Raw genomic sequence first — 57,671 nt, 5'->3', positions numbered from 1 at the left:
CCTTCTTAGCAAATTATGAGCCTCTTCAATGACAGTAACGTGCTTTAATGCACTGTTCATACCATTAGCGCTAACAGCACGGTATTCTTGGAGTCTCATGACAAGTACACCCATAGTTAAAGCTTTTGTTTCTGAAGAACCGACTCGGCTTAAGTCTACGATACAGTTCTGATCAAACAAAACAGCTTCTTCTGTCTCAACACTAGAGAAAATTCGGCCATTAATCCCGTTGGTCATAGACTTCACACGAGTAACAAGTGCTCCTGTATAATTGCTTTTTACTTCCTGCGAATATTCGGAAGAACGAATGGTTTCCGGAAGTACTTCTAAAAGCTTAGCGAAGGTTGGATATACGTTATGGCCGCTATAGTTAATAGAATCCTCCATATCCCACCCTGCTCGTTCATAAGCGGTTTCAATAGCTTCTTTCAGCACAGCTGGCATGGCCGCATACATCGGCCAACAAGCATTAAAAATCTCGATTAAACGATCAATATGTTCAAGAACGTGAATACCTTCTGGAAAAGCAAAAGGATTTATTTTGAGCAAATCAGATACTAAAGGATTAGTCCCTAATACGTTCACGTTAGGTCGACCGCCAAACACATGCTTGTATTCGCCTTTAGCGGGTTCAATAATAAGAAAACGAACATCATGTTGGTTCAACTTATCTAGCAATTGATAAATCGTATTGGATTTACCAGATCCCGTAGATCCTGTTACAAAGGTGTGCATAGCTAAACTATCAACGTCCAGTTCGACCGACGTTGGCTCAACTGCCCCCATATGAAAGATGTTGCCTAAAGTGATGGATCGCTTAGTCGTTTGTGCTTGATAAACACTCACATTACGTCCAAATTCAGCTGTTTCAATAACCGGTAGTCCGGCAATCGACTTCATTGGCAAACCTGCTTGGATGGCTAATTCATGCCCGTTAGCAAGCGTTCCAGGTGTAACCTGCTGCGCGTACTCCGCGTATTTGCTCCCCAGATTAATGAGTGGGTGAACGAGTTTCCCAATATAATTGGAAACCTGAATAAGGCTGTTCTTATTCTTATTATCCCATGTATTAACAACGCCACTTTCTACAGCTGAGTTATCTCCACGCATGAGAGATTTATATGTATTGGCAGCAATTTTTACGGTTTGGACATCTTCTGCAACAAAATAAGCTGCGCAATTCCATAAACCTAAATCCTCTGATTTTTTTAATCGGAGCAATTGGTCATTAATGCGTTCAAGTAAGGATTGTACGGCCTTATTTGTCATCTTAAGTTGCAAACTTCTTCCCGTACCATCACTTATGGCTTTAGAAGTTGACTCTTGAGAAGAGTTCATTTTGGAGTTTCCATACGTTTCTGCTTCTGTACGTGACGAGGAGTACCCCGTAGTGAGACCTTCGTTGCTAGACGTGCTATTCTTTCCTCCGACCACTTTCGTAAAGAGGGTTGAAATAAGGTTACGACCTCTATTTATAGACTGGTTCGATGTACGATTATTGTTCTCGGTGGTTGCATTCGTCTTTGATAGGCTCTCGGTAACCGTCTCGGAGAACCCACTTGTGAGACCTTCCGTAACCATCGTATTTTCATTGGCACTGAACTGAAGATCACTTGCTGCGAATGGTGAGAGCTGTGTATATAAATTTTCATACCCGCTGCGAATCTCATCCATCTGGTTATGAGAAACCGGATCAGCGATGTAGACAAGGGAGAATTTTTCGCCTCTCATGGCATCTAGTAATTTCTCAATGCCTTGGACAAAATAATTTTTATCCTGATTACGTAAAGAGGCCACACCGGAAACAGCAGATACCGGATTCATGCTACTCTCATAGGAAGAATGGAAGATACTATCCATAACGTCCTCAACGTGTTGATTCTTAAGCTTTTTCAACTCACTGCCAGAGAAATTACCTTTGAACGCTTTCTCCAAGGTGTTCTGACTTGCCGCTAGCGTTGCAGGATTAAAGTCCGTTTTGGTCCCGATATAGAAATCTGCATTAGCGCCATCGCTCTTAATCACAACCACTAACGAACCTTTGCTGCCGGCTAGAGCATTATACACCGTGGTCAATTTATCCAGGACGATTTCTTTCTGGTCATAGACAATCTTATCTAACTTAAATAAGCGTGCTGATTCTCCAATTGCCTGTGTAAGTTTTAATTCATCCATCGGAACAACTTCATAATCCGTCAATTCTGCCAGATACTTTTTCATCACGATATGATCGGCTAGATCAAAGGATTGCATGAGTTGCTCTTCCTGCCGAATATCAAGCTTGTCCATCTATATTCCCTCCGTGATTGCGGCCTTTTATTAATCCAAGATTCATGCTTTCCTTATACAATTGCTCGTTTTTAGCCAAAGGTAAATCTCGCTCTATCTGCGTTTGCCCATCATGATGAACAATGCTCCGCCAATCAGTATGACTGCCCCCGCCACAAGTGCCATCTTTTTGAACCCAATCGCCGCTACTCCCGCGACTACTATGCCTGCTACTAATGTGGCGGCTCCAATCTTTTTTCGAGTATTCCCTTTACTTGGAAAGCGACCTGAAGATACACGAACTACAGGTTTATAATGAGATGAAACCAGCGGTTTATGATGGTTTAAAGGCGTTTTCGTTCTTATTTCTTCCTTTTTAATTGGAGATTGTACATGTGTAGCCGTATTTGTCCATCCCTTTAAATAGCGCCCAACCTGCTTCACATGTTCAATCCTGTTGAGCGAGAAATTGTCCATCAATTCTGAGACGACCAAAGCCCAATAATCATCGTTCCACAACTCACGCTCTAAAGGAGGCGCATTATCATGTTCCTTAATCACATCAGGAATAAAGCCCATTACATATTGGAGCGCAGTTTCAAAGTCACCTGTACGAAAGACAGGATCCTTATGTATAATGCTGCACAATTCATTATGAATCCGGATATAGTTCTTACTTGCGATTGCATCTTGCAGATAAGCATTTGTTGTCCACATAAGTATCCATCCTTATATTTCGAGTATAGAGTCTAACTTCAAAATAAAGCTGTTAAGCCATACCATTTTCTGTCGGTCTTCTCGGATTCGTTCTTCTAAGGCACGGCTGTCACCGGTCAGATTCCTTAACTCGGCTACCTTCTTCTTAATCACCGCATCTAGCTTTTCAAGTTCTTGTAAGAAGAATTCTTTCAACTTCCTCGATTCTTCTTTTAAATGCTTTTCTGCATGATCAAGATTTTCATAAAACTCGCCTCGAATTGGTTTTAAATATTCATCGAATACCTGATTACCGTCCACGTATTCCCTGTTCTCGTAAACCGCTTTGTATTCTCCGCTTTTTTGGAACCAAGTCCAAGGCTTATAGACTTTTTTATTCTCATTTCTCACCCATTCCTCGCCAACCTTTTCCCTCTCTGTCCTTTTAAAGGCATCTATGAGATCGGAACCATCTGGAAGGTTACCAAGAACAAAATTACGGCTTTCACCTAAGTAACTGTCGACGCTTACCTCATTATCTTGAATTAAGGTTTGAATGTACGCCGAATATTCCGCAACAAGCCGCTCTGCCTCATTTCGTAGTTCATCATTAACTAATTTTTCAAGTGCTGTAGTTACATCACTTTGAAGGTGATTTATCTCACGGATTAATTTGGACATGGCAGCCTCTACTTCGTTCACTGTCATTTTATCCGATGCTTTTCCTTTTAGATTCAACTCCACTTTTTTACGAATGTCTTTTATATGGCTGTTCTTAGAATCGAAAGAAAGATTATTAATCTTGTCCTTAAATTTCTCCATAGCCTTTCCTTCATTTAATTGTGTTTCAACGTGTTCCATTCTTGCATTTATCTTCTCTTGCTCACCATGATTATGTTCAATTTCTTTTAAAAGTTGATCGAGCATCCGTTTCTCTTCTACTTTCTTACGGAAAGTATCAACGGCATTTTTCACCTTAGCCGTAACAGCATACTTGTCCAGATATTCATTAATAGCCTCTTCAATTCCCGGTACACCTGAATGAATAAGGGCTTCTTCATAAATATCACCTTGCTCTCGAGCAAGCCTTGCTTTCTCCTCAATTTCCTTTTTTCGTACATCAGGAATACTTGCATACTGTGTTAAATGCATTTGCGGCATATCGTTAAAGAGATCATAATCTCCCAGTGTTTTTTCTTGCTTTCGTGTGAGCACTCCACCTTTTTTGTAAAGACGAATGACTTTGGCCATTTCAGCGGATATCGGGAATACATTCGGATTCTCAATACCGCATTCCGCAAGATAATTTCGAATATTTTGCAGGGCATCGTCAATACTGTCAGACCGCTCAGTGTCATACTCGTCAATTTTATTAACCGCAAATATAAAACGATCTTTAGACTGTTTTCCACCGACGCTCATCGCTTCGGCCACAATCCGTAGTAGTTTTTTATCATCATCAGTAGCTAGTTGTGTTGCGTTAAGCACATAGAGAACCATCGGTTTGGCTTCATTTCGAATTAATCTATATGTGTGGTCACGGTGATCTGAAGTACGTGAATTGTTTGGCCCCGGTGTATCAATCATAATCAAATTCGTCTTACGAGTATGGATAAAAGGAACATCGCCAGCAACTTCAATATAGGATATCCGTTCGTCTTCATTGAATCGCTTCATCGCTTCTAAATCGACTTGCTCTTCCTCAAACAAAACATTTCTATCTTTATCTAAACAAACAGCCGAAAATCCAGACATACCATCGACATCTTTAATCCGGGCAATGGTCGCCGTACACGCCTCATTCTTAGATGGAACGAATTCCTGGGCCAGCATGGCATTAATTAAAGTGGATTTTCCTGAACTCATTGTTGCAATCACACTTACCTCAAACTCCGAACCAAGTGCTTTTTTAAAATTCGCTTTAATTTGTTCTTCTTTTAAATCCTCAAAAGGGCCATCCTGCATTTCGTCAAATAACTGAACTAAGTCACGGAACTTATCATCGGACTCTTTAGCTGGAATATGCTCTATTGTGAAAGACACATCACTGTTAGAAGCTTCTTTAATGACTCCTTGCAGGTCCTGATAATCAAGAAATGTCCCATGGAATTTGATGTGAATCGCCTCATCGTTACACTCTTCCTTCAGAATAGGAACAAGACGATCCATCCACACTTGTAATCTTTCATTTAAATTCGGATATAGTTTACTATCCTCAGAGATTTCTCTATCGTTGTAGGTAATAAATGACTCCAGCTTATAAGGGTTATACTTAAAAAATACTTGTGCCATATTCTATTCTCCTCTATGTTGTTTTGCCCATTCGGCTATTGTTCGCTCTGCTAGTTTTATCCCTGTTCTCTTTATTGCAAGTTCAAGTTGGTGTGTGCTTACGGACCCCTCCGCCTCGCTCTCTCTCTCATCAGGTTCATTGTCCCTTCCTAAGACAGGAAATGCATACGAGGTAAAATCAACAGCATCCTGAATAAATAACCGACAGAAGGCTTCATAATCCTTATTTTCCTTCTTACTCATACTCACACCGGATATCGCCATTCGAAATAGTTTAGCTGCATAAGCAGATACCGGGATTACTTTCGGCTGCTCGATACCACTGGCCTTCAACTCATTGACAAGCTGACTGACGGATTGAGCAACATCGTCTTCTCCTTCGAGATCAAACTCATCGATACGATTTAGTAGAAAGAGGATTTCTTGTTTTCCCCCTCCCTCTTTCCAAATCTCAATCATCCTCTTGCGAAGATGAATATCATCATCCGTAGAGATTTGAGTGGCATTAATTAAGTACACAATGGAGTCAAATTCCTGCTTTTGCATAAAACGATATGTAATCTCGCCGTGCGTAGAATCGAGTGAGTTATTTGTACCAGGAGTGTCAATTAAAACGGGTATGATGCCATCCATGGCAATACCATGCATAGGCCCCTCCACATACAACGCTTCTATTTCGTCCGTCTGATTCCAGTTTTCGATCGTACTAGGATCAATGATTCCCTTGTACGTTTGAACTCCTGTCTTTTCTACTGCAACTCCAAAACGATGATCGATTTCGTTATTAACCAGTAGAGTTGTAATTTTTGCCGTACAAGCCTGGCTTTTGGAGGGTAAGAGATTTATCCCTGAAATAGCATTAATGAACGTGGACTTACCTGCGCTCATCGTTGCAATGACTGCAGTACGATGATGCTTGCCATATGCGATTTGGTTACTCACATAAGCCCGGTGATAGAGATGCCTCAACTGAGCCCTAACAGATGGCCTGAATTTTGCTTGTAATAATAACTGGCTCGCTTTGAACTCACCTGCTTGAAGAGCAGTACAAAAAGCAACCATATTGGCATAATCAGAAGTCCGGATGTTAAGATGCTGGGCCAGCAAAGTGACCAATTTGTTCTCAGGAGCAACTCCACCAAGGCTGTTACTCAAAAACAGCCATTCAGCAAACAAGGCATGCTTTAATGTAAAAGAGCTAAACTTCCATCCTCGAACTTTTACACGTGATTTCTTTATGTCTCTAAACGCATCGTCCATCAGGTTCTGATTATTATGTAGTCTAATCATCTGTAGAATCGTATTAAATTCCACTTCATCATCTAGGCCAATAAGCTTTGCATACTGATTTTGCAGGTGATCCAATGCAGCTCTATGCTTTTCGCCTAATTCCAAATAACCGAAAAGCAAAAGCAGATAATTACGTTTGATGTTCCGGTTTTGACCATGTAGAGGATGTACACTGAAGTTTTGTCTCAGTAATGACAAAGTTTGTTGCTTCTCATCGATCTTTTCAGGCCATTCCCTCTCCGTGTCTACCTTCATTTTTGTTGCCATGTTTTCGTACCCTGCAGCCACAAACGCTTGAGAGGTAATCGACTCTGAACTCAATCCTGTGTGAGTTACATTATGTTTTGCAGCCGTTTTTTTATTGAGCAAGTATTTTTTTCCTTCTCTCTCCAACTCGAATAACTTCTTTCTCATTTTTAATCGCTCGATAATCGCCTCTATGTATATTTCTCTCTCATATCTCCGACTTGGAACTACATCTGAAAGTAGAGTGATTAACGCTGGCTTTAAAATAGGAGTGTCTGGTTTTAAACGCTTTATTAATTGTTTATAAGGACGAAGGATTGCAGATAAGCTTCTAAAAACAATTACGAATGCCAAAATTGAACCGATGACCGTAATTGCCTCTGGATATACTTTTATATGTAACTGCTGCTCAAGCCACCTATATGGGAAACCCTTTAAATCAATACCGAACAAGAGATAGATGGTATATAGTAATCCCCACATTGTATCCATCTTTTCTTCCGCATACAGAATTCCCTTTAATATAAAGCGGATGTAGACCGCACGTATAATGGACCAAATGGTTAGAAAGAAAAGTCCAATGAAAAAAAGATAGTTCCATGGTTTTTCTTCTTGTAACATCGCCATTAATGAAATCAGCATGAAGAAAGGAGCAATCATTCGCAGTTTAATCAGTTTCAAACTTTTATTCATAATAAAACCCATTAGAACGCAACAAATAAAAACAAGAACCAGTCCCAGCGTTGTATAGATATAAGCCATTCAGTCACGCTCGCTTTGTTGTAGTTGATTAAATCTTCACTTCATAATCTATCGATAGTAACTTGCCATTTTGTTAATGGATGTCGCCATATCCTCTTTTAGCTCTAGCGGCGCGATTACCTCTACAAATTCAGCCTGGCTTAGTAACCACATCTTAATGCCACGGCCAAATACTTTAGCTTCGACTAAAAAGGAGGCATCTGGCAGCTGGTTGACAATGGCATTCGGGAGTCGATCCGTTATGGCTTCAATAGAATGGCCCCAAAAGCGAAACTTCACATGCATCAGCTTTCCCATCTGCATAAATTGAATCTGTTTGCGAAACTCCCCTTCTTGGAAACGGGTCTTCTCATCGGTTCGGAAATGATGGTTCTCAATGGAATAGGATTGAATGCGATCTAATCGGTAAACGGCGGGATATTCTTTTTCTAAGCCGCTGATATTCGCAATTAGGTAAAAATAATATTCTGAAAATAAAATACTTAGCGGCTCCAGTAGCCTAGTAACCGGTTCTACATCACCCGAGCGCATATAGTGAAGTGTTACGGTTCTCTTTTCAGAAATAGCTGAGTTGAGATCACCAATTGTTTTAGATAGAAGCTTGTTATGACCAACCGGTTGGTACAAAAAACTTTCATTTCGGATTGCTTTATAAACTTGCGCTTGTCTCGAGTCTTCACACTGAGCAATAATCTTATCTAACATTTCCTTCATTTCAGATTTAGGAAATGCTCTGCTCTCTAGTAATACCTTCGATAACAGCATGACTTCCTCACCCGTTAGCCGAGTAGAATTTTCACGTTTTAAAAAGTAACCTTTCCCCTTTATATATTTGATTTGGACCTTTTCTCCTTGGAAATATTCTTCTACAAAGAACCTCATTTCCTCTAAGTCACGTTGTATTGCTTTCTTACTAACGTTAAACTCATCAGCAAAGGCTTGTTTTTGTATGTAGTGGCCTCTTGTTAAACGCTCATATAAAATAAGCATACGTTTGAACTTCAATTCCCCTTGATCATTTTCCCTTTTCATTCTCTCACTCCGTGTATAATGTATCAGACATCCATGGACATTGACTGTCTATCTAAATAACTCTTAAACGTTCATATTAATAGATGTTCATCGTTTACTAGGACGATAGAATCAAGACCATTATACCACTTTCTTCTACTAAATCCCCCTAATTTTTACCTTATTCAATTATCTCTATGATAATTCGACAATTAATTCCGGCTTCAACTGGCTAAGTAATCCAGATAACCGAATCCGAAAACCGTCATAGCTTTGCAGTGTTAAAGGCCATGAATAAAGCACTGATCCTCAGATACATGTAGGTATGGCCCATGGATCATGGCGACACAGCTTAAGGTGTATGTCGCTGTTCCGAACTCCTAGCCAGTCGCTTGACTGATAGGAATGCAGAAAAGTTTCATAGACTGCTTTGAACGAAAAATAGAAAAAAATGAGGCTACTTCCTTGGAAGCAGCCTCACAGCAATACTCTCTTTTCGGAGCAATCCCTGAACAAGTCTACAAGATAAGTATGGAGTTGATCGTAGAAGGGATTCCTATTCATCGTTTCAATTGAGCTATCGATAAGAAGCTATAGAAAAAAGAAGGGCAGCCCCTTCTTCATATCGAAGAATGAGAGGCTGCCCCGCTAGCTTACTTCTCCATAAATTCTAAAACTCTCAAAATTACCGTAACGGCTTCCGCTCTTGTCGTCTCCGCACCCGGAGCGAACCGGTTGCCCAAACGTCCTTGTAGAATACCGGCATAACCGGTCCAAAGCGGTTTGTATTCGAATATTTTGTTATATCCGTCAAAGTAACTTGGAAGGATAGAGCAGAATACCGCCATTATTTACAACGTTTGGATCCGTAAACGAAGCTACGACGATAAAATACAGCGGGTATAAAATACTGATGCTGATAAGCGCCATCAGGCTGTAAATAAAGATCGTAAATAGACGATCATTAATTGTAAGCGCCTTCATTTTCATCCTCCTTTACCACAGGCTGCTTCCCATCACCCGCTTGGACAAGCTGTTTGACAGAATTAGCAGTGTAAAGTTAATGAGTGAATTAAACAGGCCGATGGCTGTTGCCATGCTGTACTGCGCATTTAATAACCCAATTTTGTAGACATAGGTAGAAATAATCTCGGAGGCCTTCAGGTTCATCCCCTGCTGCATTAAGAAAGCCTTCTCCCAGCCTACGGACAAGATGCTGCCGATCCCAAGAATGAACATAATGATGATCCGGATCCGTTTCAGCTTGGACGCTCCGTCTACGATAGCAACCTCGTGAAGCTCCGGATTAACGGCGCTGAGTGCAGCCAGATAAATAATGGCGCTAAAGCCCAGCCCTTGGCTATCCTCCCCAGCCTAGTCATCCTGCCCCTCCCGCCCGGCTGCCTCCTCTGTCCCTTCTATCTGTATGGAAGCAAACTCGGCAGAACCGAATTGAGCGAAGAAACGAAGATGCCCGCATGGCATGTCGATTCGGGAAATAAGCGTCCGATGACCATTTACGCATAAATCGATCCAGCCTGGCTTAATGACGGCTTCAACCGAAAGAGGTTGATCCAGGCCATCCACATCGTAAATGGAGGACAGTTCATCTTCTTGCAAGGTAGAAGCATGAATGCGGTGAATCCCGATTTTTCTCCGCGACGGCTCAAAACGCACGTCGTAGCCAGAAGCATAGTTAGAAGAATCGGCTACGGAAAATCCGAAGTACATCGTTTGTTCCTCAGGCTTCGCCTGGAAGGACAGCCTATAGGATTCCGATGGCTGTCCGGCAGCTTTATCCGCCCATCCGGAACCTCCTTCCAAACGGAACGCCTCAAGCAACTTCGGCGCTGCGGTTGATTGCTCCATCAATTCCGGCACAAACTTGAACCCTAAGGATCCGTCAGGCTGCTGCACGACTTCCCGCAGGATCAGTTCTCCGCCGTACTTGCCCGGGGACGAGAGAAACCCTGCAGCAATTCGCCGGTCTCCCGGGAAAGCCGCCGTCTTCGGCACCCGCCATTGCGGACCGTCAAACACATCCATTGCCGGCCGCAGCCAAGGTCCGTTCAGATCGCGGGCATACCGGTAACGAGCCGTTCCGTCATTGCTAAAAATAAGATAATACCAGCCGTTCCACTCGAAGCAGTCCGAGCACTCCGGCTCGTCATGATAGCCGGGAACGATAAAAGGCTCAAGCTCCGTCCAGTTCTCCAGATCATCCGATTCGAGATGCGCCAGACACCCTTTATTTTTGCCGCTGTCGATCAGGCTTGTCGTAATCAGCATATGGTACTTGCCGTCTTCACTCTGAAATACATGAGGGTCACGAACCGACGGAAGCGTATACCGGTCTGAAAGCCCGATGCTACGTCCCGTCTTGGCAAAGCTGATTCCGTCTTCGCTTACCGCGTAAGTTAATTGCGCAGGCGAACCGTCGACTGCCCTAACCGCATAAAAGGCATAGTAACTGCGTTCATCCTTGCGGAAAACAGAACCGGTGCAGATGGAGCCTTCCCCTTCCTCCGTAATGGCAACGGCCATCGGATGATGCTCCCAATTGCGCAGGTCAGAGGTAGAGATCTGCGACCATTGATGCGCGCCTAGCCCCCATTTGCTTGCATGCCCGCGGCGGTCGAACAAATAGTAGATTCGATAGTTCTGTCCGTCAAAGAACGGCATGCAATCGCCAACGCCGGTATTGAAACCTCTTGGCCTCCAGTATTGGATAGACTCCGGTTCCTTCCCTAAATACCGGTCAATCAAGCTTGGCTCAGCGCTAATGGAAGATGAGAGCTCGCGCCAGATTCCTGCCTGCCGCACCCCCTTGTGGGCATGCACTTGCACAACGCCGTCCAGCAGCAATGAGCCCATCGGCCAATCTTCGTCAACCAATACGCCATCCACGTACAAACGGGCAAAATGACCGCCGTATTGCCAAAGGATCGAATGTTCGCCATCGCCTATCGCGCTCCAAGGAACGGATAACCGTATAGGCTTTTCTCTTGCATCGGTGTAACAATCCACACAGATTGACAACGCTTCCATTTCTGCCCCGCGAGCGGAATAGATGCGTACCGCAGCTCTTCCGCTTTCATTTCCCGCAACAATCCATTCCCCTTCAAGCAGCTCCGAAAGCTCCAGTCCAATAGCCAGCGTGTTTACGGCGCCTTCGTTTACTTTTGCCGATTCCCCTTGCTCAAGCCTTAACAGGCTAGGCATTTCCCATTGATTCATCACGGTTTGTCCCTCCATTTGGTTAATCGCGTCGACCCAGCATTGGAAAAAGCTCTTTGTTGCTTGCATACAGCTGCTTGTAGATTTCGTATTGTCTTGCATAAACATCTCTGTTTTCGGAAAGCGGTCGGATTGGTTCTTCTTGAATCCGGACGATCACGGCAATGGCTTGCTCTACATTCGCATATACCCCTGTGCCTACTCCGGCCATTATCGCAGCCCCCACGCAGGCTTGCTCTTTCATCGTACTCGTGTACACCTCGGTGCCCAGCACATCCGCCAGAATTTGTTTCCACAATTGGCTTTTGGCCCCGCCGCCGGAGACGATGATTCGATCCATCCGTACGCCAAGCTTTTTAAAAATCTCCAGACTATCCCGCATGGAATAGCCAACTCCCTCCATCACGGAGCGAACCATATGCTCGTAGCCGTGGTTAAGGGCGAGTCCAAAAAACATCCCTTTGGCGTACGCATCCATATGCGGCGTGCGGTCGCCTGCCAAGTAAGGCAAGAACAACAAGCCCTCGCTGCCTGCCGCGACTGCAGCCGCCTCAAGGTCGAGCTGCTCGTAATCATTGCGGCCCAGAATCTTGCCGGCCAGCCACCTCAAGGAAAGCCCCGCGCTCATCGATGCTCCGAGCAGATACCATTTGCCTGGAGCGGCATGAACATAGGTATGCGTACGCAATAACGGGTCGTACACCGGGGTGTCAATCGGAGTAAATAACTGGCCCCCCGTCCCAATCGTGCAAGATACGATACCCGGTGCAAGGATACCGTTTCCGATAGCCTGCATCGCTTGATCTGCCCCGCCATAAACAACGGGTGTTCCTTGTTTCAAAGGGCTCGTTGCCGCAGCCATTGAGCATACCTGTCCGGCGATCTCCCATGGTTCGCCTGGGGCAGGGAATATGGCGGCATCTATTCCAGCCCTGTTCAGCAGCGATACGGCCCAGTTCCTGCCTGCCACATCGTAAGCGGAAGTACCTGATGCATCGGTTGTATCGACGCCAATCTCACCGGTGAGCCGGAAGCGGATGTAATCCTTGGGCAGCATCACATGCGTAATTTTCCCATAACTTTCGGGTTCATGCTCTCTTAGCCACATCAGCGATGGCAGCTGGAAGCCGGCAGCTACCGGATTCTGAATAAGCCCGCCAAGCTCCTCTTGGCTAAATAGCCGGTTAAGCTCTACCGTTTCTCCGGTGGAACGCTGATCACACCAGATGATCGCCGGTCTAATCACGTTATGATGCCGGTCGAGGGCAACTAAGCCATGCATTTGTCCAGATAGACCAATACCTGAAATTCTGTCTGCCTCGATATTCGCCTGACCGAGTGCAAGTGCGGCTGTCCGGCAAACAAGACTCCACCAGACTTCCGGATCCTGCTCCGCATAGCCAGGTGACGGAATGGTGATATCGTATTCAATCTGCGAGAAAGCAATCACGTTGCCCTCTGCATCCATAAGCAGAGACTTAACGCTTGAAGTCCCGATATCAATTCCTAGTAATACGCTCATTCCTTCAAAGCTCCCTCCGCTGCGGCGAATATGTAAAAATTTACTTGATCTATTGTTACTATAAATCAATTAATTGATTTGATCAAGTATTAAATTAAAAAAAGACCTTAGTAATTTTACTAAGGCCTATTGCCGGAATAAGACGGAAGGTTGGGTCAGCAAGCTGTCAATGGCGGTTGTTGCAGCTCCTACCAGAATATCGTCTACAGCGGGTGAAGCTAATTCAAGCGTGACCCGGCTTGATACAACCGGAAGAGCATTGGAATCGATAACTTCTCTAATCGTCTGAAGCACAAGATCTCCCGCATTAGACAATTCATCACCTATGATGATCCGGTTCGGGTTAAACGTATTGATGATATTAACTAGTCCAAAGCCAAGGAACCAAGACGCGCTTCGGACAGCTTCAACGGTCGCGGAATCCTCTTGTTGTACCGCTTTCCAAACGGACGGAAGAGCGGAATACTCTTTATTCAATTTTTTCAGAAGCGCGGTTGTGGAACAATAAAGCTCAAGGCAGCCTTTATGACCGCACTCGCATAACGGACCGTTGTAATCGATGCTCATATGTCCGATTTCACCGGCCATGCCAAGCGTTCCCCTGTATACTTTGCCGTCCATGACAATGCCTGCTCCTACCCCCTGCCCGGCAGCTACGTATACCATAACGCCATGATCTTGGTGGGGTTCACTGAACCACCAATGGGCCAATGCTCCGGCCTTGGCGTCATGTTCAATATAAACAGGCAAGCCAAACTCCTGATTCAGCTCATCTTGAATATTAATCTTTTCCCAGCCGGGAAACTCGGTCATCAGGGCGATTCGGCCTTCACTGCGGAAAAGCGGTCCGGGCGTGGCAATTCCGATAGCTCTAACCGTTTCCTTATGCGGTTCGATAATCTCGGCAATCAGGCCTTTCATCTTGGCAAACGCCGTATCGGACCCTTCCAGATTACGGATCGAGACCTGCTTGCTGCCATACTCCTTTCCGCCTAGATCGTATAGGGCAACCGTAATCGATTTACGGGAAAGCCGTATGCCTACAACCTTAAACGGCTCGTTGTTTAAGCGAATGCCAATGGATCTACGACCCTTTTTCCCTTCGATGACGCCAGTCTCCACAACAAGCCCCCAGTTAATCAGCTCGTTGATTATATTCGTAATTGTGGATTGATTAAGTCCGGACTCTTGCGTTAACTCCGCGCGTGTACACACCTGCTGCCGCTTCCTCATCAGGCGAATAAGAAGCGAGCGATTCATTTCCTGAATGTCTTCCAGGTTTTTTCCTTGTTTCGTTTTTGGGGTATTCAATCTGCTCACACTCGCTTCTATTTATTTAACAAATCGATTAATTAAAAATTTTATCATACTATGAATAACCTATAAACAACAAAACTCCGGCTGCCGGATCTATCATCATCCAACAGCCGGAGCCGTATATCTCTAATCCTTTTTCACAAACAACCGCTCGCCGTCGGCAAGCTCCTCGTAATGCTGCTTCCAAGGAGCGATCAGGTATTCCATACTGCCTAGTCCCAATATTCCCGCCTCGGTTAAGCTGTCATGGAACAGCCTGTGTACGCGGTCCTGCAGCTCGGGATTAAAGTAAATCATGACATTGCGACACAAGATCACATGAAATTCATTAAACGTACTGTCCGTTGCCAGGTTGTGCTGGGCGAACATCATATGCTGCGCCAATGAAGGATCAAATACCGCATAATCCCTTTCAACCGTGTAATAAGCCGAGAACTCTTTTGTTCCGCCGGCCTGCATATAGTTTTTGGTAAACGTCTGCATCCGCTTCAGCGGGAACTTCCCTTCCTTCGCCTGCTCAATGGCACGCTCGCTCATATCGGTCGCGTATATTCTGGCCTTCTCGAGCAGTCCTTGCTCCTGCAGCAGAATAGCCATGGAATACACTTCTTCGCCTGTTGAACAACCCGCATGCCAAATCCGGATTTCCGGCAATTTGCCAAGCAGCGGTACCGCGCGCTCGCGGAATGCCCGGAAAAAGCTTGGATCACGGAACATCTCCGTTACTTTAATGGAGAAATCATTGGACAGCTTATGGACATAATCAGGCTCATGCAGAACCTTTTCCAGCATTCCGGTAACGGTCTGCACGCCGTCCATATACATCCGGTTCCGTATCCGCCGCCTGAGGGAGGATCTCAAGTAATGACGGAAATCATAACCGTATGCACGGAACAGTCCTTCAATCAACAGTTCAATCTCAATGTCTTCCCATTCGTTAGCCGGCAGTTCATCGAGCGTATGATCCGGTAAATCAAAGTGCTGCTGATTGTCCATTTAGTTCCCCACCTGCTTCGTCAGCCATACCTGCATAAGCGAATACAATTGATCCATCTGTAATGGCTTGCTGATGTAATCCGAAGCACCCGCTTCGAGACACTTGTCACGGTCGGACTTCATCGCTTTAGCCGTCAGCGCGATAATCGGCATCGCCTGCAGCTCCGGCTGCTTGCGCATCTCCCTCATCGTCTCGTACCCATCCATAAGCGGCATCATAATGTCCATCAGAACAAGATCAAAGTCTTTATTATCTTTTAAAAGATCCATGCACGCCCTGCCGTTGCCCGCAACCGTCACCTGCATCTTTTTGTTCTCCAGCGCGTTAACGAGCGCGAACACATTACGCGCGTCGTCTTCAACCAGCAGTACCTTCTTCCCTGCAAAGACGCTGCCGGCGATCTGCTCTTCCGCTGCTTCCTCTACAGACGGCCGCGTCTCTTCTGCCTGCTCCGTGCCCGTAATCTCAATGGCCGCAGATGCTTCCATTTGAGCCATTTGAATGATATCAACCATTTCTTGACTAAGCAGAGGCAGATAGACGGTAAAGCAGCTGCCTTCGCCAAGCGTACTATCGAGCTGGATGGACCCGCCCAGCAGCTTCACAAACTCGTTACAGATGGACAACCCTAGACCCGTTCCGCCGTAAATCCGGTTCGTCTTGCCGTCCACCTGCTGGAAGGCTTCAAAGATCAGCTTCTGCTTGTCCTTTGGAATACCGATTCCCGTGTCCGTCACGGAAATTGCCAGCATCCCGTCATCCGTATAATCAAATCCTAATCGAACGGAACCCTGCTCCGTAAACTTGAAGGCGTTGGACAGCAGATTTTTCAAAATCTGCTGCAGGCGTTGGCCATCCGTGTACCATACGGCAGGAAGGCTCTCGGCCATGTCGATCGCAAAGCCAACTCCTCTTTTTTCCGCTATAGGATTAAAGGTCAGCTTCATAAGCTCCGGAATTTCCGTCAGATTCACTTCGTCCACGGTCAAAATAACTTTCCCCGCTTCAATCTTCGACAGATCCAGAATATCGTCGATTAGCTTGAGCAAATCCGTACCCGAAGTATGGATAACTTTAGCATAACCTTCTTCGTCTTCGTTTAAAGTATGGTTCTCATTCTCGGCCAGCAGCTGAGATAAAATCAGAATGCTATTAAGCGGCGTACGTAGCTCATGCGACATATTCGCAAGGAAATTAGACTTGTACTGCGAGCTTTTCTCCAGCTGCTCGGAGTAATCCTCCAACTCTTCCTTCGCTTTCTCGAGCTCTTTGGTCTTCTGCTCGGCCACCAGATATTGCTCTTCCAGATGCTCGGTTGTCATTCGCATCTCTTCTTGCTGCATTTGCAACTCTTCGGTTAACACCTGGGATTCGCTTAACAGACGCTCGACTTCCATACGTCCGGCTACATTGTTAACCGCTATGCCGAAATCTTTTTCGACCTCTTCCATCAGCTTCAGGTGCTGGGAGGTGAATGACTCAAGCGAAGCAAATTCGATAACGGCTTCCAGCCTGTCCTCATATTCGATGGGCACGATAAGTATACTTCGCGGCTCCAGCTGAAATAGTCCGGTTGAAATAAGAGGCCTATGATCCTTCGTCTGATTAATAAGGAAGATTCGCTTTTCAACTGCGCATTGACCTGCCAGTCCTTCTCCAAAACGGATATCGGACTTGCCGCCATCTTCCCCGGAGCTGGCGTATGAAGCCAGCTTTTCCAGACGTTGCTGATCGCCTGCCCCTTTACGGATGTAAAACACGCCGTAAGACGCATTCACCATCGGTGCGACCTTCGTTAGAAAAGTCCGGGCCAACTCCTGCAGGTCGTTAATCCCCTGCGTCATCGTTGCGACTTCCGCAACCTTGGCCTGAATCCAGCTATTCGCTTCTAAGCTTGCAAGCAGCTCGTTGGTTGCATCGCCAAGGTCCTTGATCTCGTCTCTTGTGTTGACCTTGATCCGGGTTGCCAAATTGCCGCCTGAAGAAGCGATTTCCTTAATCGTCTCCACGACCTGCTTAATCGTTTTGACAATAGAGCCGGACACAAAGGATACAATCATAAACGAAATAATGGTTGCGGCCAGCAGCAGCAGGTAGATTCCGACGGTAAGGATCCGGTTTTTATTTTCCAAATCCATAATGTGCAGCTTGGTCGCCTGAACTTCCTGATTCCCGATCGCGTCGAATTTGGAACGGAGATCGTCCATTTGCTGCTTGCCCACATCATCCTGGAAAAAGGCGATAATGTCCGCCTCTCTTCCTTCCTGTTTCATTGCAATTGTCGGCTCCGCCGCTTTGTTAATCCATTCCTGGATGCTCAACTTAATTTCTTCCAGCTGCTTCTGCGTGCTAGGATTATCGGAGACGTACGCGTATAGACTGCTATAATTGGATTCCCACTGCGACTTGCCTTTATCATAGGGATCCAGATAACTTTTTTCGCCCGTAATGATATAACCGCGCTGGGCCGTCTCCATGCTGATCGCATCATATTGAATGGAAGCAATCAGGTTATGAACCTCCACATCCCGGGTTGTTATCGTCTCCACTTCATTTTGCAGTGCCTCTATGCGGTCCGTCACCGTTACAATCGAAGCCCCTAAACAGATAAGAATAAGGAAATATCCGATTGCAATCTTGGTTCTGATATTGAATTTAAGTGCTCGAAGCATAGAAATCTCCTTCTCTCTTAATCTCGTAAACTAATTATACCATTATATTTACAATTACACGGCTGTTTCATTTACATATTTCTAGGGTATTTAAAAAGAAAAAAAGAGGATGTGATTGTAATGGATACTTTCATTCAAATCATTATTGCCGTCATTACGGTTGCTTTCGTCATCCTGATGTTTTTCCTTATTCAGACCATCAAAGCGTTGACCTCAACCTTGAACGAAGTACGAAACACGGTCGGTGAGCTCCGAACCGACGTCTCCGAGATCAGCGGGGACGTGAAGGAAATGATTCATAACACCACTGAGATGACCCTTGATGTACGCACGAAGCTCCGTTCGCTGGATGTCGTATTCGCAACCGTGCATGACATCGGCCAGACCCTGCACAGCTTTACCGGCGTAATGAAGGAAACGGCTGCGGGTCTTGTTGCTACAGTCAAAAATAAAGCCCAGCGGGAAGTCTACGATAGCGGAACCGACCGGCCAAGCAGCGGGAAGGTTACTGGCGCAATAACAGACGGCATTATTTCCTCATTAAGGATTTGGAGAAAACTCAAACAACATTAAGCTATAATAGAATAAGCGGAGAGGAACGGGAACAATGATGAAACCATGGACTAGCTTAACTATACCGGCGAAAGCCGAATATATTGATATCGTGCGGCTGACCCTGTCGGGGCTGGCCGCTAAGGAAGGCTTTTCTTACGAAGAAATTGAAGATATGAAGGTAGCCGTTACGGAGGCATGCAGCAACGTTGTTCTGCATGCCTATAACGGAGGGGAATTCGGTATCATTGAAGTCATCTTTGAAGCAGAGGAAGACTCCTTTCAAATCCGGGTCAAGGATTCCGGGACCAGCTTTCATTACGAGCCAACCGTTATTGCACATGCTTCCCTGCACGAAAAGCCGTTAATCGACGCGAATGTGGGAGGTCTCGGTCTTTTTCTGATGCAGGCTTTGATGGATCAGGTAGAGGTCCGCTCGGAATTAGGCACCGAGGTGATTCTAACCAAGCGATTTGGTAGGAAAGAGGAGATGGCATGAAATCACAATCATCCTGCCTGGATCAGCAGCAGATTGCTGATCTGCTTCAAAGATATAAGGAAATGAGCTGCAATGATGCCGCAACGGCATTGTTGCAGCATTTTGAATCATTGGTTCGGATGGCCGTGTCAAAAATTTCGAGAAACCGCCCCGATCTCTACGAGGATCTGTATCAGGTCGGCCAAATGTCCATGCTGCGACTGTTCAAGCAGTATGACAGCGACAAAGGCGTTCCTTTCGAAGGCTACGCCATGAAAAGCGTCATTGGCCAGCTTAAAAATTATTTGCGCGACAAATCCTGGTACATACAAGTGCCTCGTAATATGAAGGAAAAAGGCTTACTCATCCAAAAAGCAATCGATGAGCTGACGACCAAGCTAGAACGCTCCCCCAAGATGGACGAGATTGCCGCATATTTGGGATTATCGGTGGAGGAGACGATCGAGGTCCTGTCCTCCCGCGAATCCTATCAATATGTCTCGCTTGACACCCCGCTCTCCAGCGAAGGCGATAGTGCGACAATTGGCGATGTCATAAGCGATCACAGCGATAAATACAGCCATGTCGATAACCAGATCGCTCTTAGCGATGCCATGGCGCAGCTTAAAGAAGAAGAACGCAAAGTGCTCGTTCTCGTCTATCAGCATGGTCAATCCCAGCGGGAAATAGCCGATCAGCTTGGCGTATCCCAAATGAGCGTATCCCGCTTCCAGAAGCGCGCGCTTGATAAATTAAGACAGCTCCTTCACCCGCCGCAAAGCGAAGGAGGCTGAACGAACCGCCCGTCTCGTAAGGAGACGGGCGGTTTTCTTTTGCCAGCCCCCTATACGCGAAAGAAGAGGCTGTCCGATGGACAGCCTCTTCTTTCGTTTCGCTTCTTAGTTTGTAGTGGATCTCATCTTGTCTTTCATATCGTCTTTGGCAGAACTGAAAGCATCCATGACATGCTCATTGGACTTCTTCGCCCTATCCGTCAAATCCGATGCCTCTTCCCTGACGCTGGACAGAACATCCTTTGTTTTGTCCTTCGCCGTAGAAGCAAGTTCCTGAGTACGCTGGCTGATTGCCTGGAACTTATTCGAGATATCTTCCCTCAGCTGCACACCTGTTTTCGGCGCAAGCAGAAGCGCCCCTACAGCACCTACCGCTGTCCCGACAATTGTACCTACCAGCAGACCGCTACCTGTGTTTTCCTTTGGCATAGTTATCTCTCCTTTATTCCGTTCTCGTATTCGAAACCGTATTCGATCTCGTATTATCTATTACACCAATGCGAGTCCTTTGAAACAGCATAGTTTGTAGCCCATCTTTTAAAAAAACAATTGCATCTTTTAATGTTTATATCATATACTGTTTACATAATAATCAGTGTACAATGTACACAGAAATGAGGCGCTTTGTGAAATCAATGGCGATTGAAGTATCGGGTCTCCGTAAAAGCTTCGGGAAACAAACCGTATTAAACGGACTTGACCTGTCCGTACCGGCCGGATCCGTCTTTGCTCTGCTCGGTCCTAACGGCGCAGGCAAAACAACTCTGATTCATATTTTGTCTACGTTAATTGCACCCGATGGCGGAAAGGTTTTAGTTGGAGGTTGCAATGTCCAGACCGAGCAGGAGCTGGTCAAGCAACATATCAGCCTCACCGGCCAGTTCGCCGCTGTGGATGAAGTCTTGTCCGCCGAAGAAAATTTGCGCATGATCGGCAGGCTGTCGGGGCTTTCTTCGGCACAGTCCCGAACGCGTACGGAAGAGCTGTTAACGGCATTTGATCTTGTTGACGCTGCAAAGAAACGTGTAAAAACCTATTCGGGAGGCATGCGCCGAAGACTGGACCTAGCCATCAGCCTTGTGGTCGACCGCCCCGTTATCTTTCTGGATGAACCAACTACCGGTCTGGATACCGTCAGCCGGCGGGCATTGTGGGATATTATTAGCGAACTGGCAAGTCAAGGCAGAACGATCTTTCTGACTACGCAATATTTGGAGGAAGCCGATCAGCTGGCCGATCAGATTGCCGTCATTAATGGCGGCCGGATCGTAGCGACCGGCAGTGCCGAACAATTAAAGGCACATGTCGGAGGAGAGGTTATTGAATTACTAAACGGCCATGATGAGGTTATTCATACGCTGCCTACAACCGGCAGCATTCAAGATATTAGCCGGACGCTGAATGATCTTGTTCATTCGGTTCCGCCAGGGACGCGGGTCAATATCCGCCGACCTAGCTTGGACGATGTTTTTGTTTCCTTAACAACTAACGGGAAAGAGGTGCAGCACGTATGATCGCTTCAACTAAACCTGCAAAACCGGCATCGATGCTGACAACCAACCTTGTCTTCATCGGCCGCAGTCTTCGTCACAGCCTGCGTAACACGGAGGCTCTGATGATGGCGATTATGCTCCCTGTTATGCTGATGCTTCTGTTTACTTACGTCTTTGGAGGTGCAATCGATTCCGGCGGGGATTATGTGAATTACGTGGTCCCGGGCATTATTTTGCTCTGCGCGGGGTTTGGCTCTTCGAGCACAGCCGTTGATGTATCCAACGATATGACCAATGGCATTATCGACCGGTTCCGGACGATGCCGATCAAGAGCCTCAGCGTTGTGACCGGTCATGTCGCAGCTAGTCTCGCCCGTAATTTATTTGCAACCGCCGTTGTTATTGGAGTCGCCTTGCTTGTCGGTTTCCGTCCAAACGCCAGCTTTATGGAATGGGTGCTTGCGATTGCCGTCATCACCTTGTTTATATTAACCTTCACCTGGTTATTTGCAGCTATCGGCCTAGTAGCGGGAAGTCCGGCCGCAGCAAGCGGCTACGGCTTTGCGCTTCTGTTCCTCCCTTATCTGTCCAGCGCTTTTGTCCCAACGGATACGATGCCCTCGTGGCTTCAAGGCGTTGCCAATCATCAGCCGATAACGCCGGTGATCGAGACAATCCGCGGACTTCTGACGGGTACGCCGCTGGATAACAGCGCATGGTGGGCAGTCGGTTGGTGCCTGCTAATCTTGATGCTTGCATTCGTCTGGAGCATCTTCTCCTTCCGCAAAAAAGCCGGACGCCGTTAATCGGATGTCCTGAAACAGAAAAGGCCAGCCATCTGATGATTTTCATCAAATGGCTGGCTTTTTTTCATCTAACCTTTGGAAGCGAGAAAATGCTCAATCCCGTCCAGAATCCGTTCCAGGCCAAAATCGAAATCATTGCCGATCGGATTATCCGACGGATTCTCCTCCGTATATACGCCGGATGCAATAAGCGGCTGCAAGTCCGGATAATGATCCTCCTTCACGAGAATCTTAAGCGCCTTCGTATAATCGAGTCCGCTGAAGGAGCCCGGACTTGCCCCACCTTCCATCGCCCGAACCATGTCCCTTTGAATTTGACCGGTGGAGCGCGCGTAATTGCTCAACAGCAGAACGGTAGACATTTTCTCAAAGTCATTAAGCGGAAGCTTCCGCATCGGCCGCAAAGCCAAATCCACAAACAGCAGATTATTAGGCGTTAGGGGTACGCCCGATATCGGAATATCCGCATACCAGGGATGCTTCAGAAATACGTGAATGCAATCCCGTACATACTGCCGCATGCCCTCTCGCCAATCCGCGTCTTCTTCGTCCGACCTATCCGGAAGCTTGCAGACCGACTCCTGCATAAGCAGCAGCAAATCGTCTTTGCTTTGCACATAGCGGTACAGCGACATCGCCGTAAAACCCAAAGATGACGCAACCCGGCTCATCGAGACAGCTTGAAGTCCTTCCTTATCCGCAAGCTCAACTGCAGCCGCTACAATCTGATCAATGGATAGCTCGCGTTTGGGTCCCCTCTGCGATTCTTTCACTAGCCCCCAAGCTAATGCAACCCCCCGGGGCAACGTTTTTAATACGTCTTCCTCATCACCATGCTCCATCCCATTATCCTCCATGCCGGCCTTGCCATAATTGTGTACTTAATAAACAGTATATCACACATTGAGCTGGAGCAAAAAAAAACAGCCCCTTTAAAGGAGCTGTTTTTTCTAATCCATACCATGCTCTTCGCGGATCTTGTACAGTCCCCGAAGCAGCAATTCCGCAGGATCGCGGTTAATCAAAAGATGCGTATACAATAGGTGCAGAGAGAAAGCGCAAACATTATTGCCATCGGAAATCGCCGGGAAACCTGTTTCAAATACAGGTCCTTTCAGCTCTTCGTTCCAGGCAAGGCCTGCATGAACCTTCTCCTCGGGGAATTCGTCTTCAACAGACTTGATGCAATGCGGGATGAGAACTTTATCGATTAAAGCTTTGGCATCATCTTCGCTTGCAGGAGGCTGCGGAAGCGGCTTACCCCCTTCGGTCTTCATCAATTCGTAGAAGAACGAAGCCATCCATTCTGTCGCCTCTTCGTTACCCGCTTGGAAATTCGCGATTAACTCACGAAGGAAAAAGCCGCAAACGTAATCGTTGCCGGATTCATCCTTCACTTTGTAAACAAACACGGGACCATAAAGCTCTTGGTTCAATACTTGCCCTTGAACATCTTCGAAATGCTGTCTCAAAGCGACAAAGCCATTATGCTGGACCGCCTTGACTAGCTCAGCGAATTGCTTCGCTTCTTCCTCTGAATTGCCTTGGATCTCTTCGTTTGTTGTCTCATTATTCATTATTCGCTTCACCCGTAATCATCATATCATTCCAACAAATCATCAGTCTAGTCCAAAAGAAAAACCGCCCCTGAAAGGGGCGGTTCGTCAATCCTCTTTACTCTACGCCGTATTTCTGACGAAGCTTGGCTAATTGGACAAGAATCGTATCCGAAGGATCGCGGTTGAGCTGCATCATTTTATACAGATAATGAATCGGGAATACGCATTTCTCTTCCGAAATATCCTTGAAGCCAAGTTCAAGAACAGGAGTGAGGTTCTCGTCGAGCCCTCTGTTGCCCGTAATCGCAAGCGGCGCAAATTCCTCGCTGACCGCGCTAAGGCAATGCGGGAACAACACATCATCGATAAATTGTTCTTCTTTCTGTTCGCTTTCAGGAGGAGCAGGCAGCTCTTTGCCGCCTTTGTTTTCCTTCATCAGCTCGTAGAAGAAGGAGGCCATCCATTCGCCGGCTTCACGGCCGCCATCCTGGAACTGTTCAGCCAGCTCCCGCAGGAAAAAGCCGCAGTCATACGATTTCTTGAAGTCATTGGTCACGCGGTAAATAAAGATCTGCCCAAACTTCTCATCGTTCACAACAAGTCCTTCCACATGAGGGAAAAACGGTCTCAAAGTTGAGAGTCCCTTCTGGAAGATCGTCTTCATCAGTGCGTCCCAGACTTCGGTATTATCGTTATTATTCGCATTCGTAATATCATTATTCATATTGTACTCACCCTCAAGCATCATACCATCCGGCGCTTTGCACCGTCCAGTGCTATACTTTAACAGTCCTAACCCTTGCTTACGAAAAACGGCAGCTTCTCGATGCCAACCAAGCGCAAATAGACAAACAGCTGGCCTTTATGATGAATCTCGTGGTCTTTGGCATTTTGCAGCAGAACGAGGCCCGGAAGCGAGTTGCCGAAGAAATCGATTGGCGCTGCAAGCTGTTCCGGCGTAAGGGAACGAAGAACGGCCTCCGTCTGTTCCGTTGCTGTCGCTACGGTTATCTTCAGTTCCTCGATTGTTGAAGGTGCAGCCGGTTTCGCGCCTGGCGTGTAAACGCCGTTTTGTACCGTCTTCGCGAACATATCCATCGCACCGGTAATATGTAGAACCAGCTCTGCCAGCGACATCCCTTTCTCCCACGGCTTGTAGGACAGCTGTTCTGTTGTTGCATCCGCCAGCATATCGTGCAGGACGTTACGGTGGCTTTTCCAACCGGCAATAAACTCATTGATGTTCGTCATCTCATGATCTCTCCTCTGAATCGTCGTTTAACAGTATTCATTATAAGGGCTGTAATCGTTATTTTCATCTTTTATGCCTTTTTCCTGTTGCACCAGTCAGCGATAAAAACGGCCATAACCTTCGTGTATTCAATAAGCTCTCCAAGATCAAGGCTTTCGTCTACGCCATGAGCCTCGCTTAACTCCCCCGGCCCATATATAACCGTCGGGATTCCTGACCGTCCGATCCAGCCTGCATCCGTAACCGTTGGAGTCATCCCGACCTCCGCCTCGCGGTTCAGAACAGCCTGGTGAGTCGTTAGTAATGCCTTCGGCCCATCACTGCCTCGATCAATCTCTAATGAAGGAAAAATTTCTCCCCGCTCCTCGATCATCGATCTGCCGCCCCAGCGGAACGTTGGAGGATGATTCCTAAGCCATGGATCACCCTGCGCCACATGCATCAGATGATCCTCAATTTCTGCGGCTACCGATTCATAATCTTCATCCGGGTAAAAATGAACCGTAATCCAGAGCGAGCAGCGGTCCGCAACAAACGCGGCGTGGCGTCCCCCTTCAATTACTGCCGGATTGATCGTATTAGAGCCTGGCGGAAATCCCGGATAAGACTTCGTTACCGCCCAATGCCTCTCAAGCTGCTGCAGTCCGGCAATAAGCTTCGCCATCTTCTCAATCGCGCTTGCCCCATGCAGCCCTCCTCCCGCATGAATCATCCGGGAGCGCATAGCATCATGATGGGTAACCGGGCTTTGCACCGTAACCCAGCCGGTAATAACGCCTCCCTGTCCTTGAACCGCCAGATGGCTCGTATCCGCGACAATGGCGAAATCCGCTTCGCAGCCGCGCTCCATACAGGCTCTAGTGCCAGCCTCTCCGGCCTCCTCCCCAATAACCGATTGGAAAAACAAATCCCCCTTAAGCTCGACTCCGGCTTCCGTCAGCAGCTTGATGGCGAACAACAAAGCAGCAAGACCGCCTTTCATATCGGCAGTTCCGCGGCCATATGCACGTCCATTGTTAAGCGTTAATTGAAACGGCTGGACGGACCAGTCCTTGCTGTCCCCTACCTCCGCTACGTCCACGTGACCGTTCAGAAGCAAGCTTTTGTAAGAGCCGCTCTCGGTACCTCGTCTAACCGCGGTTACGTTCGGATCACCCGGGTAGACCTCCCACAGTTCTGCTTCAAAGCCAAGGCTATGCAGTTGTTCCTTCATAAACGTCTGCGCCCCCATCGTGTTGCGTGCCGGAGGGCTAACTGTCGGGAAAGCGACCAATTCAGCGAGCAATGCGAATAACTCGTCCTGCCGGCTCTCCACCTGATCAAGTACATGCTTCAGTTCAGCTTCCTTCATCTAATACATCCTCATTTCGTAAGGGAAAATTTCAACCTTACTATAGAGGATTACAATCATCCGGACAAGGTTAACAACTCTCAAAAAAATTTACATTGCGTTAACATGATTAACGTTTTGCGTTTACGTAGCCCAACTACAATAACTCTTGTAAGCAAAACAAAAAAACAAAAGTTTGGAAGGGGAACCTACTCAAATGAAAAAATCTCTGATCGTCACTATGGCACTGACATTGTCCTTATCGCTCGCAGCTTGCGGCAATAACAATGCAAACAACGGTGCAAAAAATGGTAATGCTGCCGCTACAAACAATGCAACAACAAATAACACAGCTTCCGTATCCGGTTCGATTCTGGCAGCAGGATCTACAGCTCTTCAACCGCTGGTTGACCAAGTATCCAAAGAGTTCATGGACAAAAACTCCGGCGTATCGATTCAAGTTCAAGGCGGCGGCAGCGGTACTGGTCTGACGCAAGTATCGGAGGGCCAAGCCCAAATCGGCAACTCCGACGTATTCGCTGAAGAGAAGCTTGATGCCGACAAAGCAGCTGAACTGGTTGACCATCAAGTAGCTGTAGTCGCTATGGCTGCCGTAACAAACAAAGACGTTGGCGTTGACACTCTGACTAAACAACAACTGGTTGATATCTTCACTGGCAAAGTAACGAACTGGAAAGACGTTGGCGGTAAAGACGCGAAAATCCAAATCGTTAACCGTCCTTCAAGCTCCGGTACTCGCGCTACTTTCGAGAAATTCGCTCTTGGCACTAAAACAGAAGACCTTCAAGGTTCGATCCAAGAAGATGCTTCCGGTACGGTTAAGAAGCTCGTAAGCGAAACTCCTGGCGCTATCGGTTACCTGGCTCTGTCCTACCTGGACGATTCGATCGCAGCTGTTAAGTACGAAGGCGTTGAAGCAAATGTAGACAACGTAGCTAACGGCACTTACCCGGTATGGGCTTACGAGCACATGTATACAAAAGGCGAGCCTGATGCAGCTACTAAAGCATTCCTCGACTACATGGTATCCGAAGATGTTCAAGGCGACCAAGGCGACGTAGTAGAAATGGGCTACATTCCAGTAAGCAAAATGGAAGTTAAACGCGATGCTCAAGGCGCAGTAACGAAATAATTAATCTCCAATAAATAAAGGCATAGTCAAGAGGCGGGCCAGCTCGTCTCTTGACTGCATGCCTACATGTTAATTATGTAAAGGGTGGTCGCGATGAAGAAGTCTAATGATCGGGAAGTAGCCACGCCGCATCTTGCGGAGGAATGGGTTGGCAAAGTATATACATTCATCTGCATCTTGTTTCTTATCATCACCATTTTTTCGATGGTTTACTTCGTCGCTTCAAAGGGACTTAGCACCTTTATCGTAAACGGCGTAAACGTAAAGGATTTGTTAACAGGACTCAAATGGAAACCGGATGGCGAACCGGCGTTGTTTGGCGCCTTGCCATTTATTTTCGGTTCGTTCAGCACATCGATTCTTGCTGCTATCATTGCTGCTCCACTCGGGTTTTGCGCGGCAGTATTTATGATTGAGCTCTCTCCGAAGTTGGGCCGGACATTTATGCAGCCGGTTATCGAACTGCTTGCAGGTATTCCTTCCGTTGTATACGGATTTGTTGGTTTAAGCGTTATCGTTCCATTATTCCGCAACCTGTTCCCTGGCCAAGGCGTCGGGATCGCAGCAGGCGCTATTGTGCTCGCCTTTATGATTTTACCTACAATTACGACTATAGCAACGGATGCGCTGGCTTCCCTGCCCGCGGGCCTGAAGGAAGGCTCCTACGCACTTGGCGCAACCCGTTGGCAAACGATATATCGCATTGTCCTGCCTACTACGCTTCCCGCGCAAATGACAGGTATCGTACTTGGTATTGCGAGAGCATTTGGCGAAGCCTTAGCCGTGCAAATGGTTATCGGCAACGCGCCGCATATCCCGCATTCCCTATTCGAATCGACTTCAACGCTGACCAGCGCCATTACGCTTAGCATGGGCAATACGGCGATGGGCTCCGTTCAAAATAACGCCTTGTGGTCGCTTGCATTAATTCTGATGCTTATGACCTTTGTATTCGTCTTTATCATTCGCTGGCTGGAAGGAAGGAAGAAGCTATGAGTGCCAAAACAGTAGATAAAATCGCAACCGGCATTATTATTTTCATCACGGGCTTAATCGCTCTCGCCCTGCTCGGACTTTTGGGCTACATTTTGTTCCGTGGACTTGGCCATATCAGCTGGCACTTCCTGACTTCCCCGCCGGAAACCATCCGCAAAGGCGGCGGTATTGGTCCACAGCTCTTCAACTCGCTGTTCCTGCTAGTACTTACGATGATTATTACCGTGCCGCTTGGCATCGGCGCAGGTATTTATATGAGCGAATACGCAAAAGCAGGCAAAATCACTTCCGCGATTCGTCTGGTCGTCGAAGTATTGTCTTCCTTCCCTTCGATTATCGTTGGTTTGTTCGGCCTTCTTGTCATCGTTAATAAATTCAACCTGGGCTTCTCCCTGCTATCCGGCGCAATCGCGCTGACGATCTTTAACCTGCCGCTGATGGTGCGGATTACCGAGCAAGGTCTCCGCAGCGTACCGCTTCAGCAGAAGGAAGCAAGTCTTGCGCTTGGTATTTCCAAATGGAAAACCATCCGCTCGGTTCAGCTTCCGATTGCCCTGCCAATCGTGCTTTCCGGTTCGATTCTGGCCGCCGGCCGGATCTTCGGCGAAGCAGCAGCGCTTCTGTTCACCGCCGGCATGAGCAGCCCGCGTCTTGATTTCTCAGACTGGAATCCGCTCCATACCGCTTCGCCGCTTAACCCTATGCGTCCGGCCGAAACTCTCGCCGTTCACATCTGGAAGGTGAACTCGGAAGGTCTTGCACCCGATGCTACGCAAATCGCGGCAGGCGCTTCGGCCGTGCTGATCATTACGGTACTGCTTTTCAACCTTGGCGCAAGAGCGCTTGGACGTTATATGCATAATAGATTCACGGCTTCGAAATAGGAAAGGAGTAGAGAGCATGACAGAAATCGCATTGGCCGCCAAACAATTGAATGTTCACTACGGAGAAAAGCATGCCGTTCATGACGTCTCGCTTGATTTCGCCGAAAAAGAAGTCACTGCCTTAATTGGTCCTTCCGGCTGCGGCAAATCAACCTTCCTCAGAAGCTTGAATCGGATGAACGATCTGATCCCGTCTTGCCGTGTTACCGGTGATATCTGGCTGAAAGAGCAGAAGATCAGCGGCACGGAAACGGATGTCGTAGCACTTCGCAAAAAAATCGGAATGGTATGGCAGCGTCCTAACCCGTTCCACAAATCGATTTACGAGAATATCGCTTTTGGCCCCCGTTATCACGGCATTAAGAACAAGAAGCAGCTGGATGAGCTTGTTGAACAATCCCTGCGGAAAGCCGCGATCTGGGAAGAAACCAAAGACCGTCTTCACAAATCCGCTTTGGCTTTATCCGGCGGACAGCAGCAGCGTCTTTGTATTGCACGCACGATTGCGGTTAGACCGGATGTCATTCTGATGGACGAACCCGCTTCCGCGCTTGATCCGATCTCGACCTCCAAGATCGAAGAGCTGATCTCGGAGCTGAAGCAGGATTACAGCATCGTTATCGTTACCCATAACATGCATCAGGCAGCGCGCGTATCCGACAAAACCGCCTTCTTCCTGAACGGTCATGTGGTTGAATACGATAAAACGGAAACGATTTTCACTAATCCTACGCATCAACGGACTAATGACTACATTACTGGCCGTTTCGGTTAATGAAGCGGCATATCACATAAGGGCTAGACGAACCGTTCAGGTTCATCTAGCCCTTATTGTTTTTATGGTTTAGTAGCCAAGAACACTCTTCGTTTTATTAAAGATGTCGTTAGCCATTTGCGCGTAACGGTCGCTGCCGTTCGCTTGCGTTTGTTTCACATAGCTGTCGAAGTTGTCGATCTTCTCTTGGCCCGTGATGAATTTGAGCGTCATCGTGCTTACATAGTCCATAAGAGGCTTCGAGATCAGGTTCAACTGTTCGCTTTCGTCCGCAGAAGCCATAATTGGCGGTGCAACCGGACGAGCCGTACGGTTGTTCAGAATGCGGTTGTTGAAGTCGATTTCACCGTCTGTCATTTTGGACTGTCTGAGCTTCGTAGTACCGCCGTACGCGAATACGCCCCCGCCGAAACCGTAGTCTGCGTTCAATTTTTTCGTTGCCGTAGGGTTCATGCCGTTGTAAGTAATATCCGGATTAAGCGTAATTTTACCGCTCGCGTCCTTCGTGTAAGTCTCGCCCTCTACACCCCACAGGCTGAGTGTTTGACCTTCATCGGAGTACCAGAGCCAGTCAACGAAACGAAGCATTTCAATAAATTTCTCTTCGCCTAGCTCTTTCAAAGCGTTCTCACTGATCATAATGCCGTTCTCAAGACGGGAGTTTTCAACTTGCAGCTGGCCTTTAGGACCACCTGGAGGCGTGATAATCATCAGCTCCGCATTTGGATCTTCCATCTTTGTTTGGATATCCGTGAATACTTGATAGTTAGCATTGATAACGTAAGTATCACCTTTATAGAACTTCGCTTTTGCTGCATCGTCTTCTTGCGTGAACGATTCCGGATCCATGATGCCTTCCGTAATCAGCTTATTGAAGTACGAAACATAGTCTTTGAACTCTTGTGTATTGTCAGCGAATTCGAATTGCTTCGAATCCTGGTTAAAGCGCATGCCGTTTGCTTTACCCCAACCGGCAGTTACTCCATATTCTACAGCTGCGATGTTCAAAGTCGATTCGCCTTTGGACTGATCGGAGAATACGTATTTAGCGCCCGTAAATTCTTTAACCTTCTTCATAGCCGCGTAGAAATCTTCGTACGTCCAGCTCGTTTCCTTGGACAGGTCTACGCCGGCTTTCTCGAAAATATCTTTACGGATAACGAACGAGTAGCCGCCGCCCGGTTCTTCCCACATACCGGGAAGAACATAGTACTTACCGTTAGCTTGCATTTTCGCTTTCAGGTCATCTTCCATGCCCCAAGCTTTTACCGCTTTTTGATAGTTAGGCATATATTGCACATAATCGCTGATCGGAACGATTTGTCCGCCTGCAACGAATGCGGATTCATCATACGTTTTAGGGATGATATACGGAGCATCGCCGCTGTTTACGAGGAGCGATTTTTGGTTTTCGTATTCCGTTCTTGCTACAACCGACAAGTCAAAAGATACGTTTGTTTTCTCTTGAATCGCGCTCCAGATTCTCCAGTCTTTTTTGTAAGGATAGCCCTCGTTGTCGCTGAACATCATGGAGTACTTTACCGGCTCATTCGAGTGGAACGTTACGTCCTCGCCGTATGCGTAATCCTCTGCAGGTTTATCCGATGCCGTAGCATTCCCCGTTGTTGCTGCAGATTCTTCAGGTGAAGCGGAACTGTTGCTGGGCTTTCCATTATTGTTCCCGCTGCATGCCGCCATGACAAACATAACCATGATAACCGATAAAATCAATCCCATTGCTCTACTGAATCTTTTCATGCCGTGCCTCCCTTTTAATAATTACATTTATATAACAGAACTTGCCTTACGGCCGTTCCGGTTATATCGCGTCTTACCCTTTCACAGCGCCAATCATCATGCCTTGCACGAAATATTTCTGTACAAAAGGATAGATACAAATCATAGGAAGCGAAGTCAATACCATCGCAGCCGATTTAACCGTAGCCGCAATCTGCGTCGTTTGCTCCGCGCTTGCTCCCAGTTCGGCCGGGCTGATCGCCGTTTCAATAACTTGCCGCAAATATAAGGCTACAGGCCACTTCTCCTTCGACTGCAGGTACAACGAAGCATCAAACCAGCTGTTCCAGATCCCTACGATAACAAATAAGAGCATGGTTGCCAGAATCGGCTTCGATAATGGAAGCGTAATTCTAAGGAAGATGCCATAGACATCAAGTCCGTCCACTTTGGCTGATTCCTCAAGCTCATTAGGAAGACTTGCGAAAAAGGTTTTCATCAATATAACGTTAAAGGCGCTGATCGCACCGGGAATAACAAGAGCCCAAATCGTGTTGCGCATATCCAGCGTTTTGGCTACGAGAATGTAATTCGGGATAAGACCGCCGCCGAAGTACATGGTGAATAAGACAAACGGGATAAAGAACTTGTTAAGACGAAGTTTTTCCTTTGAGAGCGGATACGCCATAACGGCTGTCGCCGATACGGCGATGAGGGTGCCGACTACCGCGTACAATATCGTATTGCCGTAATAGCGGAAGAAATCCGGCTTGCTCAGGATGACATTATAAGTAAGCGTAGTGAAATCTACAGGATAAAACGTTACCTTCCCCGCATAGACGGCAGCCTCGGAGCTGAAGGACTGCGCAACCAGATAAACGAAAGGATATAAGGTAAAGAGGACAACTACGGTCATGATCAAAGCGTTTACGCCGTTAAAGATGCGAGAACCTGGAGTTGCTTTCACGCTCAACACTTCCTTCCTACCACAGACTTGATTTCGTCGTTTTTTTCGAAATTGCGTTCGCTGTCGTTACCAGGATCAGACCGATAACCCCTTCGAACAAGCCGACAGCGGTTGCATAGCTGAAGTTCGCGTTTGTAATACCCATCCGGTATACGTAGGTCGAGATAACGTCCGCCGTTTCATAAGTAAGCGGGTTGTACAGGAGCAAGATTTTTTCAAAGTTGGAGCCCATAATACCGCCGATATCAAGAACGAGAAGCGTCATAATCGTAGGCAAGATACCCGGAATCGTGACATGCCATGCAAGTCTGAACCGGCTGGCGCCGTCAATCCGCGCTGCCTCATAAAGCTCCGTATTGATCCCTGTCATAGCTGCAAGGTACAAGATGGTGCCCCATCCAAGTCCCTGCCAGATGCCGGAAGACACATAAATGGTCGAGAACCATTGCGGCAGCGAGATGAACTGAATCGGTTCGACGCCGAAATGGCCAAGCAGCGCGTTAATCGGACCCGATACGGAAAGCATTTCTTTTACCATACCTGCCAGAATTACCATTGAGATAAAATGCGGGAGGTAGGATACGGTCTGAACGAATTTTTTCAGCTTCAGCCTTCTGATCTCGTTGATCAGGAGCGCAAAGATCAAGGTTAACGGGAATCGGATAATCAGATAAGCAACGCTTAAGAAAATATTGTTCCAGAACGCCCGCCAGAAGGTTGGATCCTTCATAAACATCCGGAAGTACTGCAGCCCTACCCATTCCATGCCAAGAAAGTTTGGCCCGCCCCGATATTTCCGGAAAGCGATTACATTTCCAATCATGGGAGCGTACTTGAAAATGAGAAAATAGATGACGGGAATAACGAGAAAGGAATACAGCTTCCACTCTTTTCTGACATGCTTCCAAAGTGGCGTAACATCCAATACCTTGCTTGAGCCTTCCATTTATCTCCACTCTCCTCTAGTCCATTTCGTCTACTGACCGATTAAAAATAGCTATATTTAACTACTTTAGTCGTATGGTCATGTGGACCTCATAATGAAATAATGCAAATTAGAAGTCATTTACCGACAAATGTATTCGCTTTCATTGGCTTCATTATAGCTTTATTTGATAGGCCGCTCTTCGTAAATATAGCTTTCAACCAATCAAATATTGCCTTTTTTGATAGACTTATTGATTTTATTAGACGAGGATGCCATTATCTGATTAGTTACCAACCAGAGAGGAAGAGTGATGCATGATCCCCATTCTTAACGGAGCCAAAGAAACGGTATCCTACGGTGAACATCCCGGATTGCGCATTTATTTGAACAAAGAAGTCGAAAACTATCCGATTCACTGGCATACCGCTGTGGAAGTCATCATGCCGTTCGAAAACATTTACACCGTTATAGTGAATGAGACAAAGCATGTCCTCTATCCGAACGATATCTTGGTCCTGCCTCCGGGCGAGCTTCACGAGATCTTTGCCCCGGAGTCCGGGACAAGACTTATTCTTCAGTTCGACTGCTCGCTGCTGTACGCTCTAAACGGCTTTGACTCTACCTTTCATTTGCTCCGCCCTTGCCTGTTGATTACGGCAGAGCAAAATAAAGAGCTGCACGGCTTGTTAAGGCCAATGCTGCTCGAGCTGGTGAACGAATATTTCAGCCATACGATGCTGAAGGAGGCCTCGACATATGCCAAGCTCATCTCTTTCTTTGTCGCTCTGGGCCGTAACTTTATGCACGAAGAGCGCCGTTTTCCGCGTACCAAGAGCCATAAGCAGCATAAATATATCGATAAATTTTTGCAGGTTTGCAACTATATGAACGAGCGCTGCACGGAGGATATTCGCGTAGAGGAGCTTGCCGAACTGTCCGGCTTCAGCAAGTATCATTTCACGCGCATGTTCAAGCTGTATATGGGATTGTCCTATTACGACTACCTAATTCAGCATCGCATTATGCATGCAGAGAAGCTATTGACCGATCCGAATCTGTCGATTATGGAGGTTGCGATGAGGTCGGGCTTCGGAAGTCTGCCGACGTTTAACCGGGTGTTCAAGACGTATAAGAAATGCACGCCGTCGGAGTATAAGGCTTTGCATGGTAGAGGGTGATGAACAGTTATAGTGCATGCTCCGCATTTGAATGAGGTGGATGGACGGTATATGTGCAAGCTGCGTATTTGAATGTTCTTCCGATCGCCATTGCTCGGGGATTCCTTGGAACTATTCCAATAGGATTGGAATCCCCTCACAAAAGCGACCACTTCGTTTCTACAGAATCATTCAAATAATCCGCCTGCATTTAACCTTAGTTGGGGGAGAATAAAACGAGGCCGTGCGGTATAGATCCGCACGGCTATTTTTAAAGGCGGCTTATGTGCTTTTGCCGGCTTTTGCGGATAGATACAGCGGCTGAGGCAAGAGCTAGGATGAGGACCAAACCGGCGGCCAATGGATTATAGAGGACGGTATCTTGCCAATTGACGACCAGGCCGCCGACGCTGGCTCCTGCGGCGATGCCGACCTGAGTGACGGAAATATTCAAGCTGATAATCAGATTCGATGCTTGCGGAGCACGCTCGATGAAGTAAGTCTGTGTCGCAGGCCCTAAGGTAAACATCGACATGATCCATAGCGATAACAAGGTGATGGCAACCGGGAAGGAATGAACGGCCAGCGGCAGCAGCAACAGCGCGATTACATGAATCGTGACACCAATCAGTATTAATTTGGCGCTACCCCATTTATCTACGGCAGAGCCCCCGATTCTGGAGCCAACCGCACCGGCTAGCCCGAACAGCAGCATCATAAGGCCAATTTCCGCGGAGCTTCTATGAAGAATGTCGCCAAGGAATGAAGCAATATACGTGAACATCAACGAGTTGCCCGCTTCTCTGAACAACACAAGCAGCAAGGCGTAGAAGATAACCGGATTAGCTAGTACCCCCGCTTGCTGCTTGAAGGGAACCGGAGCATCCCCCTCGATTTGCGGAAGCAACAGAGCAAGACCAATAAGGATCACAACGCCGCCTATGCCAAGGAACAAAAAAATCGTCTGCCAGCTGTACATATTCGTCAAAGCAACGCCTAGCGGAACGCCCAAAATCATTGCGCTGCTGAATCCGAGAATAATCGTTCCGATCGCGCTGCCGATTTTTTCAACCGGCACCACCTTGGCCGCAGCGCTAAACGCTGCCACGATAAAAACGCCGGAGCTTACCCCAAGCAGCATCCGCGCTGCCATTAAAACCATGAAATCCGTGCTTACTATAGACAGAATATTGCCGGCTATGAATACGACTATAGCGAGGAGCAATAGTCTTTTTCGCGGTATTCGGGCGGATAATGCGATAATCACCGGCGTGCCAATCGCAAAAGCCAAAGAATAAACCGTGATCAACTGGCCTGCCAAGCTTACCGATATATTCATTTGAACGGCTAACACATTCAAGATTCCGGCAATCACCAGCTCCGAGGTGGCTGTAAAAAATACCGCAATCATCAAGACGTAAATAACAACACGATTCATAACGACACTTCCTTCTCCAAACGATTTGTTAATTCGGATTATAACGAGTCTACTTACTTTTAGTAAGAACGCAATTTATTTTGGCATAATCCATCCTTTTGGAGTAACTAACCATTTGGTAAGTGAGTTGAAAGACAAAAAAACCGCAAGAGCTTATAGCTCTTACGGTTTGATTACAACATGGGCCATTAGGAACGGCTGAGCCGGGGATTCGGCGAATCGCCCCATTTTTGCACCCATTTCTCCATCTCTCTAAGCGCAGCCTGAAAATCTCTGCCCTTCTCGGTCAGGGAATACTCTACGGTCACCGGCACTGTCGGAAATACCTTGCGCATAACAAGGCCGTTGTTCTCCAGATGACGTACCGTATTGGTTAACGATTGGGTCTTCACAATGGAGATGTTCCGTTGAAGCTGGTTAAATCTTAGCGGTCCGTTCATCAGCTCCTCCAATACAAGAAACGCCCATTTCGCTCCTAATATTTGAAGCACCTCGCAAATGCTTGAGCCTTTATCTTCGCCGCTGATTGCCTCATTGCTGCCATCCATGCCGCAAACCTCCTTACCTGACTCAGCTGCCGACTATATCAATCGGAGTCTCTTGTCCGTTAATCTTAACCTGTATCTTACTTGCCTCTTCATGCTTATTAAGCTTATAGATAGACAATGGCTTTATTCGTTTATCCTGCGTATCGGAAGTTTCCTGAACATCCATAAGAATCGTGAACACATCATCCCGTATCTCTGCGCGAATACCCGCAAGAAACTTTACCTTTACCCCCTGCTCGGCCGTAGAGTAGTTCACGATAAAATACTCCTCTTTCCCTGCGACAGAGTAAAGATAAAGGCCGTTTTTACTTTTATTCCGGTCGACAAAAGACTTCACCTTCTGATTCAGCTTATGCGAATCGGTTTCCTTTATCAATGCTTTTGATTGACTGCAGCCGGTCAGGACAACGATGAGCATGATGAACACGCAAACGATCTTTTTCAACAGATCCTCTCCATATGCAATGGAATTCACCTCTACGCAAACTTTACCACAATCATCCAGCTCTGCATAGAAAATGGCCGTGCAAATAAATTGCACGGCCATCTCTGACTCCCCCAGAACTTTGGTTAACTTAAAAAACGGAGCATTAAAATGATTCTGTAGAAACGTAGTGGTCGCTTTTGTGAGGGGATTCCAATCCATTTGGAATTGTTCAAGGAATCCCCCGAGCAATGGCGATCGGAAGAACATTTTAATGCGCAGTTTTTCTACAGTTAACCAAACCCGCGCTACCCCTTTATCGAACCAAGCAATGCACCCTTAGCAAAATGCTTCTGCAGGAACGGATAGACGAGCAGAATCGGCAGCGTAGCGACAACGATAACGGCCATCTTGACCGCCTGATCGGGCGGCGGAACGGCGCCGTCGAGGCTGGAGCTGTAGTCGAAGCCGCTGGCCAGAACAACGATCTGGCGAAGCAATACCTGGATCGGCCACATTTTGCTGTCATTCAAATACAAGATCGCGTTTAGATAAGTATTCCAATACGTCACCGCGTAAAAAAGCGAGATCGTTGCGATCGCCGGCATCGACAGCGGCAGCACAATCCGGAACAGGATCCCGAAATCGCTGCAGCCATCCATCTTGGCCGACTCCTCGAGCCCTTCCGGGATGTTCTGGAAGAAGTTGCGGAGAATGATCATATTAAAGGCGCTGATGGTTAACGGCAGTATAAGCGCCGCATACGTATCAATTAAATGCAGCTCCTTCACAACGAGGAAGGTAGGAATAAGCCCGCCGTGAAACAGCATCGTAAAGACGACCATAAACATGATCGTTTTACGCCCGTCCAAATCTTTTCGGGACAAGCCGTACGCCATCATCGAGGTCACCAGCATACTGAATACCGTTCCGATCAGGGTTACGCCAATGGATACCGCGATCGAACGGAAGATCGTATTCGTCGAGAAGACGAACCGGTAAGCTTCAAAGCTTATATCCGTAGGGAAAACAATAAATTTTTTGACTGCCATTTCCGCGCTTGTCGTTAATGAGCCCGCTACGACATGGATGAACGGAAGCACGGTCGCAAGCGAGAAAATCGCAAGCAGCGTGAAGTTGACGATGCCAAACAGCCGGCTTCCCATGGTTCGATCCTGGATCATGCTGATTCCTCCCGGTCATATCTTAATATATACCTTCAGATCCGAATTTCTTGGAAAGCTTGTTCGCCGCAACGACCATAATCAGGCCAACCACCGACTTGAACAGCCCAATAGCCGTGCTATAGCTGAATTTCCCTTGCTTCAGTCCTGCCGTATAGACATAGGTATCGATAATTTCCGCCACGTCGCGGTTCATGGAATTAAGCAGCAGATACACATGCTCAAACCCAAGCTCAAGCACATCGCCGATCTTCAGGATAAGCAATACGATAATGACGCTGCGAATGGCTGGAAGCGTTATATGCCAAATTTGATGAAGCCTGCCGGCACCGTCTATCCGTGCGGCTTCGTACAACTGCGGATCAATCGCCGCCATAGCGGCTAGATAGATAATGGTTCCCCATCCGGCTTCCCGCCAGATAACCTGAATGATATAAGTCGGTCGGAACCACTCGGGACTTAGCAGAAAGTTTATTTTTTCGAAACCTAAAGAATCCAGAACGGCATTCACAATTCCGCCGTCCATCGTCAGCATCACGTAGCTGATCGAGACGATAATGACCCAAGACATAAAATGCGGCAAATAAATCAGGGTTTGGAACAACCTCTTGAAAGCATTAAGTCTAAGCTCGTTTAGCATCAGCGCCAGTATAATCGGTATAGGGAAATAAAATAGGATATTGAAACCGAACAAAACTAACGTATTGGTCAATATGTTCAAGAAATCCGGTTCCGTAAACAAACGGTGGAAATGCTCGAATCCTACCCACTCGCTGCCTTTGATCCCTTTAAACGGCTTAAAATCCTGAAAGGCGATAATCAGGCCAAACATCGGTGCGTACTTGAAGATCAAGAAATAGAGAAGTCCCGGAAGCACCATGACATACAGCCATATATTACGGCGAAACCGCCTCGTTCTCTCTCTTCTGGTCGTTGGCGCCAACACTTGCGCCTGGTGAACGATCACTTCCTCCATCCTGCCTCTTCCTCTCATCAGATGTGGATTGAAGAGGCTGCTAACGAATTAGCAGACCTCTTCGGCTAGCCTTACTCGACTATTTTTTATTGGCTGCGTTAAATTCTTCGATGATCTTGTCGCCGCCGCGCTTCTTCCAGTCCTCAACGGCCTTCTCAAAGCCGGCCTTATCGATTTCCCCATAGATATACTTGTAAGTCGCATCTGTAATAATCGTCTGCAGCTCCACGCCTTTGTCCGTATAAGTCTCGGAATCAAGCGCCGCCGTAGGATCCAGAATGGCAATTTTCTCATTCTCTTTCGTGAATTCCTCCGCATGAATACGTGCAGGGAGAGAATAGAAGCCCTCGTACATACCGTTTGTCTCTGCTTCGCCAATCAGGCTGTCCTTGTAGCCTTTTACTTCGCGCTCTATTAGATCGGACGCATCCGTTACTTTTGCTTTGCCGTCTTCGACGGTATAATGCGTGCCTTCGATACCCCAGAACATCATATTGGCTACTTCAGGAGTCATCTGCTTATCGAAGAAAGCCAAAACTTTCTTCAGTTCGGCTTCGTCTTTAATCGCGGATTTGGGGAACAACACTACGTTGTTGTAGCCCGGAATTGCCCATGTTGCCTGCTCGCCGTTTGGCCCTTTAATAAGAGCCAGCGTATCCACGACGGCATTAGGAACGTTCTTGACCAGATCCTTGTTCAGCGAGTCGACATCCGCCATGGAACCGATGTACAGACCTGCTTTCCCGCTTGTAAACAAGCTAATCTGATCGGTTTTGCTGGTTGCGGCAAAATCTTTGTTCATGGCACCCGCATCGCGGATCTGCTTCATGGCGTCCATCGCAACCGTATATTGCGGGAACGTGAAATCCGGCTGGAGCTGGCCGTCCTTGTCCCCCCAGTTATTTGGCGTTGCAAACCAGGAAGCAAGCGTCTTGAATGCTCCGTAGATCAAGTCATTCCGGTCGGCAAGTCCAATCGTGTTCGCTTTTTTATCCCCGTCCGGATCCTTCTCGGTGAAGGCTTTAGCCATTGCAATCACTTCATCCACCGTTTCCGGCGTCTTCAGGCCAAGATTGTCAGCCCAGTCCTTGCGGTAAATGATCCCCTGACGGGCGAGCGGACGGCCGATATAAAGCGAGTACAGCTTGCCGTCTACCTTCGTATTGTTCAGAATTAGCGGCTTCAGCTTGCTCAAGTTCGGGAATTCGTTAAGATAAGGGCCAATCTCCCAGAACTGCCCGTCGCGGATCGCCCCTTTCATTTGAACAAACGTTGCCTGGTTTTTCAAATACGTAACTTGCGGAAGCCCGCCGGTTGCCAGTGTGGTGTTCAGCTTATCTTCATACGTATCTGCCGGGAAAAACTGATAGGTCAGCTTCGTATTGGTTAGCTTCTCAATCTCGTTCTTGATCGTATCCGGCGGTGTCTGGGCGACGTTAAGAGGAAGCATAATCGTAATTTCTGTCGGCTTCTCCGCCTCCGGCTGCTTTGACGCTTCTGCCGAAGCCTCCGCGCTTGCCGTTGGCGTCGCTTCTTTTACCCCCTTGTTTGTTTTATTAGAGTTATTGTTGCTGCTGCATGCCGTCATCATCATGCTAAGACTCATAACCGTGCCCAGCAAAATAGCAAACCTCTTTTTGTTCATGCTATTGACCTCCACCTTTTATCGGAAATGTGCTGCAAATCAACCTTAACCCGCTCCGGTGGAGTACCGAAACAATCATTCCTTCCGATTAGCCGCCTGCATTCAACCATCTGTAATAATGATTATCCTCCCTGAAATTGAGCATCAAAGAAACGGCAGAAAAAAAGCCCGAATTCGTTCAAGCGAATTCAGGCTTCCCTCTATTATTCGAAATACGATTGCGTAAATTCCTCGATAATCTGCTCTCCGCCGCTTCGCTTCCATCTCTCTATTTCCTGGTTGAAGCCATTCCAATCAATCTGCCCCAGAATATAGTGGTAGGTTGCATCCGTAATGATCTTGTTCAGCTCCTCGCTATGCTCGTCAAACGTAACCGATTCCAGATTTGCCGCCGGATCCTTGACGATAAACTTTTCATTATCTACGGTCAGCTTCTCCGCAAGCGCAAGCAGCGGATCCTCCTGGGCAACCTTCATCAGGTTGGGATTGCTCAGGTCGGCGATCATCAGGGAATAGAGAGGGCTAACCTCGGAGATTCGGAGCTGTTCGCTTTTTACAGGCAGCAGCACTTCTTTCCCCTCTAGCGCATAATGCCTGCCTTCTAACCCGTATTTCATCAGATTGGCCGCGTCCGCCTCCATCGAGCCGTCGAAAAAGGCGAGCACCTGCTTAAGCTCATCCTCCGTCTTAATCGCGCTCTTCGAGAACAGGAACAACCCGTTGAAATTAGGAATCGACCACACTTTATAACCGTCCGGCCCTTCAATCCGGTTCACAACCGTAAACCTTGCATCCGGATTCACCCGCCTCACTTCATTGGACAAACGTTGAACATCCGTCATGCTGCCGATATAGACGCCGGCTCTGCCGCTGATCAGAAGATCGCGCTGAATATCTTTGCTTGTCACCACAAACTCCTGGTTAATCAGCTTTTCGTTGTACAGCTTCCTCATGAAATCCATCGTGTCTTTATACTGCGGCGTCTCAAACTCCGGGATAATCTGATGGTTCTGGGCGGACCAGTTGTTCGGGGTTCCAAAGTACGAGCTTAACGTCTTGAACGCTCCAAACACTAAATCATTGCGGTCGGTCAAACCAATCGTATCCTGCTTGCCGTCCCCGTCAGGATCTCCGTATGTAAACTGCTTCATGACGTTATACAGCTGGTCGATTGTCTTCGGCGGGTCCAGCTTCAGCTTCTGGAGCCAATCCTCCCGGATAATGACGCCTTGCCTAGAGGAAGGACGCTCCGTGTATAGGCCATAGATTTTGCCGTCTACTGCGGTTTGGTCCAAAATACTGTTATTCAGCCGTTTCAGATTCGGATATTCGCTTAGATATGACCCCACCTCCCAGAACATGCCGGAGCGGATCGCGCTTTTCAGAAAAATATAATCGGTATATTTCACGAAAGTAGCCTTCTTGAGGGAGTTCATGGTTAAAGCGGCATTCATCTTATCCGTATAAATCTCGTCGGGAACCCAGTCAATGATCAGATTGGTACCGGTCATCTCTTCCATCTGCTCGACTAACGAAGAGTCGGGACCTTGCGGAAAATGCAGCGGTGCCATAATAGTAATAACCGGACGGGCTTGACTCTCCGCGAGGACCTCCGAACCTTTTGCGCCTGAACATGAGCCTAGCAGCATGGCCGCTAATAATATCCCCGTGACCGCGCAGCCCGATAATCTTCCTCTATGATCATTGAAAAACATAGGATTCCCCCTTCATCTGTTCAAATGATTATTCCCGGAGCTAATGATTATTGTCCAAATGACGGTCCATCGCCTACAATAGATACATATTTACGATGACAGGAGTTGGTTAATCGCTTGCGTTCTTTCAGTTTCCTGACCAAAATGACCATCTTCGGAATCTTGTTAAGCACGCTGCCTGTGTTGTTCATCGGCATTTTTTCCTACGTTACTTCTTCTAGCGAAATCCAAAAAGATGTAAACAAAGGAAATTATCAGCTGCTTGTTCAAATTAATGCCAATGTAGAGCAAATTTTAACGACTGTCAACCATACCTTGAATCAAGTCATCAACTCCAGCGTCTTAAAACAGACCATGAGCAGCCCATTAAATGTAAGCGATTTCACCTTGTATGGGAACCTCCGGGATGAGCTTTTGCATATGCAGTCCTTTGATACCAAGCTCGAAGATGTCATCTTGATCAATAACCGCCATAACTGGATGATCAAAAATTCCGGTCTGTATCGTTTTGACCAATATCCTTACCATGACCAGTTGAACGGGCTGATCGAGTCCAAAGAGGAGACCTCCTGGGTGATGAATCCTTCTGGCTGGTTCTACAGCGAGGAGAGCGCCGGCAACGCCAGATGCGAGTATAACATTAGCCTGATCAAGAAGCTTCCCGTCACCGAGCGTAATCCTTACGGGCTGATCATGGCCAATATTCCGACCTGCAGCCTTCAGTCCTTATTGCAGCAGGATACCGGGAAGAGCGATACCACCTTGGTGCTGGACGATAAATATCGCATCCTGCTCCATCCCGATCATTCCATCATCGGCAAAAATATATCCGTGCTCGGATTTGAAGGCGAGCCGAAGCTCAATGAAGCCTCCGGCCAATTCCGCTCCCTCCTCCATAATCAGGAGTATTCGGTCACCTATTACAAATCTCCGACCAACGGCTGGATCTACATGTCCATCACATCGATCGCCAGTCTTACGAAGGAATCGAAAAAAATCGGAATCTACACGCTGGCCGTCTGCCTGCTTATGCTTCTGGTGACGATGCTTCTAGCCTGGTTGGGCTCCCGCCGTATGTATTCTCCAATTCAAATGCTTCTTAAACAGATGAATGTCCGTACACCGGAGATCCGGCAGACTCGCAAAAATGAATTTCAGGCGATTGGCGAGCAGATTCAGCAATTGTTCCAGTCCAAAACCCGGTTGGAGAGCGAGCTCCAACAGCATTTGAAGCAGGTACGTACTTTGTTCCTGGCCAAGGCATTGCAGGGGCAAGTGAAAAATAACGATCTGACAGAAAAGCTGGAGAGGTTTGGTTACAGCGAACAGCTTAATTCATGGGATGTCATGGCCGTTATTACCGTACAGATCGACTCGCTTGAAGATACCCGCTACGGCAAACCGGATACGGAGCTGCTGCTGTTTGCGATTCACAATATGATCGAAGAGCTTATCCCGGCAGCTAACCGCCTGGGGTCGGTTACGATTGACCATACGGTCGTTACGCTAATCGGCAGTGCGTCAGCAAAGGACAGCGACTTCAAAACGGCGTTGTTTTCCTTAACCGAGCAGCTTCAGCAGCAAATCCAAAGCCTTCTGGAGCTGACGATCAGTATCGGCATCAGTCTACCGTTCGAATCGGTAAGCCAGGTTCCGCTTGCTTATCAAGAGGGTCTGGAAGCGTTGAAGCACAGGCTTAAGCTAGGGGAAGGTATCGTCATGCAATACGAGAACGTCAACCAAGGCAAGCATTATTTCAATATTCGTTATCCCAACCATCTGGAGAATGATTTATTGGATGCGATCAAGCTTGCGGATAAGGAGAACGCCAAGGAGCTTCTCCACTGCTTCCTCGTGCCTGTATTTTCAGCCGAAATGTCGCCTCAGGAATATCAATTGCCGCTGGTCCGTTTATTGAACAGTCTCCTCGTGGTGCAGCAGGAATCGGGTATCAGCCTGAATCAGATACGTCAAGGAAAAGGCTCTTTATTCGAGGAGCTGCTTAAGCTTAATACGGTGAAGGAAATCGAAGATTGGCTCTGGTGCAAGGTTGTTTATCCGATGATCCAAATCTTTATGGACCGTCAGGATGCGCAATATCATAATATTTCGGAGAAAATGATCGACCTGATCCATCATCATTACGATACGGATCTGTCGCTTGAGGACTGTGCCGCCAAGCTGAATTATAACGCCAATTACTTGAGCAGCGTCTTCCGGAAGGAAACAAACACATCCTTCAGTGAATATCTGGCGGCTTACCGGTTCAGTATGGCGAAGAAATGGCTGCGGGAAACCGATACGCCTGTTAAGGATATCGCCTCCCGCTTATGCTACAACAACCCGCAAAACTTTATCCGCTCCTTCCGCAAGCTGGAGGGCATTACGCCAGGGCAATATCGGGAGAAGCATGTTGCGACTTAGGTGTAATAAAAAGAGGCTGTGCCCATAGACGGCACAGCCTCACTTATTTTTTATTGGGCAAACTGCGCATGAATTTCATCAAACAATGCTTTCAGGTTTGAAGCGGCATTGCCAGAGAACATCAGCTTCAAATTATCATCGGAGGATTTTGCCGACTCTGAAGAATATTCGTACATCTTCTTTTCGTAGGCTTGAATGGCCTGATCGGCATCCTCATGACCGGAAATGGCAAGCGCAAGCTCGGCTGAATCGCGCATCGCGAGGTTAACGCCTTCGCCCGCAAACGGAGACATCAGATGCGCAGCGTCTCCAATAAGCGTAATCCCCGGCTTATGCTCCCATTTCAGTCCAACCGGAAGCATATAAATCCGTCTTGGCAGAACAAGATCATCGGACTTGTGAATATAGTTCCGGAGCGGCTCTGCCCAATCATCGAAATACGCAAGCAGCCGCTGCTTGGCTTCCTTCGGCTGATCAAACGGAATACCGCAGGTATCCAGCCAGTTCTGCTCGGCCGTAAAGGTCAGGTATACTTTAATTTTACCGTCCCCATTTAGCTGTGCAAGTATTCCTTTGTTATCATCAAGCGCAAACACTTTGCCTCTCGCGTTAAAAGCAGCCTGATCCGGATGCGCCTTCGCATCCACATGCAGTTCCACCATCGTTAATCCGGAATAAGAAGCTTGCGCCTCGGTCAGCAGCGGACGAAGCTTGGAAAAAGCGCCATCCGCGCCTATTACGACGTCAGCCGTCACTTTCTCGCCATTATCAAAATGCAGCTCGTGTTGACCGCGTTCCAGCTCAACGGCTTCCGTCAGCTTATAACCGTATCGTATCGTATCCGGCTGCAATGCATTCAGTAGAAGATCGCATAACACGCCGCGGTCAATCTCCGGACGGTCGCCTTGCTCTCCGTCCTCCGCTCTGTCGTCCATATGGATCTTGCCTGTTTTATCGAACAGGCGGAAATCTTCTCCCTCATAGCGAGCAATCGCCTGGAACTGCTCCAGCAATCCCGCTTCCTTCAGGGCCATCTGTCCGGAATCCTCATGAATGTCAAGCGAGCCGCCGCGCTGGGCATTTCCATCCTGAGCTTCCCGCTCATAGACCGTTGCGGCAATGCCGTGTCTTTGCAAGATAAGAGCCAGTGTAAGTCCGCCGGGGCCACCGCCGATAATCGCTATTTGTTTGTTTGTATGATTAGTTGTCATAAAGACCATCTCCTATATCCATTATTGTTGTTTATTCCTTACACAGATATAGTAACGCTGCTACTTAAACTGAATTTAAACCGAAACATAAGCCGCGTATTTTTGTAAGGATGCCTTCCTTTGAGGATGGTTTAACCCTCATAGAATGACAAAAAGAGATGGCGATTATGCCATCTCTCCGATTAAGCAATTCTTATGTCCGGCGCATATAAGCGCGAACCGTAATGGGTGCAAATACCGCAACGATAACCAGGGCGCCTACCAAGGACCAGACCATATCCGATCCAACCGTGCCGGAATTGGTCAACTCGCGGACCGCCGAGACAACGTGGGAAACCGGGTTGATGTTTACGAACCACTGCAGCCATTTTGGCATTGTATCTGCCGGTACGAACGCATTGGACATAAACGTTAACGGGAATAATACAAGCATCGAAATCCCTTGCACGCTGGAAGCCGTACGGGAGATCACGCCAAAGAAAGCAAAGATCCAACTCATCGCCCACGATACGAAAATAACGAGCAAAGCAGCAAGAATAACGTTTCCGATACCGCCGTCAGGACGGTAACCCATAATAAAGCCCATGGAGAACGTAAGCACGGTAGCAATGGTATACCTGATCGTATCGGCTAACAAGGCTCCCGCAAGCGGGGCTATCCGCGCAATCGGCAAGGACTTGAACCGGTCGAAGACGCCTTTGTCCATATCCTCCCGGAGCTGCACGCCGGTTACGATGGAAGTGGTGATTACCGTCTGGACAAGAATACCCGGGATGATAACCGGCAGGTAGCTTTGCACGTCACCGGAGATCGCACCGCCAAAAATATAAGTGAACATCAAAGTGAAAATGATCGGCTGCAGCGTAACGTCAAACAGCTGTTCCGGGGTGCGGCGGATTTTCAATACGCCCCTGTATGCCATGGTAAGCGAGTGACGCAAGGTTTGAATAAAGCTTGTGTGGTTTTTCAGATGACCTGTCTTTACTGATGAACTCATACGTTTACAGCCTCCGCTCTTTTTGTTTCGGTTCCCGTTTCTTTTGTTTTCTCTTCAACGCCATGACCGGTGATGGTCAGGAACACTTCATCAAGAGTGGGCTTCTGAACGCTGACTTCGGACAAAGTAATCCCTTTCTCGCGAAGCGCGATTAACAGATCCGTAATCAGGTCGGCATTAGCCATGGGTGCCGTAATTTTAGCAGCTTCGCTTGTCAAAGTTGCTTGAACCTGAAGCACATGCTCGACTGTATGGCGAGCAATTTCAATATCGGATTGATCCAGAACTCTCAGCTGCAACGAAGAAGTTCCTACCGATTGCTTCAATTCGTCTACGGTGCCTTCAGCCACGACATGACCGCGGTCGATAACGGCGATCCGGTCAGCGAGCTGGTCTGCTTCATCCAGGTATTGAGTAGTAAGCAGAACCGTAGAGCCCGTGTTCACCAGGCGGCGGATCGTATCCCACATTTGAGCGCGGGTACGCGGATCAAGACCTGTGGTTGGCTCATCCAAGAAGATAAGCGGCGGCTGCGCGATGAGGCTGGCCGCGAGGTCCAGACGGCGTCTCATGCCGCCGGAGAAGTTCTTAAGCGGGCGCTTAGCCGCTTCCGTCAATCCGAATTCTTCCAGGAGATCAGCGGCCTTCTTCCGTGCTTCCGCACGTCCCAGTCCAAGCAGACGGGAGAAAATAATCAAATTCTCGGTTGCGCTGAGCGACTCGTCAACCGATGCGTATTGACCGGTAACGCCAATTAATTGGCGGACGATCTGTGATTCCTTCTGCACATCGTGGCCAAAGATCCGGGCCGAGCCCGCATCCGGACGCAGCAGCGTCGCCAGCATGCGGATCGTTGTTGTTTTACCTGCCCCGTTTGGACCAAGCACGCCATAAATCGTACCAGCTTTAACGTTCAAATTAACGCCGTCTACCGCTTTGTTATCTCCAAATACTTTGACTAGACCGTTAGCCTCAACCGCCCAGTCGCCGTTGTTTGGCTTCTTCGCATTCTTATATTCCATTCCTGTTTCCTCCCAAGAATTGTTGATGTCATCATCTTACCGTTCATTTTTAAACTGAATTTAAACGATCGTTAATTTTCGAATCAATGTTTCAATCTTAAGCCAATCCCTTTACTGGTAAATCAGTCTGCAGATGTATTCGCGTATAGCCCGCGGCAGGAAAAAGAAAAAACCGCCCGAATTCTCGGGCGGTTTACCGTTTAGTTCGACAATCCGGCGGACCGGAGTGTCTTCATCACTAGCACCGTTGCCTGCTCTTTGGTGACGTTTGTCCGAGGAGCTAAGCTATGCGCCGAAACGCCTTTCATAATTCCGCGTTCGACGAGAAGAGCAAGCGAAGGATCCGCGTAGCCGGACACCTTTGAGCGGTCCGCGAAGTGGTTCAGCACGGCGGAATCCGCCTGCGTTGTTACTCCGGCATAAGCTAATGCTTTCGCCAGAATAACCGCCGTTTCTTCACGAGTGATTGCAGCCGTTGGATCAAAGAGACCGCTTCCTTTCCCGTTGACCAGACCGGCCTTCTTCGCCGCCGCGATATCCGCCGCAAAAGCGGAATTTGCGGCTACATCCTTAAATGCCGTACCTGCGCTTGAATAGTCAGGCAGGATACCTAATGCTTTTACGATAAGCGATGTTACTTCCGCACGATTCAGATCGCGCGCTCCGTTGAACTTGCCGTCAGCGTCTGCGCTCACGATCAGCTTGGAAGCTGCCTGCCATACATCCTGCTGAGCCCAGCCTGGCAGAGTATCCGTAAAGGAAACTGTCGTCTTCACCAGACCGTAAACGCTATTGCCTTTCCTCTTCAATTCCGCGGATACCGTACCATCGGCATTGTCCGTGAACAACACCGGAACCGGGCGAAGCTCATTCGACTCGGGCAGATAAACGACCCCTGCTGTTTGAGCTTTGTTAATATCCGAGCTTTTTACGGTAAAACTATGCGATAAGAAATAGTCACCGAAATTCGTGATTTCATTAAATGCACCGTTCGCCTGTTTGCCCTCTATCCTGAAGGACAGCGGGGCCGTCACAAGCGGGATACCGCTTTGCTGCAGCAATTTCGAATCCAGGGTCTCCATCGAGATCCGGATATCCGTTCCCGCCGGCAAAGCGGCTGCCGGAATCGAGAATGCCGCGCCTTTCCAACGGACAACAATAACCGAGTCACTGCCTTTAGCCGCGATTGCCGCCGTAATTTCTTTTGGCAAAGAAACCTCAAGCTGCTTGCCATCGCCCTGGGCAATAATCGGGAACGTTGAAGACGCAGCCGAAGCAATTTCTTTCAGCGCGGCTTCGCTTGGCAGATTGACCAATACCTTATCGCCGTCTTTTGTAACCTGCGTATGCAAGCCCTCCTGCCCTTTCACCGGTTCATACGGTGTGGTCTTCACCGGCGCTGTTTTGGTGTTCAGCGGAGTACTGAAGGCCGATACGTTTACGAGCGTATCGTTGTCTTTTTGAATGGCCAATACCTCAACCGCATAACTTGTGTCAGGGGTAAGCCCCGTCACATCAAACTCCGTACCCGCGGTTGTTCCCGCTAACACTTTCCCTACATAGACTTCGTAAGCCGTCGCATGTTCGGAAGCGCTCCATTTGACCTTGATGCTTCCGCTGCTGATGGATGCGGCCTGCAGGCCGGATGGCGCGGACAGTGCATTGGGATCGGGCACACCCGTAATAGGAAGATCCTTGGCGAGCCTTGTCGTTAACGTCCGGTTGCGGTCCCCGCTAATATCCCAGCTCATGACGCCGGACAAATCAAGAGACTTCGCGAGCGAAGCAATATACATCATAGAAGACTCGTCATTATAGGTAAGGAATACGCCATTGTCCGCATTGTACAAATATGAAACCTTGGCTTCGTTATTCCATTGATGCTCGAAACCCTCATCATTCAAGTAATTCTCCTCTATGTCGGTAAAATCGAATATACCGTTTTCCCAGGTTCCGAATGGCGTCCCGCTCGCGCATGTCTGATATTGGCCGCTTGGTTCACAGCCAACCCAGCCTTTGCCGTAGAACGGAATGCCTATATTCACTTTGTAGTTCGGTACCCCTCCGTTCAGTTCGGCAAGCACGGCGCCAAGCACGTTGTTGCGCTTCGCGTAATCCTTCGGATGGTTCTTGTCATAATAAAGCGGGGAGTTATGATGGGCGAGCGTATCCCAGCTTCCGCTGTAGTCGTAAGTCATGATGTTGATAAAATCAAGATAATCCGAGGCTTCGCCGAGATCCGAATTGACTACAAAATTATCACCTTGGCCCGATGCAATCGTCTGCAAATAATATTTGCCGTCTTCCGAGCCTGCCGCATCCAGCGCTTCCCTTACGGCTTGCGCCATCAGCCCGAAGTTTTCCTTATCCAGCGGGCTCCGGGAATTATCGTCCTCGCCGCCTTCAACCGGGTATTCCCAGTCGATATCAACTCCGTCGAGTTTATAGGCGCGGAGGAATTTCACAACCGAATTAGCGAAGGCGCGCCGGGTTTCTTCCGTACTGGCCATATTCGAAAAGTTATTCGACCAAGACCAGCCACCGACGGAAATCAGAAGCTTCAGATGCGGGTTCGCATCCCGAATCGCTGCCCATTCCTCGAAGAGCGCCAAGTCAACCGACGGATCCCCGACAATCATTTCGCCGTCATAGACATAATCGGTTTGCGTTGGAACAACGGCATTCTGACAAGCTGCAGCGCCTGAGCCAAAACCTCTCCAGCAAAGGTCCGCAAAAGCGAGATTCACGTGAGTAATTTGCGAGACATCCACGTCAGACGGATGATAGTTCCGCCCCGTACTGCTCGGAGACCAAAGCGTATAATACGTGACGATATTATAATCGGCTCCCGGAACAACCGTAATCGGCGAGCTGTCTGCCGAGCGCCAAGCCGCGTTTTTCGCTGCAACCTTGAAGGCGTAGCTTGTTCCTTCTTGAAGACCGGAAGCAACATAACGGTTCTCGATACTAGAGCCGATAAGCTGGCCGTTTGCGTAAATATCGTAACCGGTGGCACCCGGAGTCTCCGCCCAGCCAAGCGCTGCCGTCGTTCTGGTTGCGGTTACCGCCTGCAAGCCGCTTGGAGCTGCCAGCCCGCCCCATGTTACCGTTACGGCGTTGCTATTCGCCGATACCTTCGGCAGGTTCTGGGCTCCAACCTCAAACTTATACGCGGTACCGGCTGTATGGCCTCCTTCGGGAAGCGTGTACGTTACCGTATTGGAACCGTCCCATATGCCTTGCTTCCAGGCGCCGTTCACATACAGATCGTAGCCGTTTGCGCCGGGGCTTCCGGTCCATTTCAAAGTGATGCTGTTATCGGTAATCGCGGTGGTGTGGAGATGTCCCGGAGGAGCAAGCGGCGGATCGGGATATTCGCTTGCATCGGGTGCGGTGGTAAACTCGATGATATTGCTTTTATAGTCCAGCGAAGGGCGGTCCGCATACCAGGTAATATAGACCCGGTAAGTCGTTTCCGGCGTTAACCCGCCTATTTCCTGCTTGCTTCGGTCTCCCCAAGTCATCCAAGCGTCGGTATCCGCGTTCCAGATGTCGATATCATTGTTATTGGTCTCGTCGCCTATCAGATCCCATGCGATTTTCGCTGTATTATGAGTAACGAGATCCTTGCCATTCTCGTCTTGGGCAATACGCAGATTTGTTGGTCCCGTATGCGCGGCAGATACGGCCTGCTCTTCCTCCGCAAGCGCATTAGGTGCAAAAGCTAATATTCCGGTAAGAATTGAAACCACTAATAACAAAGGGAGATTCCATAAAGATCTTCTCATCATCGATAAGTTCAATTATTTCACCTCTAATATTGGATTTGAATTAGGATTGGATTTTAAGCTCGGCCGGCTGCTATACCCTGCTGCAAGTCACTTTGCTGCATAACGTAAGCAATCTCCCATTCATCACCACCATGCATTAGCGACTTTAAGTTGTTAATTTCTAGTAAATCCATCATGGAACAGGAACCGGATTAAGGTAAGGTGGAAAATTCCATTATGAGGGGATATTATAACGTTATAAGGTTTTGAGAGGGAGAAATTTATTCGACACAAAAAAGAAGACGTTGCTCTCCCGGTACGAGAAAGTAACGTCTTCTAGTCATTTACCGTAATCATGTTGCCTGTCATTTATTTGACCCATAACTCGAACAGCCCTTCTGTAACCCCAAGGTTGTACATATAATAAAGGCCGAACAAAAAGCTCACCGTGCCCGCAGCACGCATCAAACCACGGTTCAGCTTTACGCTTGTTTTGCTATATACAAACGGAATGCCCAGAATCGTTGTGAAAATCAGCATGCCCGTGATCGTTCCGACGCCAAATACCATAATGTACAGAGCACATTCCCATACCGACTCTACCGTTGACAAGGTCAGAATAACCATCGCCGCGCTTCCGGCAAGACCATGGATAAAGCCGATTACCGTCACTTTAATGAGAGAGGATTTGTCATGCCGGTGGGAATGCTGATAAGCGCGCTTTACCGACACGACATTTTTATAACCTAAATAAACGAGCATTACACCTACCAGAAACTCCAGCGACAACGCCCATACTTCCGGCAGCTCTCCCTTTAAGAGAACGAGCACCATTCCTACGATAAATAACGTGCTTGTATGACCGATGCCCCAAAAGATTCCCGTTAACGTTGAACGCCACAGCTTCTTTTGATTGCTCACCATCGTCGATACCGCGATAATGTGGTCGGGTTCAATGGAATGCTTGATGCCAAGCACCAGACCAAGAAGCAGAACCGTTATTAAACTCCCCATCCAATATAGCCTCCCAAGCGTTCCTGTCTCTCTACCATTTAACCATTATGTTCCATCCGAACTCTATCATAAACTTGTTTAAGAGGAATGCCAAGCGCGCTTGCGATTTTTCTGCAATCCTCATATTCCGGCGCCCATTGGACAACCTCTCCGTTATACAGGCCCTTTTTGACCGTGACCGGACCCCATTCGGTATGGACCGTTTCGAATACACGCTCCAGCCGGTGAACGGTTAGCGGATAATAGCGGATGCCCAGCGTCGTTGTCTCGCGGAACAAGATCGCTTTCATCGCCTCTAATTTGTCCTGCGAGCATAACAGCTGAAGCATCGTTCCCGGCCTATTCTTCTTCATATAAATCGGCGTGTAGAATACGTCATTAGCGCCCGCTTCAAACAGCAAGTCCATCACGTACCCGAGCCATTCGCCCGAAATATCGTCCAGATTCACTTCGAGCTTGATCATTCCGCTGTCTTCATGCTCATATGCCGGCTGATTGTACATTTCGTCTGACTCCTGTCCCCTGCAGCTATTCGCCAATTACAACGCGCAAAACATTCGGATGATCCGGGAACGTCTTGGTTCCAGCGCCATACCCGATTGCCTCTACCTTGAAGGAAGGCATAGGTCCAAAGCTTTCGGCAAGCACTGCCGCAAAAGCTGCGCCGGTAGGAGTCGTAAGCTCCGCACGGATCGTCGACTGCTCGATCGGAATGCCTTTCAGCATTTCGAGCGTTGCCGGCGCAGGCACTGGATATATACCGTGATCGATCCGGATTTTGCCGACTCCAACCGGTACGGGCGCACATTTCACCGTTGTAATCTGCAGCTGGTGAAGCAGAATTGCAGCGCCAACAATATCAACGATAGAATCAACCGCGCCTACCTCGTGAAAATGAACCCGTTCCAGCGGCAGGCCATGAATCTTCCCTTCGGCCTCGCCAATCTTCTTAAAGATCTGAAGCGCGGTTTGCTTAACCGCGTCCGTCAAGGCAGACTTCCCGATAAGCTGGACAATGTCCTTGTACGCCCGATGATCATGGTGGTGATGACCATGGTCATGCGAGTGGCTGTGGTCATGGTCGTGATCATGACTATGCGAGTGGCTGTGGCCATGGTCGTGATCATGATCGTGCGAATGGCTGTGGCCGTGGTCGTGATTATGACTATGCGAGTGGCTGTGGTCATGGTCGTGATCATGACTATGCGAATGGCTGTGGCTGTGGCCGTGGTCGTGATCATGACTATGCGAATGATGGTGATGGTCATGATGGTGCTCGTGCGCATGCCCATGGCTATGATCATGAGCATGGTTGTGCCCATGACCCTCATGCTTCAGCTCGACATCAAACTTCAAAGCTTTAATGCCGTTCTTCATCACATGCTTCCAGGTAAGCTCGTATTCGTCGCTGATTTGAAGCTTCTTCAGTTCTGCCTGCAGCTGGGCGGCGTCGCCTCCCGCATCCAGGAGAGCGCCGATAAACATATCTCCGCTAATGCCGGAGAAGCAATCGATATATAAGGTTTTCATAGGCCAGCGGCTCCTTTGTTTATAAGCTGATGGATAAGCGCGGCGTTATAACCGCCGCCAAAACCGTTGTCGATGTTGACTACGCTGATGCCGGAGGCGCATGAATTCAGCATGGTGAGAAGTGCCGACAGTCCGTTGAAGTTGGCACCGTAGCCCACGCTTGTCGGAACCGCAATAACCGGATGACCGACAAGTCCGCCTACAACGCTTGGCAGCGCCCCTTCCATCCCGGCAACCACGACCGAAACGGAGGCTTGCTGAATCTCTTCCGCATGATGCAGCAGGCGATGAATGCCTGCAACCCCAACATCGTAGAAACGGCGTACGCGGCTTCCCAGAACTTCAGCCGTTACAGCCGCTTCTTCGGCAACAGCCAGATCCGATGTGCCTGCCGCCACAACAGCAACATACCCTTTCAGCTTGCTCTCCTGATTGTCCGCATGCTTCCAAAACAGCAGTCTCGCTACAGGATCATATTGATAATCAGAGCACTCGGTCCGGATCCGGTCCGCTTTTTCCCGAGACACGCGGGTAATAAGCACCTCATGATTTTGCGCCTGCAAAGCTTTCGCAATCCCGATGATTTGCTCTGTCGACTTGCCTTCCCCATATATGATTTCAGGGAAGCCCTGTCGCTTTTTCCGGTGATGGTCTACCTTCGCAAAGCCCAAATTCTCGAACGTCGCCAGCAGCTTGGAAGCATCCTCCACGCTAAGCCTGCCGTCCTGTACCTGTCTTAGCACTTCTTCAAGCATGTATTCACCTCTTAAGCCTTTTCGGATCTTTAGAACAATGCTGCAATACTTGCTGCCAGTTTCTCGTAGCGATCATAAATGGCTTTATAAACCTTGCTGTTCTCGGGATTCGGATTCACCGCTTCCCCCATCGGGATATTAGACTTGATCGATGCCAGATCCTTCTCTTCCCCGATAGCGACCAGCCCAATCCAGGCGGCTCCCCAAGCCGCGCTGTGGTGATTCTCCGAAACGTAAATATCCGCTTCGAAAATATCCGCCATCATCTGCAGCCAGAACGGCGAACGCGCTAAACCGCCGTTGACGTAAATTTTACGGGAAGGACCGGCAAGCTGCTCCAAGGCCCGTCCAATCTGATACAGATTAAACGTAATGCCTTCCAGCACGGCGCGAACGTAATGCGCCTTCGTATGGGCAACGGTCATCCCGTAGAAGTTGCCTCTTGCCCGTGGATTCCACAGCGGCGCCCTCTCCCCGTTAATATACGGAAGGAACAGCAGGCCTTCGGCTCCGGGAGCTGACTTATCCGCCTCCGCAAGGAAGCTCTCGTAGCTGCCTTGATCATTCAGAAGCTGCTTCAGCCACTGGAGCGCAATGCCGCCATTGTTCGTAGGTCCGCCGATAATATAGGAATCCTCGGTAAAAGAATAGCAGAACGTCTCGCCGCGGCTGCTGACCTTCGCCTCATGAGTTACTTGGCGGATGGCTCCGCTTGTCCCGACCGATACGGCAACCTCCCCGGGCAGCAGCGCGCCAATTCCCAAATTAGCCAGCTGGCCGTCTGCGGCGCCAATCGCCGCAGGCAGCTCCGGAGCGATTCCCATTTCTTCAGCAATCTCCCTGTTTATCGTACCTAGAAGGGTCGTAGGAGCAACAATTTCGGATAGCTGGCTTGCCTGAATACCAACCAAATCCAGCATTTCCCCATCCCACTCCCGCGTATACGGGTTAAACAATCCGGTAGCGGAAGCCATCGAATAGTCGATAACCCGCTTGCCAAACCAGCAATAGATCAGATATTCCTTAATCGACATAAAATAGGTTGCCTGATGGTACGGCTCATAGCCGGCTTCCTTCATCCACAGCAGCTTCAGGAAAGGCGACATGGGATGGATAGGCGTACCCGTTTTCGCGTAGTAACGTTGACGTTCTTCCTCTGTCAGACGTTCAGCCTGATCCGTTCCCCTGCCGTCCGACCAAATCAAAGCAGGGGATAACGGCTTACCCTCTCCGCTTACCGGTACAAGAGAATGCATAGCCGCGGAAAATCCGAGGACGGCAATATCGTCCTTTCCGATCCCTGCTTTCTGAATCGCATTCCGCACGGCCAGAACGGCAGAGCGTTCAATAGCAACCGCATCCTGCTGGACCCAGCCTACCTGCGGGTATTCGGAGTCAACAAGCACCTCCGCCTCCGCAACAAGATGGCCAATGCGGTTAAAGATACAGGCTTTGGCGCTGGTTGTGCCCAGATCAAGCCCAATGACGTAGTTTGACATTCGATATTCCTTCCTTTTCCTCAAGCATAAACGGCTTGCCCTTATAAATTAAGCGATCGATTCATGCTGCCGCTCTTGTATCCGAGCAGATCAAGGGTTACGTATTTATAACCGAAGGCTTGAAGCTGCCCCACGATTTCCTCGTGATGAGCGAGGACTAGCGGCATGTCGCCAGGTTCTACCTCTATTCTAGCAATCTCGTCGTGAGTGCGCACGCGAACTTGGCGAATATGGAGGGATTTCAAGTAGGCTTCCGCACGTTCCACCTTCAGCAGCTTCTCGTTCGTAATTCTCTCACCGTAAGCAATCCTTGAGGATAAGCAGGCGAAGGAAGGTTTATCCCATGTC

The 57,671-nt window shown here is 48.1% G+C and carries 49 protein-coding genes (2 of these 49 only partly in view); 11 read left to right on the top strand and 38 right to left on the bottom strand.

Annotation, left to right across the window (positions count from 1 at the left end; translation table 11 throughout):
• The 12 genes from PJDR2_RS09455 to PJDR2_RS09405 all read right to left on the bottom strand — a co-directional run.
• Positions 1-2,289: the 5' portion of an ATP-binding protein gene (locus tag PJDR2_RS09455; protein WP_015843443.1), read on the bottom strand. The gene continues 849 nt to the left of window position 1, outside the view; only the first 2,289 of its 3,138 coding nucleotides appear in the window; the start codon lies at positions 2,287-2,289; the stop codon falls past the left edge of the window.
• A gap of 93 nt (positions 2,290-2,382) precedes the next feature.
• Positions 2,383-2,985 (bottom strand): hypothetical protein, encoded by a 603-nt coding sequence (locus PJDR2_RS09450; protein ID WP_015843442.1) that lies wholly within the window; start codon positions 2,983-2,985, stop codon positions 2,383-2,385.
• A 12-nt stretch (positions 2,986-2,997) separates the two neighbouring features.
• The gene (locus PJDR2_RS09445) at positions 2,998-5,256 is read right to left on the bottom strand and encodes a dynamin family protein (RefSeq protein WP_015843441.1); all 2,259 of its coding nucleotides are present in this window, start codon (positions 5,254-5,256) and stop codon (positions 2,998-3,000) included.
• A 3-nt stretch (positions 5,257-5,259) separates the two neighbouring features.
• A complete protein-coding gene (locus tag PJDR2_RS09440; protein WP_015843440.1) occupies positions 5,260-7,554 on the bottom strand; it encodes a dynamin family protein in 2,295 nt (764 codons plus the stop codon).
• 48 nt (positions 7,555-7,602) lie between these two features.
• The gene (locus PJDR2_RS09435; RefSeq protein WP_015843439.1) at positions 7,603-8,586 is read right to left on the bottom strand and encodes a helix-turn-helix transcriptional regulator; all 984 of its coding nucleotides are present in this window, start codon (positions 8,584-8,586) and stop codon (positions 7,603-7,605) included.
• A 789-nt stretch (positions 8,587-9,375) separates the two neighbouring features.
• Positions 9,376-9,549, bottom strand: a complete 174-nt coding sequence (locus PJDR2_RS33105; RefSeq protein ID WP_015843438.1) for a hypothetical protein — start codon at positions 9,547-9,549, stop codon at positions 9,376-9,378.
• A gap of 12 nt (positions 9,550-9,561) precedes the next feature.
• Complete coding sequence (locus PJDR2_RS09430) at positions 9,562-9,804, bottom strand: hypothetical protein (RefSeq protein WP_190276186.1); 243 nt, start codon at positions 9,802-9,804, stop codon at positions 9,562-9,564.
• A 135-nt stretch (positions 9,805-9,939) separates the two neighbouring features.
• Positions 9,940-11,802 (bottom strand): glycosyl hydrolase, encoded by a 1,863-nt coding sequence (locus PJDR2_RS09425; RefSeq protein WP_015843437.1) that lies wholly within the window; start codon positions 11,800-11,802, stop codon positions 9,940-9,942.
• A 22-nt stretch (positions 11,803-11,824) separates the two neighbouring features.
• On the bottom strand, positions 11,825-13,324 hold the full coding sequence (xylB, locus tag PJDR2_RS09420) for a xylulokinase (RefSeq protein ID WP_015843436.1): 1,500 nt from the start codon (positions 13,322-13,324) through the stop codon (positions 11,825-11,827).
• A 126-nt stretch (positions 13,325-13,450) separates the two neighbouring features.
• Positions 13,451-14,584 carry an ROK family protein gene (locus PJDR2_RS09415; RefSeq protein ID WP_265525121.1) on the bottom strand — a complete coding sequence of 378 codons (1,134 nt, stop codon included), beginning with the start codon at positions 14,582-14,584 and terminating at the stop codon, positions 13,451-13,453.
• Between the two features lie 183 nt (positions 14,585-14,767).
• Complete coding sequence (locus PJDR2_RS09410) at positions 14,768-15,637, bottom strand: CheR family methyltransferase (protein WP_015843434.1); 870 nt, start codon at positions 15,635-15,637, stop codon at positions 14,768-14,770.
• On the bottom strand, positions 15,638-18,310 hold the full coding sequence (locus PJDR2_RS09405; RefSeq protein WP_015843433.1) for a CHASE3 domain-containing protein: 2,673 nt from the start codon (positions 18,308-18,310) through the stop codon (positions 15,638-15,640).
• 120 nt (positions 18,311-18,430) lie between these two features.
• Between PJDR2_RS09405 and PJDR2_RS09400 the strand changes: the two genes are divergently transcribed.
• Genes PJDR2_RS09400 through PJDR2_RS09390 form a run of 3 tightly spaced genes read left to right on the top strand, consistent with a single transcriptional unit; the run spans position 18,431 to position 20,134 of the window.
• Positions 18,431-18,883 carry a DUF948 domain-containing protein gene (locus PJDR2_RS09400; RefSeq protein WP_015843432.1) on the top strand — a complete coding sequence of 151 codons (453 nt, stop codon included), beginning with the start codon at positions 18,431-18,433 and terminating at the stop codon, positions 18,881-18,883.
• Positions 18,884-18,917: 34 nt separating this feature from the next.
• Entirely contained in the window at positions 18,918-19,361 is a 444-nt protein-coding gene (gene rsbW, locus PJDR2_RS09395) for an anti-sigma B factor RsbW (RefSeq protein WP_015843431.1), read from the top strand.
• Positions 19,358-20,134 carry a sigma-70 family RNA polymerase sigma factor gene (locus PJDR2_RS09390; RefSeq protein ID WP_015843430.1) on the top strand — a complete coding sequence of 259 codons (777 nt, stop codon included), beginning with the start codon at positions 19,358-19,360 and terminating at the stop codon, positions 20,132-20,134. Before rsbW ends, PJDR2_RS09390 begins: the two co-directional genes overlap by 4 nt.
• A gap of 105 nt (positions 20,135-20,239) precedes the next feature.
• On the opposite strand, the gene PJDR2_RS09385 is transcribed toward PJDR2_RS09390, so the two are convergent.
• Positions 20,240-20,563, bottom strand: a complete 324-nt coding sequence (locus PJDR2_RS09385) for a YtxH domain-containing protein (RefSeq protein ID WP_015843429.1) — start codon at positions 20,561-20,563, stop codon at positions 20,240-20,242.
• Between the two features lie 197 nt (positions 20,564-20,760).
• Here PJDR2_RS09385 and PJDR2_RS09380 point away from each other — a divergent pair, with 197 nt between their 5' ends.
• Both PJDR2_RS09380 and PJDR2_RS09375 read left to right on the top strand, forming a co-directional pair.
• Positions 20,761-21,648, top strand: a complete 888-nt coding sequence (locus tag PJDR2_RS09380; RefSeq protein WP_015843428.1) for an ATP-binding cassette domain-containing protein — start codon at positions 20,761-20,763, stop codon at positions 21,646-21,648.
• The gene (locus PJDR2_RS09375) at positions 21,645-22,433 is read left to right on the top strand and encodes an ABC transporter permease (protein ID WP_015843427.1); all 789 of its coding nucleotides are present in this window, start codon (positions 21,645-21,647) and stop codon (positions 22,431-22,433) included. Before PJDR2_RS09380 ends, PJDR2_RS09375 begins: the two co-directional genes overlap by 4 nt.
• A 68-nt stretch (positions 22,434-22,501) precedes the next feature.
• On the opposite strand, the gene PJDR2_RS09370 is transcribed toward PJDR2_RS09375, so the two are convergent.
• The 5 genes from PJDR2_RS09370 to PJDR2_RS09350 all read right to left on the bottom strand — a co-directional run bounded on the left by PJDR2_RS09370 (position 22,502) and on the right by PJDR2_RS09350 (position 26,595).
• Complete coding sequence (locus PJDR2_RS09370; protein WP_015843426.1) at positions 22,502-23,275, bottom strand: TetR/AcrR family transcriptional regulator; 774 nt, start codon at positions 23,273-23,275, stop codon at positions 22,502-22,504.
• A gap of 108 nt (positions 23,276-23,383) precedes the next feature.
• Positions 23,384-24,010 carry a hypothetical protein gene (locus tag PJDR2_RS09365; protein WP_015843425.1) on the bottom strand — a complete coding sequence of 209 codons (627 nt, stop codon included), beginning with the start codon at positions 24,008-24,010 and terminating at the stop codon, positions 23,384-23,386.
• Positions 24,011-24,107: 97 nt separating this feature from the next.
• Positions 24,108-24,716, bottom strand: a complete 609-nt coding sequence (locus PJDR2_RS09360) for a hypothetical protein (protein WP_041613391.1) — start codon at positions 24,714-24,716, stop codon at positions 24,108-24,110.
• A gap of 68 nt (positions 24,717-24,784) precedes the next feature.
• The gene (locus tag PJDR2_RS09355; RefSeq protein WP_015843423.1) at positions 24,785-25,243 is read right to left on the bottom strand and encodes a DinB family protein; all 459 of its coding nucleotides are present in this window, start codon (positions 25,241-25,243) and stop codon (positions 24,785-24,787) included.
• Between the two features lie 71 nt (positions 25,244-25,314).
• A complete protein-coding gene (locus tag PJDR2_RS09350; protein WP_015843422.1) occupies positions 25,315-26,595 on the bottom strand; it encodes an acetylornithine deacetylase in 1,281 nt (426 codons plus the stop codon).
• A 196-nt stretch (positions 26,596-26,791) separates the two neighbouring features.
• On the opposite strand from PJDR2_RS09350, the gene PJDR2_RS09345 reads away from it, so the two are divergent.
• The 4 genes from PJDR2_RS09345 (at position 26,792) to pstB (ending at position 30,382) form a co-directional block, all read left to right on the top strand.
• Positions 26,792-27,727 (top strand): phosphate ABC transporter substrate-binding protein, encoded by a 936-nt coding sequence (locus PJDR2_RS09345; protein ID WP_015843421.1) that lies wholly within the window; start codon positions 26,792-26,794, stop codon positions 27,725-27,727.
• Positions 27,728-27,820: 93 nt separating this feature from the next.
• Positions 27,821-28,723, top strand: coding sequence for a phosphate ABC transporter permease subunit PstC (pstC, locus tag PJDR2_RS09340; RefSeq protein WP_015843420.1), 903 nt, complete (start codon positions 27,821-27,823; stop codon positions 28,721-28,723).
• Positions 28,720-29,607 carry a phosphate ABC transporter permease PstA gene (pstA, locus tag PJDR2_RS09335; protein ID WP_015843419.1) on the top strand — a complete coding sequence of 296 codons (888 nt, stop codon included), beginning with the start codon at positions 28,720-28,722 and terminating at the stop codon, positions 29,605-29,607. Before pstC ends, pstA begins: the two co-directional genes overlap by 4 nt.
• A gap of 16 nt (positions 29,608-29,623) precedes the next feature.
• Positions 29,624-30,382: a phosphate ABC transporter ATP-binding protein PstB gene (gene pstB / locus PJDR2_RS09330; protein WP_015843418.1), complete on the top strand. Its 759-nt coding sequence runs from the start codon at positions 29,624-29,626 to the stop codon at positions 30,380-30,382.
• A gap of 69 nt (positions 30,383-30,451) precedes the next feature.
• Here the strand turns inward: pstB and PJDR2_RS09325 are convergent, their stop codons facing one another.
• The 3 genes from PJDR2_RS09325 to PJDR2_RS09315 all read right to left on the bottom strand — a co-directional run bounded on the left by PJDR2_RS09325 (position 30,452) and on the right by PJDR2_RS09315 (position 34,032).
• Entirely contained in the window at positions 30,452-32,140 is a 1,689-nt protein-coding gene (locus tag PJDR2_RS09325; RefSeq protein ID WP_015843417.1) for a sugar ABC transporter substrate-binding protein, read from the bottom strand.
• Positions 32,141-32,213: 73 nt separating this feature from the next.
• Positions 32,214-33,035: a carbohydrate ABC transporter permease gene (locus tag PJDR2_RS09320; protein ID WP_083778252.1), complete on the bottom strand. Its 822-nt coding sequence runs from the start codon at positions 33,033-33,035 to the stop codon at positions 32,214-32,216.
• A 67-nt stretch (positions 33,036-33,102) separates the two neighbouring features.
• Positions 33,103-34,032 (bottom strand): ABC transporter permease, encoded by a 930-nt coding sequence (locus tag PJDR2_RS09315; protein WP_015843415.1) that lies wholly within the window; start codon positions 34,030-34,032, stop codon positions 33,103-33,105.
• A gap of 296 nt (positions 34,033-34,328) precedes the next feature.
• Here PJDR2_RS09315 and PJDR2_RS09310 point away from each other — a divergent pair, with 296 nt between their 5' ends.
• Positions 34,329-35,192 (top strand): helix-turn-helix transcriptional regulator, encoded by an 864-nt coding sequence (locus PJDR2_RS09310; protein ID WP_015843414.1) that lies wholly within the window; start codon positions 34,329-34,331, stop codon positions 35,190-35,192.
• 250 nt (positions 35,193-35,442) lie between these two features.
• Here PJDR2_RS09310 and PJDR2_RS09305 read toward each other — a convergent pair whose 3' ends face one another.
• From PJDR2_RS09305 to PJDR2_RS09275, 7 genes are all read right to left on the bottom strand, one after another.
• Complete coding sequence (locus tag PJDR2_RS09305; RefSeq protein WP_015843413.1) at positions 35,443-36,609, bottom strand: MFS transporter; 1,167 nt, start codon at positions 36,607-36,609, stop codon at positions 35,443-35,445.
• Positions 36,610-36,797: 188 nt separating this feature from the next.
• Positions 36,798-37,157 (bottom strand): winged helix-turn-helix transcriptional regulator, encoded by a 360-nt coding sequence (locus PJDR2_RS09300; protein ID WP_015843412.1) that lies wholly within the window; start codon positions 37,155-37,157, stop codon positions 36,798-36,800.
• A 22-nt stretch (positions 37,158-37,179) separates the two neighbouring features.
• Complete coding sequence (locus PJDR2_RS09295; RefSeq protein ID WP_015843411.1) at positions 37,180-37,704, bottom strand: hypothetical protein; 525 nt, start codon at positions 37,702-37,704, stop codon at positions 37,180-37,182.
• A 185-nt stretch (positions 37,705-37,889) separates the two neighbouring features.
• Positions 37,890-38,765 carry a carbohydrate ABC transporter permease gene (locus PJDR2_RS09290; protein ID WP_015843410.1) on the bottom strand — a complete coding sequence of 292 codons (876 nt, stop codon included), beginning with the start codon at positions 38,763-38,765 and terminating at the stop codon, positions 37,890-37,892.
• A 22-nt stretch (positions 38,766-38,787) separates the two neighbouring features.
• Complete coding sequence (locus PJDR2_RS09285; protein WP_015843409.1) at positions 38,788-39,741, bottom strand: ABC transporter permease; 954 nt, start codon at positions 39,739-39,741, stop codon at positions 38,788-38,790.
• 79 nt (positions 39,742-39,820) lie between these two features.
• Positions 39,821-41,386, bottom strand: coding sequence for an extracellular solute-binding protein (locus tag PJDR2_RS09280; protein WP_015843408.1), 1,566 nt, complete (start codon positions 41,384-41,386; stop codon positions 39,821-39,823).
• 203 nt (positions 41,387-41,589) lie between these two features.
• Positions 41,590-43,101: an extracellular solute-binding protein gene (locus PJDR2_RS09275; protein WP_015843407.1), complete on the bottom strand. Its 1,512-nt coding sequence runs from the start codon at positions 43,099-43,101 to the stop codon at positions 41,590-41,592.
• Positions 43,102-43,218: 117 nt separating this feature from the next.
• Between PJDR2_RS09275 and PJDR2_RS09270 the strand changes: the two genes are divergently transcribed.
• Positions 43,219-45,525 carry an AraC family transcriptional regulator gene (locus tag PJDR2_RS09270; protein ID WP_015843406.1) on the top strand — a complete coding sequence of 769 codons (2,307 nt, stop codon included), beginning with the start codon at positions 43,219-43,221 and terminating at the stop codon, positions 45,523-45,525.
• Positions 45,526-45,575: 50 nt separating this feature from the next.
• On the opposite strand, the gene PJDR2_RS09265 is transcribed toward PJDR2_RS09270, so the two are convergent.
• The 10 genes from PJDR2_RS09265 to larE all read right to left on the bottom strand — a co-directional run.
• Complete coding sequence (locus tag PJDR2_RS09265; RefSeq protein ID WP_015843405.1) at positions 45,576-46,736, bottom strand: FAD-dependent oxidoreductase; 1,161 nt, start codon at positions 46,734-46,736, stop codon at positions 45,576-45,578.
• Positions 46,737-46,929: 193 nt separating this feature from the next.
• Positions 46,930-47,733 (bottom strand): ABC transporter permease, encoded by an 804-nt coding sequence (locus PJDR2_RS09260; protein WP_015843404.1) that lies wholly within the window; start codon positions 47,731-47,733, stop codon positions 46,930-46,932.
• Positions 47,730-48,755: a daunorubicin resistance protein DrrA family ABC transporter ATP-binding protein gene (locus PJDR2_RS09255; protein WP_015843403.1), complete on the bottom strand. Its 1,026-nt coding sequence runs from the start codon at positions 48,753-48,755 to the stop codon at positions 47,730-47,732. The genes PJDR2_RS09260 and PJDR2_RS09255 overlap by 4 nt, the downstream gene beginning before the upstream one ends.
• Before the next feature lie 200 nt (positions 48,756-48,955).
• The gene (locus PJDR2_RS09250; protein WP_015843402.1) at positions 48,956-52,558 is read right to left on the bottom strand and encodes a glycosyl hydrolase family 18 protein; all 3,603 of its coding nucleotides are present in this window, start codon (positions 52,556-52,558) and stop codon (positions 48,956-48,958) included.
• 336 nt (positions 52,559-52,894) lie between these two features.
• On the bottom strand, positions 52,895-53,539 hold the full coding sequence (locus PJDR2_RS09245; RefSeq protein ID WP_015843401.1) for a HupE/UreJ family protein: 645 nt from the start codon (positions 53,537-53,539) through the stop codon (positions 52,895-52,897).
• Between the two features lie 38 nt (positions 53,540-53,577).
• On the bottom strand, positions 53,578-54,042 hold the full coding sequence (larC, locus tag PJDR2_RS09240) for a nickel insertion protein (RefSeq protein WP_041613389.1): 465 nt from the start codon (positions 54,040-54,042) through the stop codon (positions 53,578-53,580).
• A 25-nt stretch (positions 54,043-54,067) separates the two neighbouring features.
• Complete coding sequence (locus PJDR2_RS09235) at positions 54,068-55,069, bottom strand: LarC family nickel insertion protein (protein WP_041613388.1); 1,002 nt, start codon at positions 55,067-55,069, stop codon at positions 54,068-54,070.
• Positions 55,066-55,824, bottom strand: a complete 759-nt coding sequence (gene larB / locus PJDR2_RS09230; protein ID WP_015843400.1) for a nickel pincer cofactor biosynthesis protein LarB — start codon at positions 55,822-55,824, stop codon at positions 55,066-55,068. The genes PJDR2_RS09235 and larB overlap by 4 nt, the downstream gene beginning before the upstream one ends.
• A gap of 29 nt (positions 55,825-55,853) precedes the next feature.
• Positions 55,854-57,323, bottom strand: coding sequence for a gluconokinase (locus PJDR2_RS09225; RefSeq protein ID WP_015843399.1), 1,470 nt, complete (start codon positions 57,321-57,323; stop codon positions 55,854-55,856).
• A 41-nt stretch (positions 57,324-57,364) separates the two neighbouring features.
• Positions 57,365-57,671: the 3' end of an ATP-dependent sacrificial sulfur transferase LarE gene (gene larE, locus PJDR2_RS09220; RefSeq protein ID WP_041613387.1), read on the bottom strand. The gene runs 503 nt beyond the window's last position; only the last 307 of its 810 coding nucleotides appear in the window; the start codon falls outside the window, past its right edge; its stop codon occupies positions 57,365-57,367.

The sequence above is a fragment of the Paenibacillus sp. JDR-2 genome, from assembly GCF_000023585.1.
Classification (GTDB): domain Bacteria; phylum Bacillota; class Bacilli; order Paenibacillales; family Paenibacillaceae; genus Pristimantibacillus.
Note: the sequence above shows the minus strand (reverse complement) of the source record. Positions and strands in the feature narration are given on the sequence as shown.

What these genes read in the sequence shown, in the direction of transcription:
- xylB (WP_015843436.1), bottom strand. Translation starts at nt 13,324, where the DNA reads ATGAGCGTATTACTAGGAATTGATATCGGGACTTCAAGCGTTAAGTCT.
- larC (WP_041613389.1), bottom strand. Translation starts at nt 54,042, where the DNA reads ATGTACAATCAGCCGGCATATGAGCATGAAGACAGCGGAATGATCAAG.
- PJDR2_RS09320 (WP_083778252.1), bottom strand. Translation starts at nt 33,035, where the DNA reads ATGACCGTAGTTGTCCTCTTTACCTTATATCCTTTCGTTTATCTGGTT.
- rsbW (WP_015843431.1), top strand. Translation starts at nt 18,918, where the DNA reads ATGATGAAACCATGGACTAGCTTAACTATACCGGCGAAAGCCGAATAT.
- PJDR2_RS09280 (WP_015843408.1), bottom strand. Translation starts at nt 41,386, where the DNA reads ATGAACAAAAAGAGGTTTGCTATTTTGCTGGGCACGGTTATGAGTCTT.
- PJDR2_RS09450 (WP_015843442.1), bottom strand. Translation starts at nt 2,985, where the DNA reads ATGTGGACAACAAATGCTTATCTGCAAGATGCAATCGCAAGTAAGAAC.
- PJDR2_RS09365 (WP_015843425.1), bottom strand. Translation starts at nt 24,010, where the DNA reads ATGAATAATGAGACAACAAACGAAGAGATCCAAGGCAATTCAGAGGAA.
- PJDR2_RS09295 (WP_015843411.1), bottom strand. Translation starts at nt 37,704, where the DNA reads ATGGCCGTGCAATTTATTTGCACGGCCATTTTCTATGCAGAGCTGGAT.
- PJDR2_RS09305 (WP_015843413.1), bottom strand. Translation starts at nt 36,609, where the DNA reads ATGAATCGTGTTGTTATTTACGTCTTGATGATTGCGGTATTTTTTACA.
- PJDR2_RS09285 (WP_015843409.1), bottom strand. Translation starts at nt 39,741, where the DNA reads ATGGAGGAAGTGATCGTTCACCAGGCGCAAGTGTTGGCGCCAACGACC.
- PJDR2_RS09360 (WP_041613391.1), bottom strand. Translation starts at nt 24,716, where the DNA reads ATGAATAATGATATTACGAATGCGAATAATAACGATAATACCGAAGTC.
- PJDR2_RS09315 (WP_015843415.1), bottom strand. Translation starts at nt 34,032, where the DNA reads ATGGAAGGCTCAAGCAAGGTATTGGATGTTACGCCACTTTGGAAGCAT.
- PJDR2_RS09440 (WP_015843440.1), bottom strand. Translation starts at nt 7,554, where the DNA reads ATGGCTTATATCTATACAACGCTGGGACTGGTTCTTGTTTTTATTTGT.
- PJDR2_RS09350 (WP_015843422.1), bottom strand. Translation starts at nt 26,595, where the DNA reads ATGAAGGAAGCTGAACTGAAGCATGTACTTGATCAGGTGGAGAGCCGG.
- larB (WP_015843400.1), bottom strand. Translation starts at nt 55,824, where the DNA reads ATGCTTGAAGAAGTGCTAAGACAGGTACAGGACGGCAGGCTTAGCGTG.
- PJDR2_RS09265 (WP_015843405.1), bottom strand. Translation starts at nt 46,736, where the DNA reads ATGACAACTAATCATACAAACAAACAAATAGCGATTATCGGCGGTGGC.
- PJDR2_RS09325 (WP_015843417.1), bottom strand. Translation starts at nt 32,140, where the DNA reads ATGAAAAGATTCAGTAGAGCAATGGGATTGATTTTATCGGTTATCATG.
- PJDR2_RS09370 (WP_015843426.1), bottom strand. Translation starts at nt 23,275, where the DNA reads ATGGAGCATGGTGATGAGGAAGACGTATTAAAAACGTTGCCCCGGGGG.
- PJDR2_RS09425 (WP_015843437.1), bottom strand. Translation starts at nt 11,802, where the DNA reads ATGAATCAATGGGAAATGCCTAGCCTGTTAAGGCTTGAGCAAGGGGAA.
- PJDR2_RS09435 (WP_015843439.1), bottom strand. Translation starts at nt 8,586, where the DNA reads ATGAAAAGGGAAAATGATCAAGGGGAATTGAAGTTCAAACGTATGCTT.
- PJDR2_RS09405 (WP_015843433.1), bottom strand. Translation starts at nt 18,310, where the DNA reads ATGCTTCGAGCACTTAAATTCAATATCAGAACCAAGATTGCAATCGGA.
- PJDR2_RS09300 (WP_015843412.1), bottom strand. Translation starts at nt 37,157, where the DNA reads ATGGATGGCAGCAATGAGGCAATCAGCGGCGAAGATAAAGGCTCAAGC.
- PJDR2_RS09310 (WP_015843414.1), top strand. Translation starts at nt 34,329, where the DNA reads ATGATCCCCATTCTTAACGGAGCCAAAGAAACGGTATCCTACGGTGAA.
- pstC (WP_015843420.1), top strand. Translation starts at nt 27,821, where the DNA reads ATGAAGAAGTCTAATGATCGGGAAGTAGCCACGCCGCATCTTGCGGAG.
- PJDR2_RS09355 (WP_015843423.1), bottom strand. Translation starts at nt 25,243, where the DNA reads ATGACGAACATCAATGAGTTTATTGCCGGTTGGAAAAGCCACCGTAAC.
- pstA (WP_015843419.1), top strand. Translation starts at nt 28,720, where the DNA reads ATGAGTGCCAAAACAGTAGATAAAATCGCAACCGGCATTATTATTTTC.
- PJDR2_RS09275 (WP_015843407.1), bottom strand. Translation starts at nt 43,101, where the DNA reads ATGTTTTTCAATGATCATAGAGGAAGATTATCGGGCTGCGCGGTCACG.
- PJDR2_RS09345 (WP_015843421.1), top strand. Translation starts at nt 26,792, where the DNA reads ATGAAAAAATCTCTGATCGTCACTATGGCACTGACATTGTCCTTATCG.
- PJDR2_RS09445 (WP_015843441.1), bottom strand. Translation starts at nt 5,256, where the DNA reads ATGGCACAAGTATTTTTTAAGTATAACCCTTATAAGCTGGAGTCATTT.
- PJDR2_RS09245 (WP_015843401.1), bottom strand. Translation starts at nt 53,539, where the DNA reads ATGGGGAGTTTAATAACGGTTCTGCTTCTTGGTCTGGTGCTTGGCATC.
- PJDR2_RS09235 (WP_041613388.1), bottom strand. Translation starts at nt 55,069, where the DNA reads ATGAAAACCTTATATATCGATTGCTTCTCCGGCATTAGCGGAGATATG.
- PJDR2_RS09375 (WP_015843427.1), top strand. Translation starts at nt 21,645, where the DNA reads ATGATCGCTTCAACTAAACCTGCAAAACCGGCATCGATGCTGACAACC.
- PJDR2_RS09430 (WP_190276186.1), bottom strand. Translation starts at nt 9,804, where the DNA reads ATGTTCATTCTTGGGATCGGCAGCATCTTGTCCGTAGGCTGGGAGAAG.
- PJDR2_RS09225 (WP_015843399.1), bottom strand. Translation starts at nt 57,323, where the DNA reads ATGTCAAACTACGTCATTGGGCTTGATCTGGGCACAACCAGCGCCAAA.
- PJDR2_RS33105 (WP_015843438.1), bottom strand. Translation starts at nt 9,549, where the DNA reads ATGAAGGCGCTTACAATTAATGATCGTCTATTTACGATCTTTATTTAC.
- PJDR2_RS09390 (WP_015843430.1), top strand. Translation starts at nt 19,358, where the DNA reads ATGAAATCACAATCATCCTGCCTGGATCAGCAGCAGATTGCTGATCTG.
- pstB (WP_015843418.1), top strand. Translation starts at nt 29,624, where the DNA reads ATGACAGAAATCGCATTGGCCGCCAAACAATTGAATGTTCACTACGGA.
- PJDR2_RS09415 (WP_265525121.1), bottom strand. Translation starts at nt 14,584, where the DNA reads ATGAATCGCTCGCTTCTTATTCGCCTGATGAGGAAGCGGCAGCAGGTG.
- PJDR2_RS09255 (WP_015843403.1), bottom strand. Translation starts at nt 48,755, where the DNA reads ATGGAATATAAGAATGCGAAGAAGCCAAACAACGGCGACTGGGCGGTT.
- PJDR2_RS09385 (WP_015843429.1), bottom strand. Translation starts at nt 20,563, where the DNA reads ATGCCAAAGGAAAACACAGGTAGCGGTCTGCTGGTAGGTACAATTGTC.
- PJDR2_RS09410 (WP_015843434.1), bottom strand. Translation starts at nt 15,637, where the DNA reads ATGGACAATCAGCAGCACTTTGATTTACCGGATCATACGCTCGATGAA.
- PJDR2_RS09290 (WP_015843410.1), bottom strand. Translation starts at nt 38,765, where the DNA reads ATGATCCAGGATCGAACCATGGGAAGCCGGCTGTTTGGCATCGTCAAC.
- PJDR2_RS09400 (WP_015843432.1), top strand. Translation starts at nt 18,431, where the DNA reads ATGGATACTTTCATTCAAATCATTATTGCCGTCATTACGGTTGCTTTC.
- PJDR2_RS09260 (WP_015843404.1), bottom strand. Translation starts at nt 47,733, where the DNA reads ATGAGTTCATCAGTAAAGACAGGTCATCTGAAAAACCACACAAGCTTT.